The organism is uncultured Sphingomonas sp. (assembly GCF_964235535.1).
Classification (GTDB): Bacteria; Pseudomonadota; Alphaproteobacteria; order Sphingomonadales; family Sphingomonadaceae; genus Sphingomonas.
This window is the reverse complement of the sequence record NZ_CAXSBH010000001.1, coordinates 56685-111031: the sequence shown is the minus strand read 5'-3', so window position 1 is coordinate 111031 and position 54347 is coordinate 56685. Positions and strand designations below refer to the sequence as shown.

Here is a 54347-nt window from a genome sequence, read left to right as displayed (position 1 = left end):
AGCGTCGCCTCGCCGCGGTCGTCCAGAAGGACGCGGCCGGGGCGGGCTTCCAGCAGACGGGCGCGGGCGACGGTGCCGAGGCGGAGCGTGCCCAGTAGCTCGATCGCGGTCTCGACGATGATCCCACCCTCCACCAGCGCGGCGCGGTTCTCGCCTATGCCGGCTTCGTAGAGCCATTCAGCCAATGGGCAGGCCGGCGGCGCGGAGGAGGGCGCGGGTTTCGAATAGCGGGAGGCCCATCACGCCCGAATGCGAGCCGTGTATGAAGCGGACGAACGCCTCGGCGCGGCCCTGGATCGCGTAGCCGCCCGCCTTGCCCAGGCCCTCGCCGCAGTCGATGTACCCGTCGACCTCCTGCGCGGATAGCGGCTTGAAGGCGACGATCGTGTCGGCCAGGCGGGTGCGGACGGTCCCATCCGGGGCGATGACGCAGACGCCGGACAGGCAGTGGTGGCGGCGGCCCGACAGCTTGCCCAGTAGCTCGCGCTGGATGTCGGCGGTGTCGGCGGGCGGCAGGATGCGGCGGCCGAGCGCCACGGTGGTGTCGCCCGCCAGAACGATCTCGTCCGGGGCGCGGTCGACCGCATGGGCCTTCTCGATCGCCAGGCGTAACGCGTAGTCCCGGGGCAGCTCGCGGGGCCGCGGTGCCTCGTCGATCGCGGGAGCGACGACGCGAGCGGGTTCGGTCCCGAGGCGGCGGACGAGGTCCAGGCGACGGGGCGAGGTGGAGGCAAGGACGAGGTTCAGCATCGGGATCAGTGAGCGCGCCACGGGCAAAGCCTGCGTCGTCGGACGCGGCTCAAGCCGCGCCGGCCGGGCTTGCGCTTCACTTAAATCGATAGGTGATCCGGCCCTTGGTCAGGTCGTAGGGGGTGAGCTCGCACAGCACCTCGTCGCCGACGAGCACGCGAATGCGGTTCTTGCGCATCTTGCCCGCGGTGTGGCCGAGGACCTCGTGATCGTTCTCGAGCTGGACGCGGAACATCGCGTTGGGGAGCAGTTCGACTACGCGGCCGCGCATTTCGAGGAGTTCTTCTTTCGCCAAGCAAGCTATCTTTCAGATCGGAGGTCAGCCCGCGCCCTAGCGGACGAGACGGAAAATTGGAAGGTCACTAAGGTCACGCCAACTCAGGCGCGGCGGGCATGAGCCAAGTTGCCCGAAGGTAACGAAAGTCGCGCTAATTCAATAAGAATATTGCGCGCTTTTGATCTGATATGTCGTGGTCGCTTCTACCCGAGTATGGGGCGGCAAAGTCTGTCCGGCAATGTCAAAGAGCGTGGTGAAGGGTTTGTCGGACAAGACGGTGACGGGCGGTTTCCAACATTGCAAGGGGAAGCGGGCCTATTTTCGACGGAGTTGCGTCATGGCAAAGCTGCGCCATTGGTCTATAAGCGCGGATCATGCCTGCGCCGGATTTAGCTGGCTCGAAATTCGGTCAAGCGCGCCACCAGTTGCGGCTCCAGCTTGTAGACATCCGTCAGCTCCACCACCGAATGCCGCGTTTCGGCTTTGCCCTCGAAGGTGCCGACATACCGTGTGGTCGGGCTGTTGAAATGTAGCCGGGCGAGCGTTTTGCGGTTGTTGTCGTCGAGCAGGATCGCGCAGTAGGATTTGCTGTCGCGGATGACGACGCGCTTGGGATCGACGTGGCGGGCGGCGATCGCCTGGATGATGCGGAAGCCCGCGATCTCGTCGTCGGTGGTTATCACGCCCTCGGTATCGGACGGGTCGTCGGAGCGGCCTTCCTCGAGGATGACGGGCACAGGGTTGGCGACGTTGAGCGCCGACGTCAGCCGGTCGTTGACGCGGTCGCGGATGATCGAGGCGATCGAGCCCGCGAGGACCGCGCCGAACTGCTCGCGCAGGGCGGGGGTCATGCGGCCGGGCTGGACCCGCGTGGCCATCATCTTGACGAACTCGTCGGAGGGCTGCGCGAACTCGCGCTCCAGCTCGGTGCGGGTGAGCGATTCGAGCTTCAGGCGGCCCGCCTCGGCGACGATGGCCTCGATCGAGAATTGCGACTTGCTGAACCGTTCGAGCGTGGCGGGGTCGGTGCGCTTGATCGCGTCCATCGAGAAATGGAAGAACGGCTTTTCGTCCATCCGGTTGGGCTGATCGATATCCGAGTAGAAATTATAGACGACGCCGTTGGTCAGCACCGCGACGCGCGCGTCGGTGGCGGCGAAATACCGGAACAGCTGCGAGGCGTGCTTCAGGTCGAGATCGACGGAGGACGGCTTGCATTCGACCAGGATGTTGACGCGGCCGTCGGCGCACAGCGCGTAATCAACCTTTTCGCCCTTTTTGATGCCGACGTCCGCCGTGAACTCCGGGATCACCTCCGACGGGTTGAACACGTCGTAGCCGAGCGCCTGGAAGAAGGGGAGGACGAGCGCGGTCTTGGCGGCCTCCTCGGTCAGGAGCAGTTCGCGGTGCTGGGCGGTGCGTTTTTCGAGTTCGACGAGACGGGTGGCCAAGTCCATGTTTGCTTCCCCTTTTGTTCTGCGCTCATGCTGGCGAGGGTCTAAAATGAAATCAAGCGCGGAATGCCGACCGCGAACATGGCTTAGAGCGCGGTCGGGGTAGCCCGGGCCTGGTGTAGGATGCGGACGATCAGGATATGGGTGGGCTCCACGATGTAGAGGATGCGGTGGCTGCGGTGATGCAAGGATCGGGTTTCGGGGCGAACGCGCGGATCGATGGGGGCGAGTTCCGGAAAGTCGCACAGCCGCTCGCACACGGCGTCCAGTCCGGCCATATACGAGTCCGCGACATCATGGCCGAACCGTTGGAGACTGAAGGCCGCGATCTCTTCATGCTCGATCGATGCCCGGCGGCTTAGGATCAGCGCGCGTCTAGCCATTCCGTCCGAAATACTTCGTTCGCACCTCCGCGAAGATCTGTTCGGCCGGACGCGGGTCGACGCCCGACGCCAGGCCCTCGTCGATCACCGCTTGTAGGTAGGCAGTCTCCTCCGCCTCGTTCTGGTCGCGGCGGGCGAGGTCGACGAAGTAGGCTTCCACGCTGGCGACCTTGCCAGCCGCGACCTGCAAGCGGGCCCAGCCGAGCGCGGTTTCGGGAAGGATTAGTGGGGGGGTAGCCATGTGGTGAAGCTATGGTCGGGGGCGGGGATTGTCAAAGAGGAGAGCGGCATGCGCCGCGGCAAAGCCGCGCCGTCGGTCGACACGTGCGAGTAAGGCTCGCACGGTCGTCGGCCGGGCGCTGCTTCAAGAGCCGTTCGCAGCAAGAGCCGCGACCAGCAGCAGCGCGACTATATTAGTAATCTTGATCATCGGGTTCACCGCCGGGCCCGCTGTATCCTTATACGGATCGCCGACCGTGTCGCCCGTCACCGCCGCCTTGTGCGCCTCCGAGCCTTTGCCGCCGTGATGGCCGTCCTCGATGTACTTCTTGGCGTTGTCCCACGCGCCGCCGCCCGACGTCATCGAGATAGCGACGAACAGCCCCGACACGATCACGCCGAGCAGCATCGCGCCGAGCGCCGCGAACCCCTGTTCGCGGCCGGCGACCGCGGCGATGATGAAATAGACCGCGATCGGGGAGAGGACGGGAAGGAGGGAGGGGACGATCATCTCCTTGATCGCGGCCTTCGTCACGATGTCGACGGTGTGGGCGTAGTTGGGGCGGCTGGTGCCCGCCATGATGCCGGGGTCCTCGCGGAACTGGCGGCGGACGTCCTCGACGACATGCCCCGCCGCGCGGCCGACGGCGGTCATGCCGAACGCGCCGAACAGGTACGGGAGCAGCGCGCCGAGCAGCAGCCCGACGATGATGTACGGGTTGTTGAGCGAGAAGTTGACGGGCTCGGTCAGGCCGAGCTCGACCTTGAAGCGGTCGAGATCGGTCGTGTAGGCCCCGAATAGCACGAGCGCGGCGAGGGCCGCCGAGCCGATGGCATATCCCTTGGTCACCGCCTTGGTCGTGTTGCCGACCGCGTCCAATGCGTCGGTGCGGTGGCGGACGTCGTCGGGCAGGCCCGCCATTTTGGCAATGCCGCCGGCGTTGTCGGTGACGGGACCGTAGGCGTCGAGTGCTACGACCATGCCCGCGAGCGCCAGGAGCGAGGTGGCGGCGAACGCCACGCCGATGATGCCCGCCAGCTGGAACGCCGCGATCACCGCGACGACGATGACGAGCGTCGGCAGCGCGGTCGATTCCAGGCTGATCGCGAGGCCCTGGATGACGTTGGTGCCGTGGCCGGTCTCTGACGCACGGGCGATCGAGCGGACGGGGCGGTGGTCGGTGCCGGTGTAATATTCGGTGATCCAGACGAGGAGCCCGGTGACGGCCAGCCCGATCATCATCGACCAGAACAGGTCCCAGCCGGTGAAGGTCAGCCCGGCGTCGCGGGCCGCGCCCGTTTCGGAGCCGACTCCGCCCGAGGCGTCGAGGGTCGAGGTCGCGGCCGACGACACGATTTGGGCGAGGTCACCCAGCACGTAGGTGGTGGCGAGGTAGATGGCGGGGACGGCGAGGAGCGTGGTGGTCCAGAACCCCTTATAGAGCGCGCCCATGATCGAACCCTTGCCGAGCCGGACGGTGTAGGTACCGATGATCGAGGTGATGATGCAGACGCCGCCGACGAGGAGCGGGAGCGCCATCAGCTCGAACAATCGCGTGGCGTTGGGGACGAGGAGCGCGATCGACACCATCGTCAGGCCGATGGTGACGACATAGGTCTCGAACAGGTCGGCGGCCATGCCCGCGCAGTCGCCCACATTGTCGCCGACGTTATCGGCGATGACGGCGGGGTTGCGGGGGTCGTCCTCGGGAATGCCGGCCTCGACCTTGCCGACCAGGTCGGCGCCGACGTCCGCCGCCTTGGTGAAGATGCCGCCGCCCAGGCGCGCGAAGATGGAGATGAGGGAGGCCCCGAAGGCGAGCGCGGTCAGCGCCTCGATCACCTCGCGGTCGGCGGGGGCGTGGTCCCGGATCTCGACGAGGTACCAGAAGATGCCCGCGATCGAGAGCAGGCCGAGGCCCGCCACCAGCATGCCCGTCACCGCGCCCGAGCGGAAGGCGGCGGTGAGGCCGCCCTGGAGCGAGGTGCGCGCGGCCTCCGCGGTGCGGACGTTGGCGCGCACCGAGATATTCATGCCCACATAGCCCGCCGCCGCCGACAGGACCGCGCCGATCAGGAAGCCCACCGTCGACAGGGTGCCGAGCGTCAGGAACAATACGACCGCGACAGCAGCGCCGACGACCGAGATGGCGGTGTATTGACGCGCGAGATAGGCCTGCGCGCCCTCCTGGATGGCCGACGCGATGTCCTGCATCCGCGCGTCGCCGGGCGACAGGCTGAGGATCTGGCGGCTGGTGGCAATGCCGTAGAGCACGGCGAGGACGCCGCACGCCATGGCGATGTAGACGATGGTCATGTCCTTGGACATCCTTCCCTGTTGCACCGCCCGGGTTCTCCCGGGTCGCTATGGGCGGGAGGCTATGGCCGTAGATGGACCGGCGCAAGGGGGCTGTGCTCGTAGCCGAGCGTCGCGGGGAGGGGCAGCGGCTCGCCCGCATGGTGGAGCGTGAGTCCGCTGCCGGTCGCGAATGCGCCGATGCGGGCGGCGACGACCGGGGGAAAATAGCCGGGCGCGGCGGCGAAGAGCAGCTGGTAATCGTCGCCCGCGGTCGCGGCGGATATGCGCGCGGCGCGGGTATCGCCCCGGTGCGCGACATAGGCGGGGGAGAGCGGGACGGCGGCGAGGTCGATCGCGACGGCGAGCCCGCTCGCCTCGGCCATGCGCGCCGCGTCGAGGAGCAGGCCGTCGGACACGTCGCTCATCGCGTGGACGTGGGGGCCGAGCGCGCGGCCCTCGGCGAGGCGGGGGACCGGGCGACGATAGGCGGCCAGCAGCTCGGACGGACCCGGCTCGCCCAGCGCGATGGCGAGCCCCGCGCCCGCATCGCCGATCGGGCCGGTGACCCACAGGGCGTCGCCCGATTGCGCGCCGGTGCGGGAGGGAGCCGCCGCATCGCGTCCCAGGGCGGTGAGGGTGAGGATGCGGGGAGCGCCGGACGGCAGGGTAACGGTGTCGCCGCCGATCAGCGGACAGGCATAGGCGCGCAAGGCGTCGTCGAACCCGGCGAGGAAGGCGCGATCCCAGTCGGGATCGCTCAAGGGATAGTTGAGGAGCACGCCCTCGGGCTCCGCGCCCTTGGCGGCGAGATCGGACAGGTTCACGCCCAGGAGCTTCCATGCGATGTCGCCGGGCGGGTCGTGGGTAAGGAAATGGACGCCCTCGACCAGCGTGTCGGTGGTGAGCACATACGGGCCGATCACGGCCGCGTCGTCGCGCAGGCCCCGCGCGCCGGGGTGCAGGGGCAGGGCGCGCAGCAAGGCAAGGAGGTCGGCTTCGGTCACGATGCGCCGGCTGCCGCATGCCCCGTCGATATCCGACCGGGCCGCGTTCGTGCCCCTCGTCGGACATGAAAAAAGCACCTCGCCGTCAAGCGAGGTGCCTTCTCAAGCCCAGGTCGAACCAAGGTCCGGCCGAGCGCGCGATGTGCGCTTAGTTGCTGTCCGAGTTGTCGTCGTCGTCGTTGTTGATCGCGGCGATGATCACGATCGCCGCGACGCCGGCCGCAATGGCCAGCGCGAAAAGGGTGCCGCCGCCGCCGCCGACGCCCTTGCTGTCGTTGATCACGGGCGAACCCGCGCGCGCCGACTTGGCGACCGAGAGCCGGGCCGCCGGGTTGGCGGAGGCGGCCATCGCGGGCGCGACGGTCATGCAGGACGCGGCGACGGCGAGCAGATACTTGGCGATCTTCATTTCAGCATTTCCCTTTTTGAGCGCATACGGAATTAGCGGGCGAGCTAAGACACGGCAACCGTGAAATAAGCGTAAATCACTGCAAAGGTTCCGTCCGTCGCTTAACCGTCGCGCTTCGCCCCGTCGAGCTCGCGGGCGCGGCGTTTCGCCTCCGCCGCATCGAGCTGCTTTTGCGCGCGGGTGCGGCCGTGGGCGGCGCGGTTGGCGGCGGCCTGGGCCTCGGCGGCGGTACGGGCGATCGCCTTGCGGGCGCGGTGGAGATTGACGATTTCACCCACCCCTATTTCCGAACTTCCTTGGCGATCGCGTCGAGCAGGCCGTTGACGAACCCCGCCTCGCGCCGGTCGTAGAAGGCGTGGGCGACGTCGACATATTCGCTGATCGCGACGCCGACCGGCACGTCGGCGCGCGCGAGGAGTTCGTAGGCTCCTGCGCGCAGGATGGCCTTCATCGGCTTGTCGAGGCGCGGCAGGCTCCAGCCCTTCGACAGGTGGCGGGCGACGAGTTCGTCGATCTCGTCGGCGCGCGCGCGGGCGCCGCGGACGAGGTCGTCGAAGAAGTCGATGTCGGCTTCGGCATACTCGACCTCCTCGATCGTCGCGCCGATGCGGTGCTGGTGGAACTCGTGGAGCAACGCGGTGGTGGCGGTGCCCTCCATCTCGTGCTGGTAGAGCGCCTGGACGGCGGCGAGGCGGGCGGCGGCGCGCGCTTTGGTTCGGGGGGCGGTGCGCGGGTTGGGGCGGGTGTTGGGGGCTGGCATGGAGGCGGGCATGTAGGGGGCGGGGGCGGGTGTGTCAGCCCCAACGGCTCAAGTTCACCAGAGTAACTGGCGGACCGGAAAGCTCGACATCGGCATCTAAATCACCTAACGAATTCTGGCGCGTCCGGTATTGGTCGGACCTGAGAACCGTAGGAGTCGTGATGCTCCGTCGATCGCTTCTGTCGCTTCCAGTTCTTGCCTTGCTACCATCCCGACTTCGAGCCGCTTCAGGCCAGTCTGACCGGCCGACGATCCCGCAAGTCAGGGCTGGTCGAGATCGAGAAGGAAAAGAGCGCGCGATTGGGCTGAGTTCCACCACCTATAAGGTTCTGACCAGCGATACGGCGGGTGATCTGTTCGTGATGGAGCAGAGGAATATGCGCAAGGGTGGTCCGTCGCGCCATGTCCACCATCAAGAAGATGAACTATTCTTCTGTCTTGAAGGCCGATATGTCGTGGAGGTCGGCGATAATCGAGCCGTGCTCAACGTCGGCGATTGCGTGCTTGGTCCGCGGGGCATTCCTCATGCTTGGGCGTTTTCAGGACAGGCGGTGGGCAGGATGCTGATCTCCTTTGCTCCGGCAGGGAAGATGGAGGCATTCTTTGCGCAACGGGAAAAAAGCGGGATCAAACCGGGCGCGTATGCGAATACCAAAGCCGACGCCGCCTTCCTGCACGAGTTCGGGATGGAGCTTATCGGCCCACCTATCCCGGTCGCCACATTATAGGCGTTCGAGCATCACCGATTCAGCCGCAACCTGACCGCCACCGACCGCGCATGCGCGGGCAGCCCCTCCGCTTCCGCCAGGGCGACCGTCGCGGGGCCCAGTTCGCGCAAGCTCGTCTCGTCGAGCTGGAGGAAGCTGGTGCGCTTCATGAAGTCGAGTACCGACAGGCCGCTCGCGAAGCGGGCGCGGCGGCCGGTGGGGAGGACGTGGTTGGGGCCGGCGACGTAATCGCCGATCGCCTCGGGCGTGTGGCGGCCGAGAAAGACCGAGCCGGCGTGGCGGACGCGGGCGAACAGCGCCTGCGGGTCGGCGACGGCGAGTTGGAGGTGCTCGGGGGCGAGGCGGTCGCTGAGCGGGATCGCGTCCTCCAAGGTGCCGACGACGACGATCGCGCCGTTGGCTTCCCAGGCGGTGCGGGCGACCGTTTCCGTCGCGAGTGTGGCGAGCTGGCGGTCGACGCGAGCCGCCACTTCGTCGCCGAACTCCGCGTCGTCGGTGAACAGGATGGATTGGGTTACGGTGTCGTGCTCGGCTTGGGAGAGCAGGTCGGCGGCGGTCCAGTCGGGGTCGTTGCCCGCGTCGGCGATGACGACGATCTCGCTGGGGCCCGCGACCATGTCGATGCCGACCACGCCGTAGAGCTGGCGCTTGGCCTCCGCGACCCAGGCGTTGCCGGGGCCGGTGATCACGTCGACGGGGCGGATCGGCCCCGCGCCGTGGGCGAGCGCGGCGACCGCCTGCGCGCCACCGACGCGCCAGATCTCGGTGATCCCGGCCAGGTGCGCGGCGGCGAGGACGAGCGGGTTGATCTCGCCGTCCGGGGTGGGGGTGACCATCGCGAGCCGCTCGACCCCGGCGACGCGGGCGGGGATGGCGTTCATCAGCAGCGACGAGGGGTAGGCCGCGCGGCCGCCGGGGACGTAGAGCCCGGCCGCGTCGACGGGCGACCAGCGCGCGCCGAGGCGGACGCCAGCGTCGTCGGTATAGTCGGTGTCGGCGGGGCGTTGGCGCTCGTGATAGGCGCGGATGCGGTCGGCGGCGAGCTGGAGCGCGTGGGCGAGGCCGGGGTCGAGCGCGTGGAAGGCCGCTTCGCAGTCGGCAGGGTCGATGGCCCAGCCGGTGGTTTCCAAGTCGTGGCGGTCGAAGCGGATTGTATAATCGGCGACCGCAGGGGCGCCCTCGGAGCGGACGCGGGAGATGATCGCGGCCACGTCGCGGGCGACGTCCGCGGAGGACTCGCGGCGCGCGTCCACCAGCGCGTCGAAGCGGGCGGCGAAATCGGGGTTGAGGTGGTGGAGGCGGATCATGCAGCTTGCCTCATGCCGACGGCCCGCCGGAACGCGTCCACCAGCGGAACCACGTCGCCGCGGGTCTTCATCGCGGCGCGGTTGACGATCAGGCGGCTGGTGACGTCCATGATGCGCTCGACCTCGACCAGGCCGTTCTCCTTGAGCGTGCGGCCAGACGAGACAAGGTCGACGATGCGCGGGGCGAGGCCCAGCAGCGGGGCGAGCTCCATGGCGCCGTTGAGCTTGACGCACTCGGCCTGCACCCCGCGCGCGGCGAAGTGCGCCTTGGCGACGTGCGGGTATTTGGTCGCGACGCGGACATGGCTCCAGCCGCGCGGGTCGTCGGTCGCGGCCATCGCGGCGGGTTCGGCGACGGACAGGCGGCAATGGCCGATGCCGAGATCGACCGGCGCGTAGAGTTCGGAATAGTCGAACTCGGCGAGCACATCTGAGCCGACGATGCCGATCTGCGCCGCGCCGTGGGCGACGAAGGTCGCGACGTCGAAGGCGCGGACGCGGATGAGTTCGATCCCGGGATCGTCGGTGGCGAAGCGGAGCGCGCGGGAGTCCTCGTCGCTGAAAGCGAGCTCCGGGCGCACGCCCGCGCGGGCGAGGAGGGGGAGCGCTTCCGACAGGATGCGGCCCTTGGGGACGGCGATGATGAGCGGGGCTGGCATCCGGGTGGGGCTTTACGGGGGCGGGGAGTGCGGCGCAACATGGCGGCCGGGAGGACGGCGCATGGCGAGCGAACAGGAGAACCGGGCGGCGTTCGACGTCCAGAAGCATTGGTGCGGCAAGATGGACGCGCCGATCTACGCGACGATCTGCGGGGCGTTGGCGAGCGGGCTGACCCGGGAGAGCGGGACGGGGGCGCGGGTGCTGGACTGGGCGGGGGAGCCGACGCGCGATGCGCTGCCGCTCCGGTTGATGGGCGGGCTTCACGCGCTGGTGCGGGCGGGGGCGGACGCGGAGCTGGCGGGGGTGTTTGCGGGCTACCTCGGCGACATCGGGGCGGTGCTCGCGCGGGTGCTGGTGCGGCATGACGCGGCGCTGTCGCCGTGGCTCGACGGGCCGCCGCAGACCAACGAGCCGGGGCGGTCGGCGGCATTGATGACGGGATTGCTGGAGGTCGCGCGGCGGGTCGGCGGGATGCTGGAGCTGCTGGAGATCGGGTCGAGCGGCGGGCTCAATCTGCTGATCGACCGGTACCGGTTCGATCTGGGTGGGGCGAGCGTGGGGCCGGAGGGCTCGCCGGTGACGATCGCGCCCGAATGGCTGGGTGAGCCGCCGATTGTGCCGCCGATCGAGATCGTGGGCGTTCGGGGGTGCGACATGCGGCCGCTGGACGTCACCGATCCCGCCATCGAGGCTCGGCTCGCGGCGTATGTGTGGGCGGAGAAGCCGGAGCGGCTGGCCCGGCTTCAGACCGCGATCGGTATGGTGCGCGAGCGAGGCGTACGGCTGGAGCAGGCGGACGCCGCCGACTGGGTGGAGGCGCGGCTGGCGGAGCCGCAGGACGCGGGCGTGTGCCGCGTGCTGATGCATTCGGTCGTGTGGCAGTATCTGCCCGAGCCGACGGCGCAGCGGATCAGGGCGGCGATGGCGGCGGCGGGCGCACGGGCGACCGCCGAACGGCCGATCGCGTGGGTGGTGATGGAGCCGGACCGGGCGATCGGGGAGATGATGGTCAGCGTGCGGAGCTGGCCGGATCGGGACGTATAGGAGGTGATCGCCACGAGCCATGCGCACGCGACGTGGGTGCGGCCGGGCGGGGCGGATGGGCTCGACCCTGCGATGCTGGAGGGGGCGTCGCGGGTCGTGCTGTAGGCTACACGCCCCAGCGGCGCATCGCGGCGAGGACGGCGGGGGCGTCTTCCCAGGGGACGAAATGGCCCGCGCCCTCGACGTGCTCGATGGTCAGGTCGGGAACGTGGTCGGCCAGGCCGTCGAGCTGGACGGGGAGAAGCGCCTTGTCCTCCATGCCCCAGATGACGAGCGTGGGCTGCGTCACCGGCGGAAAGGGGGCGTCGAGGAAGGCGGGTCGGGGGACGTGCTCGTCGGTCTCGGGCACGACGATGGCGCTGGCGCGGTACCAGTTGAGCATGGCGGTCATGCTGCCGGGCTGGGACCACTCGTCGAGATACGCCGCCTTGTCCCGGCCGACGATCGCGCTGGTCAGGACGTGCGCGAAGGTGGAGCCGAAGAACTTCTCCAGCCCCGCGCCGGTCAGGCCCCGGTCGATCGAGGTATCGCGAAAGGTGCGAATGTATTGGCTGGCACGGCGCTGCTCGCGGTCGTCGAACAGGCTGCGCTGGAAGACGAGCGGGTGCGGGGCGTTGACGATCACTAGCCGCGCGACGCGCTCGGGATGCCGGAGCGCCGCCATCCAGGCGATCGCGCCGCCCCAGTCGTGGCCGACGAGCGTGAAGCGGTCGAGTCCGAACCGGTCGGCGAGCGCGATTAGGTCGGCGACGATCCGGTCGGCGGCGTAGTTTTCGACACCCTCGGGCTTGGATGAGCGGGCGTATCCGCGCTGGTCGGGGGCGAGGACGAAGTGATCGCGGGCGAGGTCGGGGACGATCCCTCGCCAGGTGCGGTGCGACTCGGGAAAGCCGTGCAGGAGGATCACGGGCGGGTGCGCGGGGTCGCCCGCGACCTGCACGTCGAGATCCACGCCGGTTGGGAGGCTCACTCGTTGCAGGTCAGTCATGCCTGTTCCTACCTTCGTCACCCCGGACTTGTTCCGGGGTCCATGGTCGTGTGTACCCGCTGATCGCCGAGTTCGCACAACGATGGATGCCGGAACAAGTCCGGCATGACGGAGAGAGAAGTTACGGGTAGCTCACCGTCAGCGGCTTGTCGGGGATCGGGATGAATTCGGCCGCGTCGTCCGGGACCACCGGAAATGCGCCGGCGCGCCAGTCGCGCTTGGCCTGCTCGATGCGTTCGGGGCGGGAGGATACGAAGTTCCACCAGACGTGGCGCGGGGTGGGAAAGGCATCGCCGCCGCACAGCATCACGCGCCCGCCCGATGCCGAGCCGAGCGTGGCGGCGATGCCCGGGCGCAGGATGTAGAGGCGCATGGGTTCGAGCGGCACGCCCTCCAGCACCGCCTCGCCGTCGGCCAGATAGAGCGCGCGCTCCTCAGCGGCGGCGTCGACGGGGACGCGCGCGCCGGCCGAGAGCGCGATGTCGGCGTAGATCGCGCCGGCGTGGGCGGTGGTCGGCGCGGTCTCGCCCCAAAGGCTGCCCATGATGATGCGGGCGCGGGCGCCGCCGGCCTCGACGATCGGCAGCTCGGTCGCGCCGTGATGCTCGAAGGCGGGGCCGGTCTCCTCCAGCGCGTCGGGGAGTGCGAGCCAGGTCTGGATGCCCGATAGCACGGGGCCGTGCGCACGCTCGTCGCCGGGCGAGCGTTCTGAATGGACGATGCCCCGGCCCGCGGTCATCAGATTGACCGCGCCCGGCTCGATCCGCTGGTTTGTGCCGAGCGAGTCGCGGTGGTCGATCGCACCCGCGAACAGGTAGGTCACGGTCGACAGGTTGATATGCGGGTGCGGTCGGACGTCGATGCCCTCGCCGCTGGGCAGTTCGGCCGGGCCCATCTGGTCGAAGAACAGGAACGGGCCGACCATCGTGCGCTCGGGCGCGGGGAGCGTGCGGTGGACCTTGAACCCGCCCAGGTCGTGGGTGGCGGGGGTAAGGGTTTGTTCGATGAAGCTATCGAGCATGGGTGGGCTCCGTCGCGTCAAGCAGGTTGAGGAGATCGGCCGGGTAGATTGCCTCGTCATGGGTAGCGAGTTCGGCGCGCGTGAACCAGCGCCAGCTCTGCATGACGCGGCGCTCCAGGTCGGTATGGTGCGCGGGGTCGACCTCGTGTTCGCCCACGTCGACGCGGAAGTAACGTTCATCGGCGGTGACGGGCACGCCCTCGACCGAGGTGAAGTCGACGACGCGGCGCGCGACCTGCGGTCCCGGGTCGAGGTCGAGGCCGGTTTCCTCCAGCAGCTCGCGACGGGCGGCCGCCTCGTACGCCTCGCCCGGGTCGAGCGCGCCGCCGGGCGTGACCCAGAAGGGCGCGCGGCCCGCGACGGTGAAGCGGAACAACAGCACGCGGCCCCGCCCGTCGACGAGCAGGATGCGCGCGGCGGGGCGGGGGCGGCGCGTCATTCGCCCGGCGCGGTGGCTCGGATGGAGAGAGCGTGGATGGGGCCGGCGAGCAGGTCGGCGAGCGCCCGGTTGACGAGCCGCTGGCGCGCGACGCGGTTCAGCCCGGCGAAGCGGGCGCTCTCGATCGCGACGGCGAAGTGCGTCTCGCCGGTGCCGTCGTCGCCCATGTGGCCGGCGTGTGCGGCGCTCTCGTTGGCGACATCGAGCCGGGTTGGTTGCAATGCGTCGGTCAGACGATCGGTGATCCCCTGCACGACGGAGAGGGTCGGGGCGGCGGTGGCGGGTGCGGTCATGGGGCCTATATAGTCGGTTTTTCCGGAGAATGCGGTTCGTGTCGGATGGTGCTGGATCGCGCAAACCCGGTGAGGGGCGGGAGAAGCCCAGCCCCAGGTTTCATGGGCGGGTCGAGGGTACCGGGCGCGGCTGCATGGAGCCGGGGTGCGACGAGCCGGGCGAGTTCCGAGCGCCGCCGCCCGAGGGTTGGGCGAGCGCGGACGGGCCGCCGCCGTTCCGCTGGTTTTGCCTGGACCATGTCCGCGCCTTCAACGCGCGCTACAACTTCTTCAGCGGCATGAGCGCAGAGGAGATCCACGCGGCGCAGCGGCCGTATGCCGGTTGGGAACGCGAGACGCGCGCCTTCGCGGGCAACGCGTCCGAGCGTGGGCCGCGCTGGGCCGACTTCAGCGATCCGCTCGACGCGATCGCCGCGCGGTACCGCCGCGAGCCCGCGCCCGAGCGGACCGACGGCAAGCCGCTGTCGGGGCAGGACCGCGAGTCCCTGCGCGTGCTGGGACTGGAATCGACCGCCGACCGGCAGGCGCTGCGCAAGCGGTACAGCGAACTCGTCCGCCGCTATCACCCCGACCGCAACGGCGGCGACCGGAGCCACGAGACCGCGCTGCAACAAGTGATCGCGGCGTATCAGCAGTTGCGGCAGGCCCCAGCCTTCGCCTGATCCGCCCCGTCAGTCCCGATCCGGCGCGCCGGGCGGGAAGAACGCGCGAAATGGGCGCGCTTCCTCGACGCAGCGGGCGACCGACGGGCGGGCGAGCAGGCGGGCGCGGTAACGGCGGAGCGCGGGAAAGCGGTCGCCGATCGGTCGGACCCAGTCGGCATAGAAGAGCGACGGCGCAGCGGCGCAGTCGGCGAGCGAGAAATCGCCCGCGGCCCAGTCGCGCGTCGTCATGCGCGCGTCGAGCCAGCCATAGCTCGTGTCGAGCGCGGCCTGGGCCTGCTCGACCTCCACCGGGTCGCGGCGCTCGGGCGGGCGGATCGCGTCGTTCACCACGCGCTGCATCGGCGTCATGACGTGATTGTCGAACACCCGGTCGAGCATCCTGACCTCCAGCGCCTCGACCGGATCGTCCGGGATGAGCCTGGTGGGGCCGGGATGGCGGAGCTGGAGATATTCGATGATCGTGCTCGATTCCATCACCGGCCGGTCGCCGTCGACGAGCAGCGGGAACTTGGCGGGCGGCCACAACCGCGCGAGCTCGGCCCCGTTTTCCGGCCGGTCGGGCCCGAGGACCCGATAATCGAACGGCGTCGCGTTCTCATAGAGCGCGATCAGCACCTTCCAGCAATAGGAGGAGAAGGGATGCGCGAAAAGCCGGATCGTCATGCCCCGACATCCGTACGCGCCCGCTCGATCGCCGCGATGTCGATCTTCCGCATGGTCATCATGGCCTCCATCGCGCGCCCGGCCGCCGAACGGTCCGGATCGGCCATCGCGTCGAGCAGGGCGCGGGGCGTGATCTGCCACGAATAGCCCCACCGGTCGCGGCACCAGCCGCACTCGCTTTCCGCGCCGCCGCCCTCGACGATCGCGGCCCAGTAGCGGTCGGTCTCCGCCTGGTCCTTCGTCACGACCATGAAGCTGACCGCCTCGTTCGGCTTGAACATGGGGCCGCCGTTCAGCCCGACGAATGGCCGTCCGAGCAGGGTGAACTCGACGGTCAGCTCGCTCCCGGCCGAACCGCCGGGGAAGTCCGACGGAGCCGCGTTCGCCGTTCCGACCGCGCTGTCGGGAAACGTCGCCGCGTAGAACTCGGCCGCGCGGCGCGCCTCCCCGTGGTCGAACCACATGCACGTCACCAGCTCGGTCATCTCACTTCTCCAGCACGACGACGGGGGTGAAGCCGCCGAAGATCATCCGCTTGCCGTCGAACGGCATCGGCTCGGCCATCATCCGCCCGTCGGCGGTCGACTTGGCCATCCCGGCGTCGCGGGTCGCCTTGTCGGGCCATTCGATCCACGAGAACATGACCTCCTCCCCGTCCTTGGCCTGGACCGCGCGGCGGAAGTCCGTAAGCGTGCCGTCGGGCACGTCGTCGCCCCAGCATTCGACGACCCGGGTCGCGCCGTACTCAAGGAACATCGCATCCATGCGGCGTGAAAATTCGATGATCTCGTCGCGTCGCGCGGTTTCGACCGCGATGAGGAAGCCGTCGATGTAGCTCATCGGTCATCTCCCTTCGGTGTGGAGCCGATCGACCAGCGATGGCCGAACGGGTCGCGCAGTTGGCCGTAGCGATCGCCCCAGAACATGTCCGACAGCGGCATGGTCGGCTCCGCGCCCGCCTCGACGGCACGAGCGAACCAGCGGTCGGCGTCATCGACCTGCAGATGCAGCGTCACCGCCGACGGGCTTTCCGGCACCGAACGGTCAGCGGGCGCGACGAACTCCGGGAAGGCGTCGTTCATCATCAGCGCGCCGCCATTGATCCGCAGGTGCGTGTGCATGATGCGTGGATCGCCGCTCATGTCGGGCATCCCCTCGCCGCTCGGCATGTCGCCCGCGACGGTCGGCGGCATGGCCTGCTCCGCACCGAACGCCCGTTCGTAGAAGCCGATCGCCTCGCGGCAGCGCCCGTCATGCACCGTCAGGTGAGGCGCGACGCCGCCGGTCGGGCCGTGATCGGAAACCTGGTTCACTTCGCCTCTCCCTCGCATAGCGCCTTCAGCTGATCGGCGACCGCGCTCCAGCCCTGCTCGAAGCCCATCGCGCGGTGCTTCTCGACAGATTCGGCGGTCCAATGGCGGGCGCTGGCGCGGTAGCGGGTGCCGTCGGCCTCGGGCTCGATCTCCCACACGCCGGTCATGAACGGCTCGCGCGGGCTCCAGCCGACGGCATAGGCGTCGGTAGTGATGAAGCGGCGGCCGGGCATGACTTCCAGGAACACGCCCTCCTGTGGAAACTCCTCACCATCGGGGCCGCGCATCACCATCGCCGCGCGGCCGCCGGGACGCCAGTCCTGCTCGACGATCTCGGTCGTCCAGGGCCTCGGGCACCACCAATCGGCCATACGCTCCGTCATCACGCGCCACACTATGTCGGGCTTGGCGGCTATGTGCCGTTCCACGCTGAGTTCTTTCACGTCCTGCATCTGCTCTCTTCCCCCGCCGCGAATCGACATTGCCGATGCTGCTCCATTCAGTTATCTAATGCAACTGTGAAGTCAGTAAAAGTAACCACCCGTTGGTACGACGATGCATGTGGTACCGCGCATGCGCTGGAGCTGGTCGGGGAGCGCTGGGCGCTGCTCGTGATGCGGGAGCTGATGTTCGGGGGGCGGCGCTTCGCGGACCTTCGGCGCGGGTTGCCGGGAATCAGCGCCAACGTGTTGGCGCAGCGCTTGCAGGCGCTGGCGGCGGCGGGGGTCGTCGCGCGCCACACCCTAGCGCCGCCCGCCTCCGTCCAGGTCTATGAGCTTACCCCTTGGGGTTACGAGGCCGAGACCTTCGTCCAGTCGCTCGGGCGCTGGGCGGCCAGATCGCCGGGGCACGATCCTAGCCTGCCGCTGTCGGCGGCATCGCTTATGATGTCGTTCCGGACAATGTTCGCGAGCGAGCGGGCAGGGGACGCGCGCTTATCGCTGGCCTTCCGTCCGGGACGCGACCGGTTTGCGGCGAGAGTGGAAGACGGGGCGCTCACGATCGGACGGGGCGATCCGGACGCGCCGGACGCGGTCGTCGCGGCCGCGCCCGAAGTGGTGGCGGGCATCGTCTATGGCGGGCGACCGGTCGACGATGCGATCGCCTCGGGAGAGTTGAGCGTGGAGGGAGACGTGGAACTATTCGCGCGTTTCGCTCGCCTGTTCGCCCTTCCGCCCAAAGCCGTCGTCAACGCGTGATACCCGCGCCGCGCTCGCGGCTCGACTTGGGCGGCTTCCGACGGCAAGGGTATTCCCGCGCTCCCAAGGACCTGCCCGATGACCGATATCTCGAACACCCAGCCCGACAGCCGCGAGACGACGCTGCTTGCCGCTCCCGACAGAACCGTGAGCGTGCGCGAGCTGTTCGGGATCGATGTCGACATGCAGGTGCCCGCCTTCTCGGAGGCGGACGAGCGGGTGCCCGATCTCGATCCGGCCTACGTGTTCGACGCGGACACGACCTTGGCGGTGTGCGCGGGGTTCGCGCATAACCGCCGGGTGATGGTCCAGGGTTATCACGGGACCGGCAAGTCGACGCATATCGAGCAGGTAGCCGCCAAGCTGAACTGGCCTTGCATCCGCATCAATCTGGACGCGCATATCAGCCGCATCGACCTGGTCGGGCGCGACGCGATCGTGCTGCGCGACGGACAGCAGGTGACCGAGTTCCGCGAAGGGCTGCTCCCCTGGGCGCTCCAGACGCCGACCGCGCTCGTATTCGACGAATACGACGCCGGGCGGCCCGACGTGATGTTCGTGATCCAGCGCGTGCTGGAGACCGAGGGCAAGCTGACGCTGCTCGACCAGAACCGGGTGATCCGGCCGAACCCCTGGTTTCGTATGTTCGCGACCGCCAATACGGTGGGGCTCGGGGATACGAGCGGGCTGTATCACGGCACGCAGCAGATCAATCAGGGCCAGATGGACCGGTGGAACGTGGTCGTCACGCTCAACTACCTGCCCGCCGCCGTCGAGGCGCGGATCGTCCTCGCCAAGTCGGGCGAGTACGACAAGCCGGGCGGCAAGAAGACGGTCGACTCGATGGTGCGCGTGGCCGACCTGACGCGCAAAGGCTTCATGGCGGGCGACATCTCGACCGTAATGAGCCCGCGCACGGTGATCACCTGGGCGCAGAACGCGCTGATCTTCGGCGATGTCGGTTTCGCGTTCCGCCTGTCGTTCCTGAACAAGTGCGACGAGGCGGAGCGTTCGCTGGTGGCGGAGTATTACCAGCGGGTGTTCGGGAAGGACTTGCCGGAGAGCGTGGTGGGGCGGACTTGATGGCGAGAGTGGACCAAGGTAGTTAGTCCACCACAGGAGGCGCAGATGGCCGAAGCCGATCCGCGAAAGATGTTCAACGTCCACGATGCGAAGACCAACCTGTCCAAGCTCATGGACCGCGCGCATGCGGGCGAGGAGATCATCCTTGCCAAGGCCGGTGAGCCTTGGGCGAAGATCGTGCCCTATGGCGATATTCCGAAGCTCAAGCGCACACCGGGCGGCTGGCCTCTTGCGGGGGATATTCCTGATTCCGTTTGGTTCGATCCCATGCCGGAGGACGAACTAGAGCTTTGGGAAGGTAAGCGGCTCGAGAAATACGGTCTGTGAACGGCTATCTGCTCGATACGCATACGGCGCTTTGGTGGTGGACCGAGTTCCCCCGCCTTGGCGCAAACGCGCGCGAGCTGCTGGAGGAGACGGAGGAGCCGATCGCGGTCAGCGCCGCATCCGCTTTCGAGATCAGCCTGAAATGGCGACTAGGCAAACTCGCCATGTTGGGCGACCCGCGGATCAGTTACGAGCCGCTCATGAAGCGTAACGGATTCTCGGAATTGCAGGTTACGAACGATCACGCCATTCGCGCCGGTACGCTCGACGGGGCGCACCGCGATCCGTTCGATCGGTTGATCGCCGCTCAGGCGTTGACGAACGACCTGACCGTCGTGACGCGAGATCGCGAGATCGCCGCGTTCGGTTGCAAGGTCCTCTGGTAATGCCCGAAGAAACGCCCCTCGACCGGTTCAAGGCCGTCTTGGCCGGGACGGCGCGCGCGCTGGCGGATGAGCCGGATGTGGAGCTCGCCTTCACAGCCGATGCGCCGGCGCAGTCGGGCAAGCATCTGAAGGTGCCGATGCCCGCGCGGCAGCTGCCGGCCGAGCAGGTGGCCGAAGCGCGGGGGTTCGCGGACTCGTTCGCGCTCAGGCTCCGGCATCACGACGTGGGCCTGCACCAGCGTGGTGCGCCGGCCGAGGCGGTGGCGCGGGCGGTGTTCGACGCGGTTGAGACGGCGCGGATCGAGGCGCTGGGCGCGCGCGGCTATGCGGGGATCGCGGGCAATCTGGGCGTCGCGCTCGACATGCGGCTGCGCTCCGACCCGATCACGCGGGCGCGCACCGCCGCCGAGGTGCCGCTGTCGACGGCGCTCCAGCTCCTCGTCCGCGAGAAGCTGACGGGGACCGCCGTGCCCGCCGCCGCCATGCCGGGGCTGGGGCTGGTGCGCGAATGGATCGAGGGCAAGGCCGATCTGGGCGCGCTCGGGCTGGCGCTCGACGATCAGCGCGCGTTCCAGGCGCTGGCGACCAAGCTCCTCGCCGACCTGGAGCTGATCGAGGGCGAGCAGGCCCCACAGCCATCGGAGGACGAAGGCGAGGAGGATGAGGGCTCGGATGACGAGCAGCAGGAGGAAGGCGAGGACGGCGAGGAGGAAGGCGCGGAGGGCGAGGGTCAGGTCGAGGCGCGCGGCGAGGAGCGCGAGGCCGAGGGCGACGACGGACAGGGCGAGGAGATCGGCAACGATGCGCCCGACCTCGACGGCGAGCCGGGCGACGAGGGCGACGAGGGCGCGCAGCCGGCGCGGCCCAACCAAGCGCGGACCGACCTGTCGCCGCAGTTCGACTACAAGCCGTGGACCACGCGTTTCGACGAGATCGTGTCCGCGGGCGACCTATGCGATCCGGACGAGCTGGCGCGGTTGCGCGGCTATCTCGACCAGCAGCTGGTGCATCTGCAATCGGCGGTGTCGAAGCTCGCCAACCGGTTGCAGCGGCGGCTGATGGCGCAGCAGGCGCGCTCCTGGGATTTCGACCAGGAGGAGGGGCTGCTCGACGCCGCGCGGCTGGCGCGGGTGGTGGTTAACCCGATGCAGTCGCTGTCCTACAAGGTCGAGCGCGAGACCGATTTCCGCGACACGGTGGTGACGTTGCTGATCGACAATTCGGGGTCGATGCGCGGGCGGCCGATCTCGATCGCGGCGATCTCGGCGGACATCCTCGCCCGCACGCTCGAGCGGTGCGGCGTCAAGACGGAGATACTCGGCTTCACGACGCGCGCGTGGAAGGGCGGCCAGGCGCGCGAGACGTGGCTGGCGGCGGGGCGGCCGCCGCAGCCCGGGCGGCTGAACGACGTGCGCCACATCGTCTATAAGCGCGCGGACGAACCATGGCGGCGCGCCCGGCCCGCGCTGGGGCTGATGATGCGCGAGGGGCTGCTCAAGGAGAATATCGACGGCGAGGCGCTGCTGTGGGCGCATGCGCGGCTGATGGCGCGGCCGGAGGATCGGCGCGTGCTGATGGTCATCTCCGACGGCGCGCCGGTGGATGACTCTACGCTCAGCGTGAATTCGGGATCGTATCTGGAGCGGCATCTGCGGCAGGTGATCGGGTGGATCGAGGGCAAGTCGCCCGTCGAACTGGTCGCGATCGGGATCGGGCACGACGTGACGCGATATTACAGCCGCGCGGTGACGATCATGGACGCCGAGCAGCTGGGCGGCGCGATCGTCGAGCAGCTGGCGGCGCTGTTCGACACGCCTTGATCGCGCTTCCATCCGGCGGGTTTGCTGGGCCGGTCAAGCGGTCGGTGACGATCGCGGGGCACGCGACGTCGATCAGCCTGGAGCCGATATTCTGGAGCTCGCTGGAGGCGGCGGCGCGCGCGCGGACATTGCCGATGTCGGCGTTGGTCGCGGAAATCGATGCGGCGCGGGTAATCCAGCGGGGTCCACCCAACCTGGCAAGCGCGATACGAAGCTGGCTGCTGCACGATCTGTATGAAAGTCATTCGCATTAGCGTTGACTCTGCGAGCGCCTCGCAATAGCGGATGCCCCGAAGGGGAGTTCCATGCGGTCGCCGTCGTCGTTCTTGATCCTGTCGTGCGCCGTCGCCGCGACACCGGCGCTCGCCGCCGATCCGGTTCCTGCCGACGAGCCCGATCAGGTGGTCGTGACCGGACGACGCGACGGCTACGTCGTGGACTCGACGGGGTCGGCGACGCGCGTCGACACGGCGGTGCGCGACATCCCACAGGCGGTGAGTGCGATAAGCGAAACGCAGATCGAGGACCGGAATTTCCGATCGGTCGGCGATGTGCTGCGTGCAGTGCCGGGGGCGAGCGCGGCGCAGGGCGAGGGGCACCGCGACCAGATCGTGCTTCGGGGCAACAACTCGACGGCGGACTTCTTCGTCGACGGCCTGCGCGACGACGCGCAATATTACCGGCCGCTCTATAATCTCGACCGGCTGGAGGTGCTGCGCGGGCCCAACGCGATGACGTTCGGGCGCGGCGGCGGGGGCGGCGTCGTCAACCGCGTGACCAAGCGGGCGGGTTTTCAGACGTTCGGTGTCGCGAGCGGATCGGCCGACGGCTTCGGCGCGTGGAGCGTCGACGCGGACGCGAACCTCGCGCTGGCGGAGGGCATAGGCGCGCGGCTGAACGCGGTGCGCGAGGAGTTCGCGAACCACCGCGACGTGTTTGCCGGGCGGGTGTACGCAGTCAATCCGACGGTTCGCGCGCTGGTCGGGCCGCGTACGGATGCGACCCTGTCCTATGAATATGTCGACGATGCGCGCGTCGTCGATCGCGGGGTGCCTTCGGTCGGGGGACGACCGGTCAGGGGATACCGCGACACCTTCTTCGGCGTGCGCCGCGTGAACCGGCTGGGGCTGGAGGCGCATCTGGCGCGGGGCACGCTCGAGCACCGCTTCAGCGACGAGGTCGCGGTCGTAGGACGGCTGCTCTATGGAAATTACGACAAGTTCTACCGCAACGTGTTCCCGGCGACGGCGGTGGACGCGCGCGGCGCGGTCGGGATGCAGGCCTATGACGACGCCCAGCGGCGCGAGAACCTGCTCGGCCAGACCGACCTGACCTGGGCGGTGAGCACCGGACCGGTGGCGCATGTCGTACTGGCGGGCGTGGAAGCGGGCGAGCAGCGGACGCGAAGCGCGCGGCTGAACGGGTTCTTCGACGGCGAGGCCGGCACGACGATGGGCGGGCGGCAGGTAAGCGTGCCGCTGGCGGAGCGCTTCGCCGCGCCGACGCCGGTATTTCGCCGTGGAACGGGCGAGCGGACGACGCGGAGCACCGCCCGGTTCCAGGCGGTGCTGCTGCAGGACAAGATGACGGCCGGACCGGTCGAGCTGCTCGCGGGGCTACGTTTCGACCGGTTCGAGCTGAAGAGCGTTAATCTATTGAACTCGGAGCGGTTCGAGCGGACGGATGAGCTGTGGTCGCCGCGACTGGGGTTAGTCATGCATCCAGTCGCCCCGGTGTCGATTTATCTTAGCTACAGCCGGTCATACCTGCCGCAGTCGGGCGACCAGTTCGCGTCGCTCGACCTGACCTCCGCCGCGCTCAAGCCCGAACGGTTCGAGAATGTCGAGGCAGGGGCTAAGTGGGAGCCGCGCCCGAGCCTGTTGCTCGCCGCGGCGATGTACCGGCTCGACCGCACCAACACGCGCAACGCCGGGCCGAATCCGGGCGAGGTGCTGCTGACGGGCGAGCAGCGCAGCCGCGGGGTGGAACTGGAGGCGACCGGGCGCGTGCGGCCGAACCTGCTGGTGACGCTGGGCTATGCGCTTCAGGAGGCGGAGATCAGGCGCACCACGGCGGCCGCCCCTGCCGGCCGGTCGGTCGCTTTGGTACCCAAGCATCAGCTGTCGGCATGGGGACGGTGGGACGTGAGCGGGCGGCTGGGCGTCGGGGTCGGCGTCGAGCATCGGTCGAAGCAGTTTACATCGATTTCGAACGCGGTGACGCTGCCGGACTATACGCGCGTCGATCTGGGCGTGTTCTTCCGGTTGAGCGAGCGGGTCGAGGCGCAGGTGAATGTCGAGAACCTGTTCGACACGGGATACTTCCCGACCGCGCACAGCGACAACAACATCTCGACGGGCGCGCCGATCAACGCGCGCGCGACGGTGCGTGTCCGGCTATGACGACGGCGGGCTAGGAAGTGGGCGGATGAACAAGCAGGCTTGGCGACGGACATGGTTCTCGGTCCATAAATGGATCGGGCTGCTGCTGGCGGCGCTGATTATCCCGGTCTCGTTCTCGGGCGCGGTGCTGGTGTGGCACGAGGAGATCGAGCACGCGATCCATCCCGAGCGCTTCGCGGTGACGGCGGGGCCGGCGATCGGCGCGGACGCGTACCTGCAGGCGGCGCGCGGGGCGATCGGGGCGGGCGACCGGGTGTCGTCGCTCGCGATGCCCCGTGACGGCGAGGCTGCGGTCGTGAGCGCGACCGCCGCGCCGGGGAAAGGTGGGCCACCGGTTCGGACGAGCGTCTATCTCGACCCGCCCACGGCCCGCGTGATGGCGGTCGCGCGGTCGGATGAGGGCCTGCTCAGGGTGCTGCACATACTCCATGGCAGCCTGTATGTGCCGGGCGTCGGCCGACAGATCGTCGGTTGGATCGGGGTGGCGATGATGCTGTCGGCCTTCACGGGCCTGTGGCTGTGGTGGCCCGCGATGGGGCGGTGGACGCGCGGGCTCAGGTGGCGGCGGCATCCGAACGTCGAGACCAACCTCCATCACCAGATGGGTTTCTGGATCGCGCTGCCATTGTTCGTGCTGTCGCTGACGGGGGCATGGATTTCGTTCCCGGCGTTTTTCGGGAAGCTGAGCGGAGAGGCGCGGCCTGCGGGTGGCGGCGGGAGGCCTGTTCCGGTCGCAACGCCGAAGTCGGCGGTCGCCGACGTGCTGGCGGCGGGGGGCGGGGCGGCGGTGACCAACATCGCCTGGCCGACTGATAGGAAGCCGGCCTGGACGCTTCGGACAGCCGACGGTCAGCTGTCGGTCGACGACGCGACAAGGGTGGTGACGCACGAGCCCGCGCCCGCGACCGGCATCGCGCGATTGATGCGGCAGGTGCATGACGGCACCGGCATGAATATCGTGTGGCGCGTCGCGATCTTCCTGGGCGGGCTGATCCCGGTGGTGCTCGCGGTGACGGGCGTGATCATGTGGTGGCGCGCGCGGGTCCGGCGCGCGAATACGACGCGGCGACCTCGGGTGCGAGCGGTGGTCTAAGCGCTTACCGCCCCAGCAGCACCCGTGCCTGGCCCGCGATCTGGGCGAGCATCGCCGCATGGGGTTTGGCCGAGAGGCGGGCGCGGTCGACGACGGCCTTGAACTGCGCGACGCGGGCGGCGTTGCGGGCGAGCCAGCCATCGACCGCCGCGCCCGGATCGGCATCGGTGCAGCGCGCCAGGAATTCGAGCCTGATCTGCTGGAAGTCGCGCGCCAGGCCCGCGATGAGCAGCCGCTCCCACGGGTCGCTCGACACGATGCGCGCGGCGGTCGCTTGCGCCCAGTCGAGACCGAGCGCCTCGCCCAGATTCGTGAAGGCTCGCGCCAGCACCACTTCGTCCAGGCCCAGTCGCGCGCCGAGTTCGGCCAGGCCGACCGCGCCGTCGAGCTCGAACAGGCGGACGACCTTGCCCGCGAGCGCCGGTGGCGCGCCCGCCGTCTCCAGATCGGCGCGGATGCGCCCGCTCTGGATGCGCGCCTCTTCCAGCAGAAGCCGTGTCGTTTCCGCTTCGAGGTGGCGGACGCCCTTGCCGAGATGCGCGAGGATGTCGGCCGCGCCCGCGCCGGGAACGATGATGCGCAGGAGATCGGCGATGTGCGAGCGGGTCGCGGCGGCGACCTCGTCGAACAGCGCGAGCCGGCCCGCTTCGGGCATCGGCGTCGCCTCGATCTCAGCCCACAGATCGGGCAGGCCGAACAGCTGTTCGGCGACGACGAACATACCCGCGATGTCGGCCATCGCCGCGCCCTCCTCCTCGGCGAGCTCGAAGGGGTGGAGGAGCCCCAAGCGGTTGACGATACGGTTGGCGAGCTTGGTGGCGACAATCTCGCCGCGCAGGCGATGCGCGTCGATCGCGGCCCCGAACCGCTCGCGCATCGCGGGCGGAAAGGCGGCGTGGAGATCGGGAAGCAACGCGTCGTCGAACCCGAGGCCGCCCGTTTCGACCGCATCCTGAAGCGCGAGCTTGGCGGTGGCGAGCAGGACGGCGAGCTCGGGGCGGGTAAGGCCTTGGCCCGCCTGGCCGCGGCGGAGCAGCTCCTCGTTCGAGCCCAGCCCCTCTACCGCGCGGTCGAGGCGGCCGGAGCCTTCGAAGATCTCGATCGCGCGGACATAGGAGGGGGTGGCGGCCGCGCCGTCGGCCTCGGCGATCGAGAGGGCGAGCGTCTGGAGGCGGTTGTCCTCCAGCACGAGGCGGGCGACGTCGTCGGTCATGCCGGCGAGCAGGACGTTGCGATCGTCGAACGACAGGCGGCCCTCCGTCATTTCGCGGTTGAGCGCGATCTTGATGTTGACCTCGTTGTCCGAGCAGTCGACGCCCGCCGAATTGTCGATGAAGTCGGTGTTGATGCGTCCGCCCCGCGTGGCGAAGGCGATGCGCGCGGCTTGGGTGAGGCCGAGGTTCGCGCCCTCGCCGATCGCTTTCACGCGCAGGGTCTCGGCGTCGACGCGTAGGCGATCGTTGGCGGGATCGCCGACGGCGGCGTTGTTCTCCGCCGCCGCCTTCACGTAGGTGCCGATGCCGCCGAACCAGAGCAGGTCGGCGGGCGCGCGCAGGATCGCGGAGATCAGCGCGGTCGGCTCCCAATCGGCGTCGATCAGCCCGAGCGCGGCCTGAGCCTCGCGCGAGAGGTGGATCACCTTGTCGGTGCGCGCGAACACGCCGCCGCCGGGCGACAGGAGCGACGGGTCGTAGTCGGCCCAGCTTGAGCGCGGGAGGGCGAACAGGCGCGCGCGCTCGTCCCAACTCCGCTCCGCATCGGGTGCTGGATCGATGAAGATGTGGCGGTGGTCGAAGGCGGCGAGCAGCTTGACCGACTTGGACAGGAGCAGGCCGTTGCCGAACACGTCGCCCGACATGTCGCCGCAGCCGATCACGGTGACCGGGTCGGCCTGCACGTCGACCCCGCGCTCGGCGAAATGGCGCTCCACGCTGATCCACGCGCCCTTGGCGGTGATGCCCATCGCCTTGTGGTCGTAGCCCTGGCTGCCGCCGCTAGCGAAGGCGTCGCCGAGCCAGAAGCCGCGTTCGAGCGCGATCGCGTTGGCGACGTCGGAGAAGGTCGCGGTGCCCTTGTCGGCGGCGACGACGAAATACGGGTCCTCGCCGTCATGGACGCGGACGCCGCCCGGATGGACGATCTCCTCGCCGACGATGTTGTCGGTGATCGAGAGCAGCGCGCGGATGAAGATGCGGTAGCTCTCAGTCCCCTCGGCGAGCCAGGCGTCGCGGTTCGATATGGGCGGAAGCTGCTTGGGATAGAAACCGCCCTTGGCGCCGGTCGGCACGATGACGGCGTTCTTGACGCGCTGCGCCTTCATCAGCCCGAGCACTTCGGTGCGGAAATCGTCGCGGCGGTCGGACCAGCGCAGGCCCCCGCGCGCGACCGGGCCGGCGCGCAGATGGATGCCCTCGACGCGCGGGCTATAGACCCAGATCTCGCGCCACGGGAGCGGCGCGGGCAGGCCGGGGATGCGCGCGGAGTCGAGCTTGAAGGCCAGCGCCTCGGCGGCGGCGGGCGCATAGGCGTTGGTGCGCAGGCACGCGCCGACGAGCGCATGGTAGGCGCGCAGGATGCGGTCGTCGTCGATCGCCGACACCGCGTCGAGGCCGAGCGCGATCCGCTCGTCGGCTGCGGCGATGTCGCCCGTCGCAGCCGAATCGTGTGCGGCGGCGAACCGCTCGACCAGCGCCGCCGCGACGGCGGGCGCGCGGCGGAGCGCGTCGACGACGGTGGTCAGGCCGTAGGGCAGTCCCGCCTGGCGGAGATAGCGGAACCAGGCGCGCATCAGCACAACGGCGTCGGGCGCGACCCCCGCCTCCAGGATCAGGCGGTTGAAGGCGTCGTTCTCGGCCCGCCCCTCCAACGCCGCGACGATCGCGGCTTCGAGCACTGGAGCGTCCGCGACGACCGAGCCGGTCTCGACCAGGAAGTCGTGGAGATGCGAGCGGCCTTCGTCAGCGAGCGGGGTGGGCAGTTCCTCGACGACGCGGAAGCCGAAATTCTCGAGCACCGGGACCGTGTCCGACAGCGAGAGCGCGCCGCCCTGGCGGTAGATCTTCAGGCGGGTCCGGTCGCCCTCGGTCGCAATGCGAACGGAGCGGGTGCCGGGGCCGCCGAGCGTGTCGAACCGCAGGATGTCCGCCGCCGCCTCCGCGCCCGATCGTGCGGTACGGTAGCCGTTCGGGAAGGCGTTCGCCCATTTGAGTGCGAGGCGCGCGGCGGTGCGCTGCGGCGCGACCTCGGCGAGCGCGGCTTCCACCTCGGTCGCCCAGCCGCGGATCATGCGGGTCATGCGCGCGTCGAGCTCGGCGGCGTCGGGCGCGGTCGCGCCGTCGGGGATGTCGAGCGTGTAGCGGATCAGCGCCGTCACCTCGTCGAGCGCGATCGACCAGGTCAGGAGCTCGGCCCCGGCCGCCTCCGTCAGCATCCCGCCGATCGCGGCGCGCCTGGCTGTGGTCAGCTCGTCGCGCGGCAGCCAGGCGAAGGCGTACAGGTGACGGCGGAGCGGCGAGGGCGCGAGCACCAGGCGCGGGCGCGGCCGGTCGGCGAGCGACATGGCGGTGAGCGCCAGCTCCTCGAGCACCGCGGGCTCGAAGGCGATGCTCAGATCGTGCGGGAGCGCGCCGAGCGCATGGGCGAGCGCCTTGCCGGTATGGCCGCGCGGGTCGAAACCGAACTTGGCCTCCAACGCGGCGAGCCGTTCGCGCAGGATCGGCACGGAGGGCGCGGGCGCGGACAGCGCGGCGCTGGTCCACAGGCCGGCGTGGACCGACAGCCCGCCGCCATTCCCGGGCAGGACGATCAGGTCGAGCGGCGCCGCGCGGTGGACGGTCGAAATCAGGTTGGACTTGAGGAGCAGCGGCGTCGCCCCGCCGCCCTCGAACCACGCCGCCGCCTGCGCCAGCGCGCCTTCGTCGATCAGCGGGACGGGATGCGACTGCCGCGCGAGGCCGAGCGCGTCGGTCATGCCCCCGCCCGCGCTCCAGCGTGCATGGCCGAGCAGCGTCAGCTTGCCGCCCGTGAACCAGCGGAGCAGGTCCGCGCCCTCGCCCGTACAGGCGTCGGCGTCCAGGGCGAGCGCCGCGCGCATCGCGGGCCAGTCGTCCACCGCCGAGCGGACATCGGCCAGCACCGCGTCCAGTTCCTGGCCGAGCGCGCGGCGGTCGCGCGCATCGACGCGCTCGAGCTCGAGATAGATCATCGACTCGCGGGGCGCGCCCTCCTCGCCGATCGCCCCGATCACGCCGTCCGCATCGCGGCGGACGGGAACGACGGGGTGGAGGATGCGGTCGATCGCGATCCCGCGTGCCGACACGGCGGCGGCGACCGAGTCGACGAGGAACGGCATGTCGTTGCCTACCACGGCCAGGCGCAGGCGGCGGCGGACGTCGTCGCTGGCGATCGGCTCCAGCATGACGCGGGGCATGCCGGGCATACGCTCGCGCGCGGCGGCGAACAGGAACCGGGCGGCGTCGGCCTGCTCGGCGGGCCCGAAATCCTGGAGTTCGGCCGGCAACGCGCCCGCGACGAGACGATCGGCAAGGGCGCCGGCGAGCGTGGGGATCGGCGCTTCATCTTGGGGAGGCATAAGCTCGGCTATGCGCCGCCGCGTGCGACCGCTCAACCCTCCGTAACGTGGATCATTCCCGTCCCACCGCGCGGACCGCCTTGGCCGTCAGCGCCGCATCGTCGAGCTGGGCGATCACGTCGAGCCCGCCGGTCGCGCCCACGCGCGCGACGAGAAGGACGAGGCGGCCCGGCGCCCCGGTCTGGGGAAGGTCCAGATGGGCCAGCGCGTCGCGCTCGGCGAGCACCGGCGCGGGGGGCATGTCCTTCGGGGCGGGCTTGCGCTCGGCGCGGGCGGCGGCGACCACCGCCTTGATCCCGCCCGCCACGCCGGAGAGATATTCGGGCAGCTCGCCCGCGCGCATGTTCGCCTCGCGCGCACGGGTCAGGACGGTCGCGAACTCGGTCAAGCGCGTCTTGTCGTACTCCGCGCCGAAGACGAGCTTGGCGACGGGCGTCATGGGCGCCCGCGCCTGCTCCTTGAGGCCCGCGTCGCCGAGCAGGCGGCGGTACGCGTCTCGGTCGCGCTCGGCCGCCAACGCGAAGTCGTGCGCGCGGCCGAGCGCGCGGTACAGCGCCGAGCGGCTGCGCGTGTCGGCGGCGCGGACGGCGGCCGCCGACTCGCGCGCCATCATCAACCGCGCGTCGAGGGTCGCGGGCTCCGCATCGTCCCTTGCGGCATCGCCCGCGAACGCGCCGCTGGGCCCGTCGGCCCAGACCGGAGCGGCCGACGGAGCCGCGCCCCAAGGATCATTGCCCGGCGGAACCTCCGCGATCGGCGTGGCGCGCAGCGCCGCTTCCAACTCGATGTCGATCGAAACCTGGACAAGTGGGTCGGCGATCTCCTTCCAGTTGATCACGCCATAGATGAAGTCGATCGCCTCGCCCGTCGACGAGTAAGGCATCAGGATGCCTCGGTAGAGCGTCGAATGGCCGCGCGTGTTGACGAACTCGGCCTCGAAGCCGATCGGCGCGCGGTTGGCGATGATCTGGAGATAATGGTCGGTCAGCCGCGACAGGAGCGAGCGCGATGGCACCTCCGCGACGCGCACCGGTTCGCCGACGATCCCGCATTCGGCGCGTAAGGTGGCGCCCAGAAACGAGATGACCGGGTCGTCGATCGCCCTAGTGAAGTCGAGCAGCACGCTGTGGTCGCCGAAATCAGTGTTGCCGCGCGGCTGGAGGTCGGCGATCGCGGGAAAGGGCGCGCCGTGGAGCAGCGACACCCAGTGATTGTAGGCGCGCACATGCATGCGCCGTTCGTCGCCGCCCAGGTCGAACAGCTGCTCGCCCACGCCCGCATCCTCCGCGACCAGTTCCGTCGCATCCTCCGCGTCCAGCCGTTGCGACAAGTCCATGCCCACATCCCCCACGCGCCCTACCGATCGGAAGCGCACCGCTATCCGGCCCCTTGTGGAGCGAGTCTGGTAAATGCCCGGTAAAGCGCGGGGCCGCTTGTCAGCCGGCGGACGCGCTGGTAGGCGGTCGTCCATATCCAGCCGCGGGTTCCAGATGGCCCGCGCCCGTGCCGCCTTAGCTCAGCTGGTAGAGCATCGCATTCGTAATGCGGGGGTCACAGGTTCGAGTCCTGTAGGCGGCACCACCTCACATCGCATCGCGCATCAACGGCATGCGACCCCTCCGGCCACCGCAGCCACGGCCAGCATGACGGGCGTCGCGAGCTTGCTCTTCCAGCGATAGAGGACCGCGAGCGTCACCGCGAAGATCAGCGCGCTCGCGACCGGGTTCGGCGTGCGCGCGGCGGCAGCGCGGGCGATGTCGACGAACGTCACCGCGATCAGCCCCACCACGCCCGCTGCGACGCCAGCCAGGACGAGCTGGAGTCGCCGGTGCTCGGTCAAGCTTTCGAGGCGTTCGTAGAACAGGAGCGAAAAGGCGAAGGCGGGCAGGAACATGCCCGTCGTGATCGCGAGCGCGCCCGCGAGCCCGCCGCCGACCCAGCCCACGAAGGTCGCGAAGATGACGAGGGGCGCGGGCAGCACCCCGGACAGCCCCAGCCCGTCGAGGAACTGGGCGTCCGTGATCCAGCCCCGGCCCACCGTATCGTCCCGGACGAACGGGATCGCCGCATAGGCGCCGCCGAACGTCAGCAGCCCGCCCTTCAGCCCCGTCCAGAACAGAGCGAGCACCGTGGGCGCGGCTTCCCGGCCGCCCATCGAGGGATCGAGCGCGGCCGGGTCTCCGGTCCAGGTGAGCAGGGCGACGCCGATCGCGAGCGCGGCCACGGCGACCGCGAGCGCGTGGCGGCGCGTCGAAGCCAGCGCATAGGCGACCCCGGTCGCGGGTAGCACGATCCAGAAACCGATCCCGGCGAGCGCCGCCGCCGCCGCAACGACCGCGGCCGCCCAGAGCCGCGGGCCGAGGAGGATGTGCTCGCCGATGCGGTGAACCGCGCGCAAGACGATGGCGACCACCGCCGCCTGCGCGCCCACGAACATCGCGGGCAATACCGTCCCCCGCATCGGCAGCCGAGAATAGGCCCAGGCGAGCGCCAGCATCAGAACCAGGCCCGGCAGCATGAAGCCCAGCCCCGCAAGGACACCGCCGACGCGGCCCTTCGCGCGGATGCCGAGATGGACGCATAATTCGTGCGCCTCGGGTCCGGGCAGCGCCTGCATGACCGCGAGCAGCCTGTTGAACCGGTCGCTCCCGATCCAGCGTTCCCCGTCGACCAACTCGCGCCGGATGGTCGCGATCTGCGCCACCGGCCCGCCGAACGCGGTCGCGCCGAAGCGCAGGAAACGCCAGAACAGCGCGGCGTGGCTCATTGCCGGCGGCGTGAACTCGGCGCCCGATGGGTCACCGTGCGTCCGTGGATCGGGATCCGCCATGCTGCGTCCTAAGCGATCGCCATGGATCGGTCACCGAACGACTGGAGGTCCACTCTAGAACCGCTTGGCGACCGTGACGCCGATGGTGCGCGGGTCGCCGAGCTGGCCGACCACCAGGCCGTTGTTACCCGGCTGGTTGGACAGGAACTCGAGATAGTCCTCGTCGAACGCGTTCCGGACCCAGCCGAAGACATCCAGGCCACCGTCGTTCCGGTAACCCAGGCGGAAGTTCGCGATCGTGTAGGCGTCGACGACGAAGAAAGGCGAGGGCGTGGCGTTGGACGAATAGGACGAACGATAGCTCGCGTCCGCGCCGAAGTACGCCCGCCCGCCGCCCCCGCCGACCGGCAGGTTGGCCTCGCCGCCGAACGACAGCGCCCATTTCGAGATGCCGGGCAGACGTCGGCCCGAAATATCGACGAATTGCGCCGCGCCGCCCGTGAACTCCGGCGCGATCGGCGCGTCGGGGAAGCGGGTATATTTCCCGTCATTGTACGCTGAGTTCAGATACCCGGTCAGCCGGTCGCTCGGCCGCAGGCTCAGCTCGGCCTCGACGCCCTGGATGCGTACGTCGGCGTTGGCGAGGTAGCCGCGCACGATGCCGATCGCGCCGTTCGACACGGTGGTCTGATAGTCCTTCACGTCCGTTCGGTACGCGGTCAGGTTGACGGTCGCGCGCCGGTCCCAGAACTGCGTCTTCATCCCGGCTTCGTAATGGTTCAGGCTTTCGGGATCGACCTGCGCCAGCTCGGTCGCGACCGTCACGCCATCGGCGCGGAAGGGCAGCCCGTTCAGATTGACGCCGCCCGATTTGAAGCTGCGCGAATAGACTGCGTAGAGCAGGACGTCGTCCGCCGGCCGGTACGAGAAATTGACGTCGCCCGACACGTTGAAGTCGCGGTACCGCGCGGTGTAGAACTGCGCGGGCAAGGACGCGCGCTGCTGTGCGAGCTGTGCGGGCGTCGGACTTGCGATGCCGCCGGTCACGCGCGCGTCGTAGACCGCGTCCTTGGTGTCGTAATTGAGCCGGACGCCCGGCTGGATGCGCAGCCGATCGGTGACGTTCCACGTCAACTGGCCGAAGCCCGCGACGCTGTTGTTCTCGAACTCGATCGCGGCGCGCTGCGTCAACCCGTTCAGCACGGCGGGATTCGCACCGGCGGTCGGCCCGTTCGCGAACAGGTTGGCGGCGGCCCCCTGCTGCGTGTTGCTGTCGGTCGATATGGTTTGGCGATAACCGAACACGCCTGCGACGAAATCGAACCGGTTGGTCCCCGATGTCGCGAAACGGAATTCCTGGGTCAGCTGGCGCTGGTCCGAGCTGTTCTGGCTCAGCGTCGTGATCGGCAGGCCTATGAAGTCGCGGTCGTTCTTGGGCCGCCACGTCCACCAGCGCCATGCCGACACCGACGTCAGCGTGTTCTCCCCGACATCGAGCTCGGCGATGAGCGAGACGCCGCCGAGGAACTGGCGCGACTGGAGGTCGCTGTCGACGTCGGTCACGCGGTCGTACGGGTTCGTCGAGGGCAGCGTGTAGCCGAGCGCCGTGGTCAGCGCCGCGAACTGACGGTTGGCGGCGCGGAGCGTGGGAAAGGTCCGCACCGCGACCTGCGTGTAGCCGTCGGGATCCTGGCGGCTGTAATCGCCCGCGAGCGTGACGTCGAGCGAGTCGGTCGGCTTCCACAACAGGCTGCCGCGTACGCCCAGATTGTCGAGCGAGTTGGTCCGTTCGCCCGTGCGCACGTTCAGCACCGTGCCGCGCCGCGTGGTCGCCGCAAAGCCGATCCGCCCGGCCAGATCGTCGCGGATGAGCGGGCCGGAGATCGACGCCTTGCCCTGGAAGAACCGGTAGTTCCCGGCCGTCAGCTCCACCCGGGCCTCGGGCGTGAAGCTGGGCGCGCGGGTACGGACGTTGATCGCGCCCGCCGTGGTGTTCTTGCCGTACAGCGTCCCCTGCGGCCCGCGCAGCACCTCCACCTGCTGCGTGTCGATCAGGTCGAACGCGGACGACGCCGGGCGGCTGTAATAGACCTGGTCGATATACAGGCCGACGCCTTGTTCGATGCCGTCGTTGGTCAGGCCGAGCGGCGCGCCGAGCCCGCGGATGTTGATCGCCGAATTGCGCGGGTTGGACGCGTAATATTGGATCACCGGCTGGATCTGCGCGACGCGGCCGATATTGTAGGTGCCGGTCGAGGTCAGCAGCCGCTCGCTGAAGACCGACACGGGCAACGGCACGTCCTGGAGCGACTCCTCGCGCCGCCGCGCCGTCACCACGATGGTGTCGTCGTTATTCGCCGCCTGCGCCGGGGCCGGGGTGGTCCGAGACGCGGTCGCGGGCGGCGCGGCTGGGGCTGTCTGTGCGTTTGCGATTGCCGGTGAGGAGACCGCGAGAAGGAATAGCCTCATGCCGACGATCCGCATCTTCCAGCCCTCATATTGCCGTCACCAAAGTCCACCAGGAAAGTAGGATTTGCCAAACGAGCAAAAGTTGGGGCCGCTTAAGTTTCAGGCGTGGTCCACCCTGCGGCCGGCGTCTTGTGCGTCGCACAAGTCGAGCTTGCCTCCGGCAAAGAACTGGTCGTTTCGGACTCGGCGGGCCGCATGTCACCTGTCCGTCATGGATCGGACCACGACCGAACTGACCGCGTTCCTGCGCGACGCGACGACCAGGGTGCCCGGGCGCTGGGTCTTCACCACGAGCTTCGGGCTGGAGGATCAGGTGGTGACGCATGCGCTCGTTGCGGCCGAACTGCCGGTCGACATCGTCACGCTCGATACCGAGCGGTTGTTTCCCGAAACGCGCGCCTTGTGGGCCGAAACCGAGCGGCGTTACGGCCTGACGGTCGCCGCGTTCGGGCCCGCGCCGCCGCGAAGCGACGCGGATACCCGTCCGGAGGCGATCTATGAAAGCAAGGCCGCGCGGCTCGCCTGCTGCGACCGGCGCAAGGTCGAACCGCTGGGCCGCGCGCTCGCCGGGGCCGCGGGATGGATCGCCGGCCTGCGCGGCGGGCGCGGCGGCACGGCCGCGGTCGATCCGCTGGTGTGGGACGAGGAGCGCGCGCTCTGGAAGGCCGCCCCTCTGGCGCTCTGGTCGCGCGAGGAGGCGGAACGCTACTGCCGCGAGCACGACGTGCCCGTCAGCCCGCTTCATGCCCGTGGCTATCCCTCGATCGGTTGCGAGCCCTGCACGCGCGCGATCCGCCCGGGGGAGGACGAGCGCGCGGGCCGCTGGTGGTGGGAGGACGGCGCGACGCGCGAGTGCGGACTCCACGTCGCCGCCGACGGCCGTCTCGTCCGGGCGGGGGCGGGCCGTTGAGCGCGCGCCACCTGAGCCAGCTCGAGGCCGAGAGCATCTTCATCTTCCGCGAGATCTTCGCGGAGGCGGCCAAGCCCGTGCTGCTATACTCGGTGGGCAAGGACTCCGCCGTCCTGCTGCACCTCGCCCGCAAGGCGTTCGCGCCGGGGAGGCTGCCCTTCCCGTGCCTCCACATCGCGTCGGGCTGGGACTTTCAGGACCTGATCCGGCACCGCGATCTCGAGGCGGCGCGGCTCGACCTGGACCTCATCGTCCATCACGAGGCCGCCGCCGCGGCGCGCGGCATCGACCCGTTCTCCGTCCCCGTCGGCCGCTATGTCGACACGATGCTCACCCAAGGGCTCAAGAACGCGATCGACGCGGGCGGGTGGGATGCGGCCTTCGGCGGCGCTCGGCGCGACGAGGAGAAGGCGCGCGCCAAGGAGCGGATCGTCAGTATCCGCGCGCCCGGCCATGTCTGGGACCCGCGGCGGCAGCGCCCGGAGCTCTGGTCGCTGTTCAACGTCCGCACCCGGCCCGGCGAGACGTTGCGGGTGTTCCCCCTGTCCAACTGGACCGAGGCCGATGTGTGGGCGTATATCGAACGGGAGGCGATCCCGATCGTCCCGCTCTACCTCGCCGCCATGCGTCCCACCGTCGAGCGCGACGGCGCGCTGCTGGTCGTCGATGACGGCCGCATGCCGCTCCGGCCCGGCGAGCGGGTGGTCGATCGCTCGGTACGGTTCCGCACGCTTGGCTGCTATCCGCTGACGGGCGCGGTCGAGAGCGGGGCGGATACGCTGGCCGCCGTGATCGCCGAGACCGACGCCAGCACCGAGTCGGAACGCGCCGGCCGCGCCGTCGACCGCGACCAGCCGGCCAGCATGGAGCGCAAGAAGGCGCAAGGATACTTTTGATGAACCTGGCGCTTGCCGAACGGCCTGTAGCGGCGACCGACGGCTCCATCCTGCGCGTGCTCGCCTGCGGGTCGGTCGACGATGGCAAGTCCACCCTGCTCGGGCGGCTGATGCACGACGCCAAGGGCCTGTATGCCGATCAGGTCGACGCGATCGACGGCGACTATGCGGGGCTGTTCGACGGGCTGGAGGCAGAGCGCGAGCAGGGCATCACGATCGACGTCGCCTACCGTTATTTCGCAACGCCCGCGCGCAAGTTCATCGTCATCGATACGCCCGGCCACGAGCAATATACGCGCAACATGGTCACGGGCGCGTCGAACGCCGACGTCGCGGTGATCCTGGTCGACGCCGCGCGCGGCGTGACGCGGCAGACGCGCCGCCACAGCCGCATCGTGCGCCTGCTCGGCATCCGCCACGTCGTGATCGCGGTCAACAAGATGGACCTGGTCGGTTTCGCGCGCGCGTCGTTCGACGCCATCGCGTCCGATTATGCCGCGCTCGCGCGCCAGCTCGGGCTGGCGCGGTACGACGCGATCCCGCTCGTCGCGCGCGACGGGGACAATGTCGCGGACCGGAGCGCGAGGCTGGGCTGGTACGCCGGGCCCACGCTCCTCGACCTGCTCGAGACGCTGACCGTCGCGCCGCCGGCCGACGAGTTCGCGTTGCCGGTCCAGCTCGTGACCCGCGCCTCGCCGCGCGAACGGCGGCTGGGCGGCACGGTCGCGAGCGGGACGCTGCGCGCGGGCGACGCCGTGCGCATCCTGCCCGCCGACCGCCCCGCGCGCGTGGCCGACCTCGCGACCGCGGACGGCGGCACGGGCCCCGCCGGTTCGGGGGACGCGGTGAGCGTGCGACTAGCCGACGAGGTGGATTGCGCGCGCGGCGACGTGCTGGTCGGCGCGGGATCGTCGGTCATGGGAGCGTCGCGGGTGGCTGCGGACCTGATCTGGCTGGGCGACGATGCGCTCGTCCCCGGCCGCCGCTATCTCGCGAAATTGGGACACCGTACCGTCGGGGCCAGGGTGCTGAGCGTCCGCGACGTGTTCGAGCCGGATACGGGGCTCCACGGCCCGCCCCGGACGATCGGCGCGAACGACGTTGCGACCGTGGCGGTCGGCTTCGACGCGCGCGTGGCCGCGGCGCCGTTCGACCGGGTGCCGGCGCTGGGCGGGTTCATCCTGATCGATCCCACCGACGACGCCACGGTCGCCGCCGGCCTGATCCGGGTGGTCGCGCCCGAAGGCGAGGCCGTGCTGGACGACGCCTACCGCGTCCTCGCCGCGCCCGAGGATCTGCTCCGAACGGCCGACGCGCTGGTCGGCCAGCTACGCTCAGCGGGTCGGACGCCCGTCGTGATCGACCGGGCGCTGCTCGACGAACTCGGCTTGGTGGCGGACGACGCGTCGGCGCTGGCCGCGCTGGCGCGTCTTCTCCGATCGGTCGGGGCCACCCCCGTAATGGCGCTCCCCGACCCGCCCGCCATCGGCGCGGCGTTCGGGGCGGGACAGCGCCTGGCCGGCGAACAGGACTGGGTCATATGATGGCCCGCCAGCTCGGACGCTTCTAGTGGATCGTCGCCCCTTCGCGTCCGCGCAACGCCTTTAGCGCCTCCGGGATCGCCAGCCCGAGCGTCGCGGCCGAGATGGCGGTGGCGACCTGGCACCAGCTGCACAGCGCCTTGTTGTCGCGCCATTCCTGCGCCGTCAGCGCGCCGCACAGCGCCAGGTCGACCGCCGCCTTGCCCGCCGCGACCAGCGGCAGCGCCGGGTTCTCGCGCGCGCGGTCCGCGCCTCCCGCCGCCAGCGCCATTGCGGTCAGGCCGAAATTGACGAGCATCATCGGGCCGTCGGGCTGTTGAAGATTCTGGTAGGCATAGTCGGACGCGTCGACCTTTTCCGCGTCCCAGATTTTGCCGGGCAGGATGTCTGGGAGGTGCTTGATCAACCCGGTCTGGTACGCGCTCACCACCCCCGCGATCACCGTGCCCGCCAGGCTGAGCGCGATGCCCGCGCGGCGGCGGTTCAGGTCGGGGCCGGAACCCTCGCGCAATTGCTGGCTGAGGTCGGAGGGCGACAGGAGTTCGACGTTCATGATCTGGGTTCCTCGCATCGTATCACGCGCCTCAACGCGCCGGGACGACGGACGGCTCCCACGCGTCGCGCTGCCGCACGAAGGGCAGGCGGAGCGATGCGGCGACGCCGGTCCGGTCGCGGTAGGCGGGCACGCCGATCGGCGCCTCGTCATGGGGCACGTCCAGGCGCAAGGTGCCGTGCAGCCGGTCCCACACCGACAGCCCGCTCGACCAGTTCGACCCCGTCAGCTCGGGCCTCGCCATATGGTGGATGCCGTGCATCCGGGGCGTGGTGAGCAACAGGCTCAGCCGCCGATCCCACCGTGCGGGCAGGCGCAGGTTCGAATGGTGGAACAGCACCGCCAGCAGGAACCAGCCGCGCCAAGCCTCCAGCGCGCGCGGGCCCGCGCCCGACACGCTCACCTGGAGCGCGCGAAACGGCGCGGAGACGAGCATGTCGACCGCGTGGAAGCGCAGCGCCGTCAACGCGTCCATGTCGGTATCGAGATGATGGACCAGATGCAGCCGCCACAGCATGGGCACCTCGTGCGTCAGGACGTGCCAGACATAGGTGGTGTAATCCATCAACAGGAACGCGGTCGCGTCGCGGGCGAGCGGCGGCAGCGGGAGCGCCTGCGCGACGCCGATGCGCCGCCGCTCGACCATGCGGGCGAGCGCGCGGGTGGCGGGTCCCTCGACCGCCGCCATCGCCGCGGTGCTCAGCGCGCCGAGGATCAGGTTGACGGGAATGCGCTCGGCCGGGCGCGCCTTCATGCGGCGGAGCGGGCGGCGACGCTCGCCTACCAGGATCACCGTCGCGGCCGCGCCCAGCAAGGCGCCGCCCGCGATCATCGCCGTCCGACCCGCCTTCATCGTCCGCGTCTCCGTCCGTCGCGCGCCAACAGCACGAGCGCCGCCGCAACCAGCGCCGCCAGCGCGAACCAGGTGAGCGCATAGCCGAGGTGATGGTTGCGGAACCGCACCTCGGTCAGCCCGCCGCGAGGCCAAGCATTCGGGTCCGCCCCCGCATCGGCGTCGATGAAATACGGCGCGACCTCGGACAGCCCGCGCGCGCGGGCGATCGCGGGGACATCGCGGGCGTACCAGCGCCCGGCGGCGGGATCGTTCGCGCGCGGCCAACCCGCGTCCGGCTCGCTTCGGCGGAGGAGGCCCGTGACGACGGCCAAATCCGCATCGCGGGCGACTAGCTCGCGCCGGCCGTCGGGCAGGAAGCCGCGGTTGACGAGCACCGTCCAACCCCGATCGGTGACGAGCGGGGTCACGATCCACCAACCCGATCCCAGCACCGTCGCCGCCCGGACGCGCGTCTCGCGGTCGTGACGGAAACGGCCGGTGGTACGCAGGCGGGCATACTCGGCGGACGCGTCGATGCGCGGCCAGGACGCCGGACCGGGGGCGGGGAGGGGTGGGGCGGCGAGCCGCGCCTCCACCCGCGCGATCAGCGCGACCTTCCAGCTCCGCCGCGCAAGCTGCCATCCGCCGAGCGTCAACAGGCCGGCGATCAACAGGAGGCCGACCGCGAACAGCACGGCCCGCGCGGCCCGCGATCGCCCGGTAGCTGTGCCTTTCTCCATAACCCAGGTTCTAGCCGACCGTGCGGGCGGGAACAGCCGCATTCACCCGCCGTTGGTCGGGATAAGGAGTGACACCCATGACCGATGATTCCCGTGACATCCCGACCGAGACCGGCCGGCGCGCTCATGTGATGCGCAACGGCGAGGTGCGGGGCAGCGGCGTCGGTGCCGGCGGCGGCAATCCGGGCGAGGATTACGACAACGACCAGCATGGCGGCGACGGCGGATCGCCGACCGGCGCGACCGCGACCACCAAGGGCACGCCCGCCCAAGGGGCCGGCGACCGCGAGCCCGGCCCTAAGGGCCTCGCCGAATGAGGGCGGCGCGGGCCGCGCTTGCGCCGCTCCTCGCGGTCGCAAGCTTGACCGCCTGCGCGACCGACACGACGCTGCGGCGCGGCGACACCGCGCGGATCGCGGGCCGCACCTATGTGATCACCGGCGCGTCCAGCGGTTTCGGCCGGGGCGCGGCGGTCCGGGCGGGGAGGCTGGGCGCGAACGTCGTACTGGCGGCCAGGCGGACCGAGCTGCTGGAGGAGGTGGCGGGCGAGGTCCGCGCCGCGGGCGGGCGCGCGCTGGTCGTGTCCACCGACGTGTCCGACGCCGCCGCCGTCGAGCGGCTCGCGGAGGCGGCGACGGCGCGCTTCGGGCGGATCGACGTGTGGGTCAACAACGCGGGCGTCGGCGCGGTCGGTCCGTTCGAGCGCATCCCCGTCGCCGACCAGGCGCGGATCATCGATGTGAACCTTAAGGGCGTGGTGTACGGCGCGCACGCCGCGATGCGCCGTTTCGTCGCGCAGGGGCACGGGACGCTCGTCAATGTCGGATCGGTCGAGAGCGTCGTGCCGCTCCCGTATCAGGTGACCTACACCGCCACGAAGTATGGCGTGCTCGGCCTCGCCCGCGCGCTCAACGAGGAGATGCGGCTGAAGGGCCTGGGCAAGCGCATTCGCGTGTCGACCGTCATGCCCTTCGCCGCCGACACGCCGTTCTGGACGCACACGGCCAACTATTCGGGGCGGCGGCCGCAGATGATCCTGCTCGACGCGGCGGACAAGGTGGCCGAGGCGATCGTCTGGGCATCGGTCCACCCGCGCGAGGAGCTGCCCGTCGGCTGGAAGGCGCAAGGGGCCGTGTCGGCGCACAATCTGTTCCCCGACCTGACGGAAAAGATCGCGGCGGACGTCTATCACGACGCCCAGATGCGCGACGCTCCACCTGCAGCGGACACGACCGGCAACCTGTACCGCCCGGTCGAGGCCGGGCGCGGCGTCGACGGCGGCGTCCGCGCGCGGATGAAGGCGGACAAGGAGCGGGAGAAGGGACGGCGCTAGCGGGGCGTATTCGAAGGGAGCTCGCCTTGCTCCCGATCCTCTCGGCGCTTATCCATTCCTTCGGTCTCGATGCCGGAGGGATCACGCATGCGTTTCGCCTTGCCCGTAATGCTCGCGGCGTCCGCCGCTGTCGCCGCCCAGGACGCGCCCGGCTGGACGCCCGTGCCCGGCTCACCCCCGAGTGATCCGGTGTACGTCCGGATAGGTCGGACGCAGACGGTCGCGCAAGTGACGCCGCGCGTATCGCTAGCCTCTCGGGTAGCCGCTCGCGCCTTTCTTCGGGAATTTGTAAAGCGTGGGCTGTGCCCGGCGGGCGCGACCACCAATGCGGACGCCGAAAGCGCGGTCGCGGTCTCGCAGGACGCGGATCGGCGTTGTATCGCCATTGCGACGCCGCTGCCCGGCGGCGGCTCGCGGGTGGTGATCGGCCGAACCGCGGGCCCGGACCGCCTCGAACCCGATTCCCTGGTGCGCGCCGTAGCCGAGCTCGCCTCGCCGACTTTCTCCGTCGCCTCCCCCGTCGCGATTACACCTACCCCTCCCTCTCCGCCGTCGGCTGCCGGCGCCCGCCCGGTCGGAGCGATCCTGCGTGGGTCGAACCGGCTCCAGGGGGTTCAGCTGCAACTGATGTTCACCGTCACGCCGTGGCTGCTTTATGCGAACGGCGTAGCGGCCCCCTGTCCCGATGCGGACCCGGCCGCGCTGCCGCTCGATCCCGCCGCGCTCGATGCCCGGGACGGGTGCGAGGGCGGACGTTGGCGGCGCGGCGCGGCCGGCATCGAGTTCCAGGAGGACGAAGGCGACGACTGGTCGAGCGATCAAGTCTGGGAGCAGCGGTCGCTCGCGCCCGGTACCGCCCTCGACTTCGACGGCTTAGCCAAGGGCGGTTCGGCCAGCTATGCGCCACTCAGCGGCATCGCCGCCTTCACCGAGCTACGCAACGGCCGGCTTCGGCTCGCTCCTGACGGGCGGATCGAGGGAGCGATGGTCACGACAGCAGGCTACAACGCCAAGAGCACCACGAAGACGGGACTGGTCGGCCGCTACCGGGTCGATGGATTTACCATCGAAATCGTCACGTCCGACGGGGCAACGATCCGCCGCCCGTTCGTTTTCAGCGAGCAGGACTCCAAATATCGCGGGGCCTACTTCGCCGACGAGGTATACCTCCAGCCGAAGGCATGACGCGGCGCTTGGCGGGTATCCGCCGTACCTCTCGAACAGCTCGTAGCTACCCTTAGCGCGGGAGCAGACCCGGCAGCTCCGGCAGCAGCTCGTTCGCCAGGAAGCCGACGGGTCCGACCTTGCCCGCCAGGATACGGCCCGCCTCGCCGTGGAGCCATACGCCCCAGCAAGTCGCCTCGAATGCCGGGAGCCCGCGCGCGAGCAGCCCGCCGATTGCGCCCGCGAGGACGTCGCCCGACCCGCCCGTCGCCAGCCCGATACCGCCGCCCGCATACCGGACCAGCCGACCGTCGGGGGCGGCGATCAGCGTGGCGGTGCCCTTGAGCGCCACCGCCGCGCCGAACTTGGCGGCGACGGCCAGCGCGCGGCCTTCCGGGTCGGCCTTGATCGCGGCGGCGTCGCAGTCGCACAGTTCGGCCATCTCGCCGCCATGCGGGGTCAGCACCAGCCGGTCGCGGTAGCCCGCCAGCATATCCGCCAACGCGCCCGACGCGGCGCAGACGGCCGCGTCCAGCACCAGCGACACGCCCTCGCGCGGAGTTGCCGCGACCGCGACTACCAGCCGCCCGGCGGCCGCGCGGTCCATCATGCCCGGGCCGACCACGGCCGCGTCGACATGATCCAGCGCGGCGTGGAGCGGCGAGTCCGGCGCGACCACCGGCTCGCCCGACTCATCCTCCTCCAGCGCGATCACCCCGGCCTCGGGGAACAGCACGCCCAGCATCAGCGCCGCCGACGGCACGGTCGCCAGCAGCGACTTGCCTGCGCCGACGCGGAACGCCGCCTCGGCCGTCAGCCGGAGCGCGCCGGGCACTTGGCGGCACCCCCCGATCGACAGGACGCGTCCCCGGCTGTTCTTATCGGTCTCGCCGCCGTCGTCGTCGGAGGGCAAGGGATTGGCCGAGCGCCAAGCGGCATCGAGCTCCACGACGCTCATGCGGACACCCCCGCCATCCGGTCGGGCGCGTCGGTGACGGCGACGGGGCTCGCCTCGACGGGCGCGCTCTCGTTGTACCGCGCGAGGACCAGTCCGCCGCCCCGGCCGTGCGCCGGGTCGTAGCGATATTCCGTCACCGAGCAGTTGGCCACGTCGCCCGCGCGGTCGATGGCCAGGATCTCCTCCTCGCTCAGCCCTTCGATGACGTAGCGCAGGCACAGCACCACGACCTGATGCGCGACGATCATCACGCGCTGGCCGGGATGATGGAGCGCGACCGTGTCCATCACCGACCGCAGGCGGAAGATAACGTCGCACCAGCTCTCGCCGCCGGGCGGCCGGTGATAGAACTTGCCGAGCAGCCGCCGGAACGCCGCTTGTTCGGGGGCGAGCGCCGTAATGCCCGACCCGGTCAGCCCGTCGAGCACGCCGAACTCCTTTTCGCGCAGCCGCTCGTCGACGCAGATCGGCTCGTCGGCCGGACAGCCACCCGCTTGGCGGAACAGCCGCGCGGTCGCCTGCGCGCGCGCATAGGGCGAGGACAACATCACCTCCGGCCGTGCGTCCGCTTGCGCCTGCGCGAACCAGCGGCCGAGCGCCGCGGCCTGCTCCTCGCCGCGCGAGGATAGCGGCACGTCGACATCGCGTTCGGTCAGATCGATCCGGTGCGCGCCCGCCGCGTCCGCCGCCATGCGGGCGACGTTGCCCGCGCTCTCGCCGTGACGCACGATCCAGAGGACGGACGGCCGGCGTTGCGGAACGGTCTGGGTCAAATGGCGGGTCCTATATCCTCGATCAGCATTCCCCAACGACGGCCGGACGGGCGCGGTTCCGGGGCGTCAGTCCTCGACCGGACGGAGCGGGCGCCGCGTCGCCAGGTCGAATCCGTCGTCCGTGGCGAGGACGTGCAGCCGGACGTCGTGCATCGACAGCGTGCTCTCGGGCCGCGCCTCCGCTATGTTGCAGTGGGTGACGCCCGATCCGTCGACCACCGTCACCGCCCCCGATCCCAGCACGCGAAACATCTCGCCCGTCACCAGGATCGCGGTGTCCTCGTCGACGCCGATGCCCAGCACGCGCGGATTGTGCGCGACCGCGCCGAGCAGCCGGCCGATCCGCCCGCGCTCGGCGAAATGCTGGTCGATGATGATGTGCGGCATCAGCCCCAGCCCCGGTGCCATGTGCAGGTCGCCGAACCGGTGCGAGGTCGATCCCGCCCCGCGCACCAGCATGGTGTCGCTCATCGCCGACGCCCCCGCCGAGGTCCCGGCGATCAGCCCCCCGCGCATATGGACCCGGCGCAGCGCATCCTCGACGGGGGTACCCGCGATCTGGCTTGAGATGCGCAGCTGGTCGCCGCCGGTGAAGAAGATGCCCGCCGCATCCTCGAACAGCCCGTCCATGCTCCCGTCCAGCGTGTCGCCGCGCTCGTGGACATACAGCTCGACCAGATCGGTCACGCCCAGATCGGCGAAGGCGGCTTCGTAGGCGTCGAAATAACCCTCGGGGGCGCGGCTGGCGACGGTGGCGAGGACGAGCTTGCGACCGCGCACCCGGTCGGCGATCGCGCGCAGGATCACGCGGTCGCCCGTCTTGTCCTCGCGCCCGCCGATGATGAGGAGGGGGCCGGGTTCGGTCCCGGGTTCGGTCATGCGGCCTCCACGAACTGGTGGGCGGCCGGGACGTACGAGACGACCTGGTTCCAGATCCGCTCCACCTCGCTCGGCATGATGACGATCAGGTCGCCGGGCCGCGCGGCCTCCAGGCAGACCTGCGTCGCGACCTCCTCGCTCGGCAGCCGGTGGAGTAGACGGGGGTTCTTGCCCGTGCTCAGCGCGCCTTCGGTCATCAGCGCGTTGATCGATCCGGCGGGGCGGCCGCGACCGTCGGGGGCCTCGCGGAATATCACCTCGTCGAAGATGCCCGCCGCCAGCTCGCCCATGCGGAGCAGGTCCTCGTCGCGCCGGTCGCCGGGGATGGAGACGACGCCGTACACGCGCCCGCGTCCGGTGCGCATCGTGTCGATGAGCCGGCCGAGCGCGGTGATCGCCGCCGCGTTGTGCGCGTAGTCGACGATCACACGGACGCCATGCGGGGCCTCGTGGATGTTGAGGCGACCCGGGCTGTCCTCGAACGAGGAGGTGAACTGTCCCAACGCGCGGCGGACCACCGCGATGTCGATCCCGTGCGCGGTCGTCATGGCGGCCGCGGCGAGCGCGTTGGCGATGTTGAACTCGGCCGATCCGCCGAGCGTCGCGGGGATGTCGGCGGCGTCCATCAGCGGCTCGCGCCGCGCTCCCCGCCACAACGCGATCGTCCCGCCGAGCGGTCCCGGCTCGCGCACCACGGCCAGCCCGCCCTCGTCGATGTGCGCGCGCAGGAAGGGCGGCATGTCGTCCCCGCCCGATACCGAGAACCAGACGGTCTTTCCGCCCGCCCGCCGCGCCATGCGCACGGTGATCGGATCGTCGGCGTTGAGAACGCAGTGGCCCCGGCGGGCCACGGCGCGGGCGACGACCGACTTGACGCGCGCCAGCTCCTCGATCGTGTCGATGCCCCCGATCCCCAGATGATCGGCCGTGACGTTCAGCACCGCGCCCACGTCGCACCGGTCGAACCCGAGCCCTTCGCGCAGGATGCCGCCGCGCGCGGTCTCCAGCACGACGGCGTCGACCGTCGGATTGCGGAGCAGCATCCGCGCGCTCTTCGGGCCGCTGGCGTCGGCCGCCTGAAGCAGTCGGCCCTCGACATAGACGCCCGAGGTAGTGGTCATGCCGACCCGCAGCCCCGCCTCGCACAGGATGCGCGCGACCATCCGCGTGGTGGTCGACTTGCCGTTGGTGCCGGTGATCGCGAAGACGGGCACGCGGCTCGCCCGCCCGCGCGGGAACAGCATGTCGATCACCGGCCGGGCGACGTCGCGGGGCGTTCCATCCGACGGCTGGAGGTGCATGCGCAGGCCCGGCGCGGCGTTGACCTCGACGATGCCGCCGCCCGTCTCGCGCAGTGGCCTCGCGATGTCGGGCGACAGCAGGTCGATGCCCGCCACGTCCAGCCCGATCACGGCCGCCGCCTGCTCGGCGATCGCGGCGTTCTCCAGGTGTATCTCGTCGGTGCGGTCGATCGCGGTGCCGCCGCTCGATAGGTTGGCGGTGCTGCGTAAGGCAACCTCCTCGCCCGGCGCGGGTACGCTCGCGAACGTGCGCCCGTCCTTTTCCAGCAGCGTCCGCATCGCGGCGTCGGGAAGGATGCGCGTCAGCACCTGCGCATGGCCGCGCCCGCGCCTGGGATCGCGGTTCAGGACGGCGATCAGCTCGGCGATCGTGCTCGCGCCGTCGCCGATCACCCGCGCGGGAACGCGCTCGGCGCAGGCGACCATCCGGCCGCCGACGACCAGCACGCGGTGGTCCCGGCCGGGCAGCTGGCGCTCGACGATCACCGCGCGGTTGGCGCCCCGGCTGTGCGATTGCGCCAGCGCGAACGCGGCGCGCGCGCCCTCCTGCGTCGTGATGTCGGTGGTGACGCCGCGCCCGTGATTGCCGTCCAGCGGCTTCATGACCACCGGACCACGCAGCCGTCGCGCCTCCAGCACCGCCTGGTCAGGGCTGCGCGCCACCCCGCCGCGCGGCACGGGCAGCCCGGCGGCACCCAGCAGCGCCTTGGCCGCGTTCTTGTCGCCAGCCAGCTCCGCGCCGATTAGCGAGGTCGCGCCCGTGACGCTCGCGCGGATGCGGCGTTGGCGGCTGCCCGTGCCGAACTGGACCAGGCTTTGCGCGTTCAGCCGGACCGCCGGGATGCCGCGCCGCCGCGCCGCATCGACCAAACCTTGCGTCGTCGGGCCCAGCCGCGCCGCCGCGACCGGGACGGCGAGCGCCGCCATGATCGCGGAGACGCTCCCCGGCTCGTCCAGCTCGGGTTGGCGGAGCGAAGCCCAATTCCCGATGCGCGCCAGCTCGGGCGGGAGCAGGCTCGCGACCAGCCGGATCGCATGCGCGCCCGCCATCAGCCCGACATGCTCGTCGCGGTAGCGGAACAGGACATCGTACACCCCCGGCCGGTCCTTCACCCCGCGCGTCTTGCCGCGCGTGACGGGGTGCCCGGCCATCCCCTGCAGCTCCAGCGCGACATGCTCGATCACATGGCCGAGCCAGGTGCCGTCCCGCAGCCGCCGCACGAACCCGCCCGGCTCGCCATAGCTGCAGCCGTGGTCCTCTAGTCCGGGCAGGAGCGCGAGCAGCCGGTCGGCGAAGCCCGGCAACCGGTCGCTCGGCCACTCCTCCAGCGCACCCAGATCGATCTGGATGCGGATCATGGGGCGAAGGCCGTACAGATGCGGGCCGCGATAGACGGCGCGCTCGACCACGCGGAGCGGGCGGGAGGTCACATCAGGCGGTCCGCACGACCAGCAGCGCCGTCGCCGCGATCCGGTCGACCCGGTCGTAGGCGGGCGTTGCCAGCTCCTCGCCGAAGATGTCCGGGTCGAGCTCGCGGTAGCCCCAGGCGAAGCGCGCGGTGTCCAGCCGCGCATGCAGCTCGCGGAGCAGCGGATCCTCGCCGTCCACGATCGACACGCCCGTATGCAGCACCAGCCGCCCGCCCGGCGCCAGCAGCTCGACCCCCGCCAGCACCCAGTCGAGCGCGAACCCCGCGCCGAATAGCGCGCCGCCGTCGCGGTACAGCCGCCCGCCCTCGTCGATCATGAAGGGCGGGTGCGTGACGACGAGATCGAACGGGCCGGTCAGTTCGGCCGGGCTGCAGGCCTCCACCGTCTCGAACTCCACGCCCGCAAACTCGGCGTTGATCCCCGCCAGCCGCAACGCCGCCGGGTTGGTGTCCGCCAGCGTCAGCCGCGCGCCCGACGGTGCGGCGCGCGCGGCGGTGATCCCGCCCACCCCCGCGCCCGCACCGTAATCCAGGATGCGCGCGCCCGGCGGGGGCCTGCCCATTTCGGCGACGATCAGCTCGGCGAAGCGGTAGCTGTCGGGCCCCAGGAACACCGCGTCGCGCGCGTTCGCCGGATAGGCGGAATGGAGAAATAGCGTGTCCCGGACGGCCGACACGCGCACCGTCGCCTGGAACAGCCCGTCCGCCGCCGGTTCCACCGCCCCCGCCGCGATCAGCAGCCCGAACGGTTCGGCCCCGACCGTGTCCGGCGCGAAAGGCAGGCTCCACCCCAGCGCATCCCGCAGGCCCTGCGCCCGTCGCCCGTCGGCCCGCGCGAGGACGCGCGCATGGCTGGCCGGGGTCGTGGTGACGAACCGGTAGCCCCTCATCCCCAAATGACGAAGCAGCGCAAGCAACGCGCCCCGGCGCTCGTCCCCCCGATCGGTTCGGGTCGGCCGCTCCGCCACGTCGTCGATCATCGTCCCCGTCGCCTTGGTATGGGTGAACGCGCTAAACCGCCCGGGTCGGGCCGTGTTCCACCAAGCGCGGGCGCTTGCCCCGACCCTCGCCCGGAGGTTAGGGACGGGCACAAGTCTCGAGAGGACCGGCATGCGCATCATCGATCATTTCGTTGCCGGGGGCGGGCTCGCCCCGGCTACGCGGCCGGACGTCGGAAGATGGGGCGACGTGTTCGACCCCAACCTGGGCGAGGTGCAGGCGCGCGTGCCCTTGGGCGACGCGGCCGTGCTCGAGGCGGCGGTGCAGGCCGCGCTGGGGGCGCAACCCGCCTGGGCCGCGACCAACCCGCAGCGCCGGGCGCGCGTCATGTTCCGCTTCAAGGAACTGGTCGAGCAGAACATCGACGCGCTCGCGCACATGCTCTCGGTCGAGCACGGCAAGGTGCTGGCGGACAGCAAGGGCGACATCCAGCGCGGGCTGGAGGTGATCGAGTTCGCCTGCGGCATCCCGCACCTGCTGAAGGGCGAGTACACCCAAGGCGCGGGTCCCGGCATCGACGTCTGTTCGATGCGCACCCCGCTCGGGATCGGGGCGGGGATCACGCCGTTCAACTTTCCCGCCATGATCCCGATGTGGATGTTCGGGGTCGCGATCGCTTGCGGCAACGCGTTCATCCTGAAGCCGTCCGAACGCGACCCGAGCGTCCCCGTCCGCCTGGCCGAGTTGATGCTGGAAGCAGGCGCGCCCGAGGGCATCCTTCAGGTCGTGCACGGCGATAAGGAGATGGTCGACGCGATCCTCGACCATCCCGCCATCAAGGCGGTGAGCTTCGTGGGCAGCTCCGACATCGCGCACTACGTGTACCGGCGCGGCGTCGAGGCGGGCAAGCGCGTCCAGGCGATGGGCGGGGCCAAGAACCACGGCATCGTCATGCCCGACGCGGATCTCGACCAGGTGGTCGCCGACCTGGCGGGCGCGGCGTTCGGGTCGGCGGGCGAGCGCTGCATGGCGCTCCCCGTGGTGGTCCCGGTCGGCGACAAGACCGCCGACGCGCTCCGGAGCAAGCTGATCCCCGCGATCGCGGCGCTCCGGGTCGGCGTCTCCACCGACACCGGCGCGCATTACGGCCCCGTGGTCAACGCGGCTCACAAGCAGCGCGTCGAGAACTGGATCCGGACCGGCGTCGACGAGGGTGCCGAGCTGGTCGTCGACGGCCGCGGGTTCACGCTCCAGGGTCACGAGAAGGGGTTCTTCATCGGCCCGACCCTGTTCGACCGCGTCACCCCCGACATGAGCGCGTACAAGGAGGAGATCTTCGGCCCCGTCCTCCAGATCGTCCGCGCGCCCGACTTCGAGACGGCGGTACGACTTCCGTCGCAGCACCAGTACGGCAACGGGGTCGCCATTTTCACCCGCAACGGCCACGCCGCGCGCGAGTTCGCCGCGCGTGTCGAAGTGGGCATGGTCGGCATCAACGTGCCGATCCCGGTGCCCGTCGCGTATCACAGCTTCGGCGGCTGGAAGCGGTCGGGCTTCGGCGACCACAATCAGCACGGGATGGAAGGCGTCCGGTTCTGGACCCGCGTCAAAACGGTGACCCAGCGCTGGCCCGACGGCCCCTCGCCCGAACGCGGCGCGGAGGACGGGGCCGCCGCCCGCGTGCAGGACGCGTTCGTCATCCCCACGATGGGGTGATGATGGCCCGGTGCGTCCTCGCCCTGCTGACGCTGCTGCTCGTCCCGGTCCCGGCGGGCGCGCAGAAGCGGATCGCCCTGACCTTCGACGACGTCCCCCGCGCGCCGGGCGCGTTCCTGACGCCCGACGAGCGGACGCGGCGGCTGATCGCCGCGCTCGGGCGTGCGCGGGTGCGGCAAGCCGCATTCTTCGTGAACCCCGGCGCGGTGGCGGACCGCACCGGCGGCGAGCAGCGGATCGGGGACTACGTGAAAGCGGGGCACGTGCTGGCGAACCACTCTTGGAGCCATCCGCACCTGAACGCCTCATCCGCCGCCGACTACCTCGCCGACATCGACCGCGCGGAGAGCTGGCTGAAGGGCCGCGAGGGATACCGGCCCTGGTTCCGCTACCCGTTCCTCGACGAGGGCGGCCCCGACAAGCCCAAACGCGATGCGGTCCGCGCCGGCCTGGCGGTGCGGGCCTTGCGCAACGGCTACGTCACCGTCGACGCGTCCGACTGGAACATGGAGCAGCTCGCGGTCGAAGCACGCGCGGCGGGCAAGCGGATCGACACCGCCGCGCTACGCGACCTGTATATCGAAAGCCACCTGGAGGCGGCCGAGTTCTATGACGGCCTGGCCCGCCGCACGCTTGGCCGTTCGCCCGCGCATGTGATGCTGCTCCACGAAACCGATATAGCGGCGCTGTTCGTCGGCGATCTCGTCGAGGCGCTCCGCCGCGCGGGGTGGGAGGTCGTGAGCGCCGACGAGGCGTTCGCCGATCCGATCGCGACGGCGCGGCCGGATGTCCCCTCCGCGCAAGGCACCCTGACCGAGGCGCTCGCCTGGGAGAAGGGGCTGCCCGCGCCGCGCTGGTACGCCCGTAACGATACGCGGCTCGCAAATCGCCTGTTCGCCGAGCGCGTGCTGCATGAAACGCCTTCGGTGGCGGAAAAGCCCACCCCAGTGCTATGGAGCACCCCCATGACGCGATCCGCCACGCTCCTTCTCCTTCTTGCGCCCGTCCTGCTCCTCGCGGCATGCGGCGGCGGATCGCAGGGGGCGAACACCGCCGCCGACGAGACCAGCGCCGCGCCCGTCGTGCAGCAGGGCGTGCCCGAGAACCTGACCGACGATCCGCGCAACGAGGCAATCCCGCTCGACGCGCCGCCGACCTCAACCCGACCGAAGGCTCAATGACCCAGTTCGATCTGACCCCCGACCAGCGCGAGATCCAGGAGCTGGCCGCGCGCTTCACCGCCGACCGCATCACGCCCAACGCCGCCGAGTGGGATGAGCACCACATCTTCCCCCGCGACGTGATCAAGGAAGCGGCCGACCTGGGCTTCGCCGCGATCTACGTGTCCGAAGAAGGCGGCGGCATCGCGCTCGGCCGGTTGGAGGCGGCGCTGATCATGGAGGCGATGGCCTATGGCTGCCCGTCGACCAGCGCTTTCATCTCCATCCACAACATGGCGTCGTGGATGATCGACCGGTTCGGGTCGCAGACGGTCAAGGAAAAGTACCTGCCGAGCCTCGTCACGATGGACCGGCTGGCGAGCTACTGCCTGACCGAGCCGGGCTCGGGCTCCGACGCGTCGGCGCTCAAGACCCGCGCGGTCAAGGACGGCTCCGACTATCTCGTCACCGGCTCCAAGCAGTTCATCTCGGGCGGTGGCGAGAACGAGGTCTACGTCACCATGGTCCGTACCGGGGAGGACGGCCCCAAGGGCATATCCGCGCTGGTGATCGAGAAGGACATGCCCGGCGTCTCGTTCGGCGCGCCCGAGCGTAAGCTGGGCTGGCACTCGCAACCCACCGCGACGGTCAGCTTCGACGGCGTCCGCGTTCCGGGCGAGAACCTCGTCGGCGGGGAGGGCGAGGGGTTCCGCATCGCGATGATGGGGCTGGACGGCGGCCGCCTCAACATCGGCGCCTGCTCGCTCGGCGGCGCGCAGCGCTGCCTCGACGAGTCGATCCGCTACACCAAGGAGCGCCAGCAATTTGGGCGCCCGATCGCCGATTTCCAGAATACCCAGTTCACGCTGGCCGACATGGCGACCGACCTGGAGGCGGCGCGCGCGCTCCTCTACATCGCCGCCGCCAAGGTGACCGCGAACGCCCCCGACAAGACCAAGTTCGCCGCCATGGCCAAGCGGCTCGCGACCGACAACGGCTCGGCCATCGTCGACCGCGCGCTCCAGTTGCACGGCGGCTACGGCTATCTCCAGGATTACCCGATCGAACGCTTTTGGCGCGACCTGCGCGTCCACTCGATCCTGGAAGGCACCAATCAGGTCATGCGCATGATCGTCGGCCGCGAGCTGACCCGGCAGTGACCCGCGCGAAGCGCAACCGGCTTTCTTCTCTTCGCGCCTTTGCGCCTTCGCGTGAACCCGCTTCTTTTCACGCGAAGGCGCAAAGGCGCGAAGACGGATGGGTGGGGCTTGAGAATGACCGATGACCTGACTGTTTTAGTTGAGGGGCCTATCGGCCGTATCCGACTGAATCGGCCCAAGGCGCTTCACGCGCTCACCCATCCCATGTGCGACGGCGTGATCGAAGCGCTCGAGCGGTGGCGTACCGATCCCACCGTGGAAGCCGTCATCATCGACCATGCCGAAGGACGCGGCTTCTGCGCGGGCGGGGACATCCGCATGCTCGCCGGAAGCGGCGCGGGGGACGGCGTCGCCGCGCGCGCCTTCTTCCACGCCGAATACCGCATGAACCACCGGCTGTTCACCTACCCCAAGCCGCTCGTCGCCTTCATGGACGGCGTTACGATGGGCGGCGGCGTCGGGCTTGCGCTCCCGTGCCGCTACCGCGTCGTCACCGAAAACACGAAATTCGCCATGCCGGAAACCGGGATCGGCCTGTTCCCCGATGTCGGCGCGGGCTGGTACCTGTCGCGGCTTCCCGGCCGGATGGGCCGGTACCTCGCGCTCACCGGCGACCGCCTCGACGGGGCAGAGTGCCTGGCGCTCGGTTTCGCCACCCACTATGTCGATGCCGACACGCTGGACGAAGCCAAGCGCCGCGTCGCCGGGACGCCCCAGGCGATCGCGGCGGTGCTGGACGAACTCGCCGCACCCGCCCTGGACGCAGCCATCGTCGCGCGTACGGAAGCGATCGATCGGCTGTTCGCCTCCGACGAGCTGGAGGAGGTGTTCGCCGCGCTCGAGGCCGACGACAGCGAATGGGCCGCCCAGCAACTCGCGATCCTCCGCACCAAGTCGCCCCAGACGATGAAAGTGTCGCTCAAGCTCCTCCTCGACGGCGCGGCCATGCCGACCTTCGAGGACGAGATGCGCCAGGAATATGCGGTCGGCAGCCGCGTGGTCCAACGTCACGACTTCATCGAGGGCGTCCGCGCGGTGATCGTCGACAAGGACAACGCCCCCCGCTGGGACCCCGCCACGCCCGAAGGCGTCACCGGTCACCTCATCGACCAGATCTTCGCGCCGCTGGACGAGGCGGACGCTTGGACGCCCCACTAAACGTCACCCCGGAACAAGTCCGGGGTGACGAAGGAGATTTGCATGACCTACGAAACCATCCTCGTCGAACAACGCGGCCCCGTGA

56 protein-coding genes and 1 tRNA gene (2 of these 57 cut by a window edge) are annotated in these 54347 nt (G+C 70.1%); 23 read left to right on the top strand and 34 right to left on the bottom strand.

Going from position 1 to position 54347, the window contains the following annotated elements; genetic code table 11:
• From ACFE7F_RS00550 to nusB, 11 genes are all read right to left on the bottom strand, one after another.
• Nucleotides 1-185, bottom strand: the start of a protein-coding gene (locus ACFE7F_RS00550) for a ribonuclease (protein ID WP_375401887.1). It extends 748 nt beyond the left edge of the window; the window shows 185 of its 933 coding nt (coding positions 1-185); the start codon lies at nt 183-185; the stop codon falls past the left edge of the window.
• The gene (locus tag ACFE7F_RS00545; RefSeq protein ID WP_375402019.1) at nt 178-747 is read right to left on the bottom strand and encodes a Maf family protein; all 570 of its coding nucleotides are present in this window, start codon (nt 745-747) and stop codon (nt 178-180) included. Before ACFE7F_RS00545 ends, ACFE7F_RS00550 begins: the two co-directional genes overlap by 8 nt.
• 79 nt (nt 748-826) lie before the next feature.
• The gene (gene infA / locus ACFE7F_RS00540) at nt 827-1045 is read right to left on the bottom strand and encodes a translation initiation factor IF-1 (RefSeq protein WP_375401886.1); all 219 of its coding nucleotides are present in this window, start codon (nt 1043-1045) and stop codon (nt 827-829) included.
• 371 nt (nt 1046-1416) lie between these two features.
• Nucleotides 1417-2484 carry a type I restriction endonuclease gene (locus ACFE7F_RS00535; RefSeq protein ID WP_375401885.1) on the bottom strand — a complete coding sequence of 356 codons (1068 nt, stop codon included), beginning with the start codon at nt 2482-2484 and terminating at the stop codon, nt 1417-1419.
• 83 nt (nt 2485-2567) lie between these two features.
• Entirely contained in the window at nt 2568-2864 is a 297-nt protein-coding gene (locus tag ACFE7F_RS00530; RefSeq protein ID WP_375401884.1) for a type II toxin-antitoxin system RelE/ParE family toxin, read from the bottom strand.
• A complete protein-coding gene (locus ACFE7F_RS00525) occupies nt 2857-3105 on the bottom strand; it encodes a type II toxin-antitoxin system ParD family antitoxin (RefSeq protein WP_375401883.1) in 249 nt (82 codons plus the stop codon). Before ACFE7F_RS00525 ends, ACFE7F_RS00530 begins: the two co-directional genes overlap by 8 nt.
• Before the next feature lie 123 nt (nt 3106-3228).
• Nucleotides 3229-5400: a sodium-translocating pyrophosphatase gene (locus ACFE7F_RS00520; protein WP_375401882.1), complete on the bottom strand. Its 2172-nt coding sequence runs from the start codon at nt 5398-5400 to the stop codon at nt 3229-3231.
• Between the two features lie 62 nt (nt 5401-5462).
• Nucleotides 5463-6386: a thiamine-phosphate kinase gene (gene thiL / locus ACFE7F_RS00515; RefSeq protein ID WP_375401881.1), complete on the bottom strand. Its 924-nt coding sequence runs from the start codon at nt 6384-6386 to the stop codon at nt 5463-5465.
• 148 nt (nt 6387-6534) lie between these two features.
• On the bottom strand, nt 6535-6795 hold the full coding sequence (locus tag ACFE7F_RS00510) for a hypothetical protein (protein ID WP_375401880.1): 261 nt from the start codon (nt 6793-6795) through the stop codon (nt 6535-6537).
• Between the two features lie 101 nt (nt 6796-6896).
• Complete coding sequence (locus ACFE7F_RS00505) at nt 6897-7073, bottom strand: DUF4169 family protein (RefSeq protein WP_375401879.1); 177 nt, start codon at nt 7071-7073, stop codon at nt 6897-6899.
• A gap of 2 nt (nt 7074-7075) precedes the next feature.
• Nucleotides 7076-7555: a transcription antitermination factor NusB gene (gene nusB / locus ACFE7F_RS00500; RefSeq protein WP_375401878.1), complete on the bottom strand. Its 480-nt coding sequence runs from the start codon at nt 7553-7555 to the stop codon at nt 7076-7078.
• Nucleotides 7556-7716: 161 nt separating this feature from the next.
• Between nusB and ACFE7F_RS00495 the strand changes: the two genes are divergently transcribed.
• Nucleotides 7717-8283, top strand: a complete 567-nt coding sequence (locus ACFE7F_RS00495) for a cupin domain-containing protein (RefSeq protein WP_375401877.1) — start codon at nt 7717-7719, stop codon at nt 8281-8283.
• Between the two features lie 11 nt (nt 8284-8294).
• Here ACFE7F_RS00495 and hisD read toward each other — a convergent pair whose 3' ends face one another.
• Both hisD and hisG read right to left on the bottom strand, forming a co-directional pair.
• Nucleotides 8295-9590 (bottom strand): histidinol dehydrogenase, encoded by a 1296-nt coding sequence (gene hisD, locus ACFE7F_RS00490; protein WP_375401876.1) that lies wholly within the window; start codon nt 9588-9590, stop codon nt 8295-8297.
• Nucleotides 9587-10249 (bottom strand): ATP phosphoribosyltransferase, encoded by a 663-nt coding sequence (hisG, locus tag ACFE7F_RS00485; protein WP_375401875.1) that lies wholly within the window; start codon nt 10247-10249, stop codon nt 9587-9589. The genes hisD and hisG overlap by 4 nt, the downstream gene beginning before the upstream one ends.
• Nucleotides 10250-10310: 61 nt before the next feature.
• On the opposite strand from hisG, the gene ACFE7F_RS00480 reads away from it, so the two are divergent.
• On the top strand, nt 10311-11294 hold the full coding sequence (locus tag ACFE7F_RS00480; protein WP_375401874.1) for a DUF2332 domain-containing protein: 984 nt from the start codon (nt 10311-10313) through the stop codon (nt 11292-11294).
• Nucleotides 11295-11400: 106 nt separating this feature from the next.
• Here the strand turns inward: ACFE7F_RS00480 and ACFE7F_RS00475 are convergent, their stop codons facing one another.
• The 4 genes from ACFE7F_RS00475 to ACFE7F_RS00460 all read right to left on the bottom strand — a co-directional run bounded on the left by ACFE7F_RS00475 (nt 11401) and on the right by ACFE7F_RS00460 (nt 14035).
• On the bottom strand, nt 11401-12282 hold the full coding sequence (locus tag ACFE7F_RS00475) for an alpha/beta fold hydrolase (RefSeq protein ID WP_375401873.1): 882 nt from the start codon (nt 12280-12282) through the stop codon (nt 11401-11403).
• A gap of 121 nt (nt 12283-12403) precedes the next feature.
• Nucleotides 12404-13303 (bottom strand): pirin family protein, encoded by a 900-nt coding sequence (locus ACFE7F_RS00470; RefSeq protein ID WP_375401872.1) that lies wholly within the window; start codon nt 13301-13303, stop codon nt 12404-12406.
• Nucleotides 13293-13742 carry an NUDIX hydrolase gene (locus tag ACFE7F_RS00465; RefSeq protein WP_375401871.1) on the bottom strand — a complete coding sequence of 150 codons (450 nt, stop codon included), beginning with the start codon at nt 13740-13742 and terminating at the stop codon, nt 13293-13295. Before ACFE7F_RS00465 ends, ACFE7F_RS00470 begins: the two co-directional genes overlap by 11 nt.
• A complete protein-coding gene (locus tag ACFE7F_RS00460) occupies nt 13739-14035 on the bottom strand; it encodes a BolA family protein (RefSeq protein ID WP_375401870.1) in 297 nt (98 codons plus the stop codon). The genes ACFE7F_RS00465 and ACFE7F_RS00460 overlap by 4 nt, the downstream gene beginning before the upstream one ends.
• Before the next feature lie 29 nt (nt 14036-14064).
• Here ACFE7F_RS00460 and ACFE7F_RS00455 point away from each other — a divergent pair, with 29 nt between their 5' ends.
• Entirely contained in the window at nt 14065-14697 is a 633-nt protein-coding gene (locus ACFE7F_RS00455; protein ID WP_375401869.1) for a J domain-containing protein, read from the top strand.
• Between the two features lie 9 nt (nt 14698-14706).
• Here the strand turns inward: ACFE7F_RS00455 and ACFE7F_RS00450 are convergent, their stop codons facing one another.
• The 5 genes from ACFE7F_RS00450 to ACFE7F_RS00430 are packed head-to-tail and all read right to left on the bottom strand — an operon-like array spanning nt 14707 to nt 17128.
• Nucleotides 14707-15363 carry a glutathione S-transferase family protein gene (locus tag ACFE7F_RS00450; protein ID WP_375401868.1) on the bottom strand — a complete coding sequence of 219 codons (657 nt, stop codon included), beginning with the start codon at nt 15361-15363 and terminating at the stop codon, nt 14707-14709.
• The gene (locus ACFE7F_RS00445) at nt 15360-15848 is read right to left on the bottom strand and encodes a VOC family protein (protein ID WP_375401867.1); all 489 of its coding nucleotides are present in this window, start codon (nt 15846-15848) and stop codon (nt 15360-15362) included. Before ACFE7F_RS00445 ends, ACFE7F_RS00450 begins: the two co-directional genes overlap by 4 nt.
• Before the next feature lies 1 nt (nt 15849).
• A complete protein-coding gene (locus tag ACFE7F_RS00440; protein ID WP_375401866.1) occupies nt 15850-16203 on the bottom strand; it encodes a DUF1428 domain-containing protein in 354 nt (117 codons plus the stop codon).
• Nucleotides 16200-16676 carry a VOC family protein gene (locus tag ACFE7F_RS00435; protein WP_375401865.1) on the bottom strand — a complete coding sequence of 159 codons (477 nt, stop codon included), beginning with the start codon at nt 16674-16676 and terminating at the stop codon, nt 16200-16202. The genes ACFE7F_RS00440 and ACFE7F_RS00435 overlap by 4 nt, the downstream gene beginning before the upstream one ends.
• A complete protein-coding gene (locus ACFE7F_RS00430; protein WP_375401864.1) occupies nt 16673-17128 on the bottom strand; it encodes an SRPBCC family protein in 456 nt (151 codons plus the stop codon). Before ACFE7F_RS00430 ends, ACFE7F_RS00435 begins: the two co-directional genes overlap by 4 nt.
• Nucleotides 17129-17194: 66 nt before the next feature.
• Between ACFE7F_RS00430 and ACFE7F_RS00425 the strand changes: the two genes are divergently transcribed.
• From ACFE7F_RS00425 to ACFE7F_RS00390, 8 genes are all read left to right on the top strand, one after another.
• Nucleotides 17195-17875, top strand: coding sequence for a winged helix-turn-helix transcriptional regulator (locus ACFE7F_RS00425; protein WP_375401863.1), 681 nt, complete (start codon nt 17195-17197; stop codon nt 17873-17875).
• A gap of 78 nt (nt 17876-17953) precedes the next feature.
• A complete protein-coding gene (gene cobS, locus ACFE7F_RS00420) occupies nt 17954-18958 on the top strand; it encodes a cobaltochelatase subunit CobS (RefSeq protein ID WP_375401862.1) in 1005 nt (334 codons plus the stop codon).
• A 45-nt stretch (nt 18959-19003) separates the two neighbouring features.
• Nucleotides 19004-19285 carry a type II toxin-antitoxin system Phd/YefM family antitoxin gene (locus ACFE7F_RS00415; RefSeq protein WP_375401861.1) on the top strand — a complete coding sequence of 94 codons (282 nt, stop codon included), beginning with the start codon at nt 19004-19006 and terminating at the stop codon, nt 19283-19285.
• The gene (locus ACFE7F_RS00410) at nt 19282-19671 is read left to right on the top strand and encodes a type II toxin-antitoxin system VapC family toxin (protein ID WP_375401860.1); all 390 of its coding nucleotides are present in this window, start codon (nt 19282-19284) and stop codon (nt 19669-19671) included. Before ACFE7F_RS00415 ends, ACFE7F_RS00410 begins: the two co-directional genes overlap by 4 nt.
• Entirely contained in the window at nt 19671-21491 is a 1821-nt protein-coding gene (gene cobT / locus ACFE7F_RS00405) for a cobaltochelatase subunit CobT (protein ID WP_375401859.1), read from the top strand. The genes ACFE7F_RS00410 and cobT overlap by 1 nt, the downstream gene beginning before the upstream one ends.
• Complete coding sequence (locus tag ACFE7F_RS00400) at nt 21488-21745, top strand: ribbon-helix-helix domain-containing protein (protein WP_375401858.1); 258 nt, start codon at nt 21488-21490, stop codon at nt 21743-21745. Before cobT ends, ACFE7F_RS00400 begins: the two co-directional genes overlap by 4 nt.
• 51 nt (nt 21746-21796) lie before the next feature.
• Nucleotides 21797-23893: a TonB-dependent receptor gene (locus ACFE7F_RS00395; protein ID WP_375401857.1), complete on the top strand. Its 2097-nt coding sequence runs from the start codon at nt 21797-21799 to the stop codon at nt 23891-23893.
• Nucleotides 23894-23918: 25 nt separating this feature from the next.
• Nucleotides 23919-24986: a PepSY-associated TM helix domain-containing protein gene (locus ACFE7F_RS00390; protein ID WP_375401856.1), complete on the top strand. Its 1068-nt coding sequence runs from the start codon at nt 23919-23921 to the stop codon at nt 24984-24986.
• A 4-nt stretch (nt 24987-24990) separates the two neighbouring features.
• Here ACFE7F_RS00390 and ACFE7F_RS00385 read toward each other — a convergent pair whose 3' ends face one another.
• A complete protein-coding gene (locus tag ACFE7F_RS00385) occupies nt 24991-29577 on the bottom strand; it encodes an NAD-glutamate dehydrogenase domain-containing protein (protein ID WP_375401855.1) in 4587 nt (1528 codons plus the stop codon).
• 52 nt (nt 29578-29629) lie between these two features.
• Nucleotides 29630-30913 carry a hypothetical protein gene (locus ACFE7F_RS00380; protein ID WP_375401854.1) on the bottom strand — a complete coding sequence of 428 codons (1284 nt, stop codon included), beginning with the start codon at nt 30911-30913 and terminating at the stop codon, nt 29630-29632.
• A gap of 169 nt (nt 30914-31082) precedes the next feature.
• Here ACFE7F_RS00380 and ACFE7F_RS00375 point away from each other — a divergent pair.
• Nucleotides 31083-31158, top strand: a tRNA-Thr gene (locus tag ACFE7F_RS00375).
• Nucleotides 31159-31177: 19 nt separating this feature from the next.
• On the opposite strand, the gene chrA is transcribed toward ACFE7F_RS00375, so the two are convergent.
• Both chrA and ACFE7F_RS00365 read right to left on the bottom strand, forming a co-directional pair.
• A complete protein-coding gene (gene chrA, locus ACFE7F_RS00370) occupies nt 31178-32407 on the bottom strand; it encodes a chromate efflux transporter (protein ID WP_375401853.1) in 1230 nt (409 codons plus the stop codon).
• A gap of 54 nt (nt 32408-32461) precedes the next feature.
• Nucleotides 32462-34816, bottom strand: a complete 2355-nt coding sequence (locus ACFE7F_RS00365) for a TonB-dependent receptor (protein ID WP_375401852.1) — start codon at nt 34814-34816, stop codon at nt 32462-32464.
• A 211-nt stretch (nt 34817-35027) separates the two neighbouring features.
• On the opposite strand from ACFE7F_RS00365, the gene ACFE7F_RS00360 reads away from it, so the two are divergent.
• From ACFE7F_RS00360 to ACFE7F_RS00350, 3 genes are read left to right on the top strand one after another with little or no spacing between them, the layout of a single operon-like run.
• On the top strand, nt 35028-35726 hold the full coding sequence (locus tag ACFE7F_RS00360) for a phosphoadenylyl-sulfate reductase (RefSeq protein ID WP_375401851.1): 699 nt from the start codon (nt 35028-35030) through the stop codon (nt 35724-35726).
• Entirely contained in the window at nt 35723-36622 is a 900-nt protein-coding gene (gene cysD / locus ACFE7F_RS00355) for a sulfate adenylyltransferase subunit CysD (RefSeq protein ID WP_375401850.1), read from the top strand. The genes ACFE7F_RS00360 and cysD overlap by 4 nt, the downstream gene beginning before the upstream one ends.
• Entirely contained in the window at nt 36622-38166 is a 1545-nt protein-coding gene (locus tag ACFE7F_RS00350; protein WP_375401849.1) for a sulfate adenylyltransferase subunit 1, read from the top strand. The genes cysD and ACFE7F_RS00350 overlap by 1 nt, the downstream gene beginning before the upstream one ends.
• Nucleotides 38167-38188: 22 nt before the next feature.
• Here ACFE7F_RS00350 and ACFE7F_RS00345 read toward each other — a convergent pair whose 3' ends face one another.
• From ACFE7F_RS00345 to ACFE7F_RS00335, 3 genes are read right to left on the bottom strand one after another with little or no spacing between them, the layout of a single operon-like run.
• Nucleotides 38189-38716, bottom strand: a complete 528-nt coding sequence (locus tag ACFE7F_RS00345) for a vitamin K epoxide reductase family protein (protein WP_375401848.1) — start codon at nt 38714-38716, stop codon at nt 38189-38191.
• Nucleotides 38717-38747: 31 nt separating this feature from the next.
• A complete protein-coding gene (locus ACFE7F_RS00340; protein ID WP_375401847.1) occupies nt 38748-39569 on the bottom strand; it encodes a sterol desaturase family protein in 822 nt (273 codons plus the stop codon).
• Entirely contained in the window at nt 39566-40291 is a 726-nt protein-coding gene (locus ACFE7F_RS00335; RefSeq protein ID WP_375401846.1) for an SURF1 family protein, read from the bottom strand. The genes ACFE7F_RS00340 and ACFE7F_RS00335 overlap by 4 nt, the downstream gene beginning before the upstream one ends.
• A 77-nt stretch (nt 40292-40368) precedes the next feature.
• Here ACFE7F_RS00335 and ACFE7F_RS00330 point away from each other — a divergent pair, with 77 nt between their 5' ends.
• The 3 genes from ACFE7F_RS00330 to ACFE7F_RS00320 all read left to right on the top strand — a co-directional run bounded on the left by ACFE7F_RS00330 (nt 40369) and on the right by ACFE7F_RS00320 (nt 42809).
• Entirely contained in the window at nt 40369-40608 is a 240-nt protein-coding gene (locus ACFE7F_RS00330) for a hypothetical protein (RefSeq protein ID WP_375401845.1), read from the top strand.
• Nucleotides 40605-41624, top strand: coding sequence for an SDR family NAD(P)-dependent oxidoreductase (locus ACFE7F_RS00325; protein WP_375401844.1), 1020 nt, complete (start codon nt 40605-40607; stop codon nt 41622-41624). The genes ACFE7F_RS00330 and ACFE7F_RS00325 overlap by 4 nt, the downstream gene beginning before the upstream one ends.
• 87 nt (nt 41625-41711) lie before the next feature.
• Nucleotides 41712-42809 carry a hypothetical protein gene (locus ACFE7F_RS00320; RefSeq protein ID WP_375401843.1) on the top strand — a complete coding sequence of 366 codons (1098 nt, stop codon included), beginning with the start codon at nt 41712-41714 and terminating at the stop codon, nt 42807-42809.
• 52 nt (nt 42810-42861) lie between these two features.
• Here ACFE7F_RS00320 and ACFE7F_RS00315 read toward each other — a convergent pair whose 3' ends face one another.
• From ACFE7F_RS00315 to ACFE7F_RS00295, 5 genes are all read right to left on the bottom strand, one after another.
• Nucleotides 42862-43746 (bottom strand): NAD(P)H-hydrate dehydratase, encoded by an 885-nt coding sequence (locus ACFE7F_RS00315; protein WP_375401842.1) that lies wholly within the window; start codon nt 43744-43746, stop codon nt 42862-42864.
• Nucleotides 43743-44519 (bottom strand): histidine phosphatase family protein, encoded by a 777-nt coding sequence (locus ACFE7F_RS00310; RefSeq protein WP_375401841.1) that lies wholly within the window; start codon nt 44517-44519, stop codon nt 43743-43745. Before ACFE7F_RS00310 ends, ACFE7F_RS00315 begins: the two co-directional genes overlap by 4 nt.
• Before the next feature lie 66 nt (nt 44520-44585).
• Nucleotides 44586-45398 (bottom strand): cyanophycinase, encoded by an 813-nt coding sequence (locus tag ACFE7F_RS00305; protein WP_375401840.1) that lies wholly within the window; start codon nt 45396-45398, stop codon nt 44586-44588.
• Nucleotides 45395-48130 carry a cyanophycin synthetase gene (gene cphA, locus ACFE7F_RS00300; RefSeq protein ID WP_375401839.1) on the bottom strand — a complete coding sequence of 912 codons (2736 nt, stop codon included), beginning with the start codon at nt 48128-48130 and terminating at the stop codon, nt 45395-45397. Before cphA ends, ACFE7F_RS00305 begins: the two co-directional genes overlap by 4 nt.
• 1 nt (nt 48131) lies before the next feature.
• Nucleotides 48132-49109 carry a methyltransferase gene (locus tag ACFE7F_RS00295; RefSeq protein WP_375401838.1) on the bottom strand — a complete coding sequence of 326 codons (978 nt, stop codon included), beginning with the start codon at nt 49107-49109 and terminating at the stop codon, nt 48132-48134.
• A gap of 130 nt (nt 49110-49239) precedes the next feature.
• Between ACFE7F_RS00295 and ACFE7F_RS00290 the strand changes: the two genes are divergently transcribed.
• The 5 genes from ACFE7F_RS00290 to ACFE7F_RS00270 form a co-directional block, all read left to right on the top strand.
• Nucleotides 49240-50784 (top strand): CoA-acylating methylmalonate-semialdehyde dehydrogenase, encoded by a 1545-nt coding sequence (locus ACFE7F_RS00290; protein ID WP_375401837.1) that lies wholly within the window; start codon nt 49240-49242, stop codon nt 50782-50784.
• Complete coding sequence (locus tag ACFE7F_RS00285; protein WP_375401836.1) at nt 50784-51965, top strand: polysaccharide deacetylase family protein; 1182 nt, start codon at nt 50784-50786, stop codon at nt 51963-51965. Before ACFE7F_RS00290 ends, ACFE7F_RS00285 begins: the two co-directional genes overlap by 1 nt.
• Nucleotides 51962-53104, top strand: coding sequence for an acyl-CoA dehydrogenase family protein (locus ACFE7F_RS00280; RefSeq protein ID WP_375401835.1), 1143 nt, complete (start codon nt 51962-51964; stop codon nt 53102-53104). Before ACFE7F_RS00285 ends, ACFE7F_RS00280 begins: the two co-directional genes overlap by 4 nt.
• A gap of 114 nt (nt 53105-53218) precedes the next feature.
• A complete protein-coding gene (locus tag ACFE7F_RS00275; RefSeq protein WP_375401834.1) occupies nt 53219-54262 on the top strand; it encodes an enoyl-CoA hydratase/isomerase family protein in 1044 nt (347 codons plus the stop codon).
• Nucleotides 54263-54304: 42 nt separating this feature from the next.
• On the top strand, nt 54305-54347 hold the 5' end (the start) of the coding sequence (locus ACFE7F_RS00270; RefSeq protein WP_375401833.1) for an enoyl-CoA hydratase. It continues 731 nt past the right edge of the window; 43 of the gene's 774 nt are visible here — the first part of the coding sequence; its start codon is at nt 54305-54307; its stop codon lies off the right edge, out of view.

What these genes read in the sequence shown, in the direction of transcription:
- ACFE7F_RS00535 (WP_375401885.1), bottom strand. Translation starts at nt 2,484, where the DNA reads ATGGACTTGGCCACCCGTCTCGTCGAACTCGAAAAACGCACCGCCCAG.
- ACFE7F_RS00530 (WP_375401884.1), bottom strand. Translation starts at nt 2,864, where the DNA reads ATGGCTAGACGCGCGCTGATCCTAAGCCGCCGGGCATCGATCGAGCAT.
- ACFE7F_RS00525 (WP_375401883.1), bottom strand. Translation starts at nt 3,105, where the DNA reads ATGGCTACCCCCCCACTAATCCTTCCCGAAACCGCGCTCGGCTGGGCC.
- ACFE7F_RS00520 (WP_375401882.1), bottom strand. Translation starts at nt 5,400, where the DNA reads ATGACCATCGTCTACATCGCCATGGCGTGCGGCGTCCTCGCCGTGCTC.
- ACFE7F_RS00510 (WP_375401880.1), bottom strand. Translation starts at nt 6,795, where the DNA reads ATGAAGATCGCCAAGTATCTGCTCGCCGTCGCCGCGTCCTGCATGACC.
- nusB (WP_375401878.1), bottom strand. Translation starts at nt 7,555, where the DNA reads ATGCCAGCCCCCAACACCCGCCCCAACCCGCGCACCGCCCCCCGAACC.
- ACFE7F_RS00495 (WP_375401877.1), top strand. Translation starts at nt 7,717, where the DNA reads ATGCTCCGTCGATCGCTTCTGTCGCTTCCAGTTCTTGCCTTGCTACCA.
- hisD (WP_375401876.1), bottom strand. Translation starts at nt 9,590, where the DNA reads ATGATCCGCCTCCACCACCTCAACCCCGATTTCGCCGCCCGCTTCGAC.
- hisG (WP_375401875.1), bottom strand. Translation starts at nt 10,249, where the DNA reads ATGCCAGCCCCGCTCATCATCGCCGTCCCCAAGGGCCGCATCCTGTCG.
- ACFE7F_RS00480 (WP_375401874.1), top strand. Translation starts at nt 10,311, where the DNA reads ATGGCGAGCGAACAGGAGAACCGGGCGGCGTTCGACGTCCAGAAGCAT.
- ACFE7F_RS00475 (WP_375401873.1), bottom strand. Translation starts at nt 12,282, where the DNA reads ATGACTGACCTGCAACGAGTGAGCCTCCCAACCGGCGTGGATCTCGAC.
- ACFE7F_RS00470 (WP_375401872.1), bottom strand. Translation starts at nt 13,303, where the DNA reads ATGCTCGATAGCTTCATCGAACAAACCCTTACCCCCGCCACCCACGAC.
- ACFE7F_RS00465 (WP_375401871.1), bottom strand. Translation starts at nt 13,742, where the DNA reads ATGACGCGCCGCCCCCGCCCCGCCGCGCGCATCCTGCTCGTCGACGGG.
- ACFE7F_RS00460 (WP_375401870.1), bottom strand. Translation starts at nt 14,035, where the DNA reads ATGACCGCACCCGCCACCGCCGCCCCGACCCTCTCCGTCGTGCAGGGG.
- ACFE7F_RS00455 (WP_375401869.1), top strand. Translation starts at nt 14,065, where the DNA reads ATGCGGTTCGTGTCGGATGGTGCTGGATCGCGCAAACCCGGTGAGGGG.
- ACFE7F_RS00450 (WP_375401868.1), bottom strand. Translation starts at nt 15,363, where the DNA reads ATGACGATCCGGCTTTTCGCGCATCCCTTCTCCTCCTATTGCTGGAAG.
- ACFE7F_RS00445 (WP_375401867.1), bottom strand. Translation starts at nt 15,848, where the DNA reads ATGACCGAGCTGGTGACGTGCATGTGGTTCGACCACGGGGAGGCGCGC.
- ACFE7F_RS00440 (WP_375401866.1), bottom strand. Translation starts at nt 16,203, where the DNA reads ATGAGCTACATCGACGGCTTCCTCATCGCGGTCGAAACCGCGCGACGC.
- ACFE7F_RS00430 (WP_375401864.1), bottom strand. Translation starts at nt 17,128, where the DNA reads ATGCAGGACGTGAAAGAACTCAGCGTGGAACGGCACATAGCCGCCAAG.
- cobS (WP_375401862.1), top strand. Translation starts at nt 17,954, where the DNA reads ATGACCGATATCTCGAACACCCAGCCCGACAGCCGCGAGACGACGCTG.
- ACFE7F_RS00415 (WP_375401861.1), top strand. Translation starts at nt 19,004, where the DNA reads ATGGCCGAAGCCGATCCGCGAAAGATGTTCAACGTCCACGATGCGAAG.
- cobT (WP_375401859.1), top strand. Translation starts at nt 19,671, where the DNA reads ATGCCCGAAGAAACGCCCCTCGACCGGTTCAAGGCCGTCTTGGCCGGG.
- ACFE7F_RS00395 (WP_375401857.1), top strand. Translation starts at nt 21,797, where the DNA reads ATGCGGTCGCCGTCGTCGTTCTTGATCCTGTCGTGCGCCGTCGCCGCG.
- ACFE7F_RS00390 (WP_375401856.1), top strand. Translation starts at nt 23,919, where the DNA reads ATGAACAAGCAGGCTTGGCGACGGACATGGTTCTCGGTCCATAAATGG.
- ACFE7F_RS00385 (WP_375401855.1), bottom strand. Translation starts at nt 29,577, where the DNA reads ATGCCTCCCCAAGATGAAGCGCCGATCCCCACGCTCGCCGGCGCCCTT.
- ACFE7F_RS00380 (WP_375401854.1), bottom strand. Translation starts at nt 30,913, where the DNA reads ATGGACTTGTCGCAACGGCTGGACGCGGAGGATGCGACGGAACTGGTC.
- chrA (WP_375401853.1), bottom strand. Translation starts at nt 32,407, where the DNA reads ATGGCGGATCCCGATCCACGGACGCACGGTGACCCATCGGGCGCCGAG.
- ACFE7F_RS00365 (WP_375401852.1), bottom strand. Translation starts at nt 34,816, where the DNA reads ATGAGGCTATTCCTTCTCGCGGTCTCCTCACCGGCAATCGCAAACGCA.
- ACFE7F_RS00360 (WP_375401851.1), top strand. Translation starts at nt 35,028, where the DNA reads ATGGATCGGACCACGACCGAACTGACCGCGTTCCTGCGCGACGCGACG.
- ACFE7F_RS00350 (WP_375401849.1), top strand. Translation starts at nt 36,622, where the DNA reads ATGAACCTGGCGCTTGCCGAACGGCCTGTAGCGGCGACCGACGGCTCC.
- ACFE7F_RS00345 (WP_375401848.1), bottom strand. Translation starts at nt 38,716, where the DNA reads ATGAACGTCGAACTCCTGTCGCCCTCCGACCTCAGCCAGCAATTGCGC.
- ACFE7F_RS00340 (WP_375401847.1), bottom strand. Translation starts at nt 39,569, where the DNA reads ATGAAGGCGGGTCGGACGGCGATGATCGCGGGCGGCGCCTTGCTGGGC.
- ACFE7F_RS00335 (WP_375401846.1), bottom strand. Translation starts at nt 40,291, where the DNA reads ATGGAGAAAGGCACAGCTACCGGGCGATCGCGGGCCGCGCGGGCCGTG.
- ACFE7F_RS00330 (WP_375401845.1), top strand. Translation starts at nt 40,369, where the DNA reads ATGACCGATGATTCCCGTGACATCCCGACCGAGACCGGCCGGCGCGCT.
- ACFE7F_RS00325 (WP_375401844.1), top strand. Translation starts at nt 40,605, where the DNA reads ATGAGGGCGGCGCGGGCCGCGCTTGCGCCGCTCCTCGCGGTCGCAAGC.
- ACFE7F_RS00320 (WP_375401843.1), top strand. Translation starts at nt 41,712, where the DNA reads ATGCGTTTCGCCTTGCCCGTAATGCTCGCGGCGTCCGCCGCTGTCGCC.
- ACFE7F_RS00315 (WP_375401842.1), bottom strand. Translation starts at nt 43,746, where the DNA reads ATGAGCGTCGTGGAGCTCGATGCCGCTTGGCGCTCGGCCAATCCCTTG.
- ACFE7F_RS00305 (WP_375401840.1), bottom strand. Translation starts at nt 45,398, where the DNA reads ATGACCGAACCCGGGACCGAACCCGGCCCCCTCCTCATCATCGGCGGG.
- ACFE7F_RS00295 (WP_375401838.1), bottom strand. Translation starts at nt 49,109, where the DNA reads ATGATCGACGACGTGGCGGAGCGGCCGACCCGAACCGATCGGGGGGAC.
- ACFE7F_RS00290 (WP_375401837.1), top strand. Translation starts at nt 49,240, where the DNA reads ATGCGCATCATCGATCATTTCGTTGCCGGGGGCGGGCTCGCCCCGGCT.
- ACFE7F_RS00285 (WP_375401836.1), top strand. Translation starts at nt 50,784, where the DNA reads ATGATGGCCCGGTGCGTCCTCGCCCTGCTGACGCTGCTGCTCGTCCCG.
- ACFE7F_RS00280 (WP_375401835.1), top strand. Translation starts at nt 51,962, where the DNA reads ATGACCCAGTTCGATCTGACCCCCGACCAGCGCGAGATCCAGGAGCTG.
- ACFE7F_RS00275 (WP_375401834.1), top strand. Translation starts at nt 53,219, where the DNA reads ATGACCGATGACCTGACTGTTTTAGTTGAGGGGCCTATCGGCCGTATC.